This is a genomic window from Corynebacterium sp. HMSC11D10, assembly GCF_001806995.1.
Lineage (GTDB): Bacteria > Actinomycetota > Actinomycetes > Mycobacteriales > Mycobacteriaceae > Corynebacterium > Corynebacterium coyleae.
The window spans coordinates 1-57267 of record NZ_KV787028.1 but is presented as its reverse complement, the minus strand read 5'-3'; the positions used below and the strand labels follow the sequence as shown (position 1 = coordinate 57267).

The following is a 57267-nucleotide window of genomic DNA, read 5'->3' as shown; positions in this document are numbered from 1 at the left end:
ATGTTTGCTCATTGGTTACTTGGGTGGCCAGTTGCTGGTTCGCAGGACGTCGATACCTCAATCCATTAAGGGCAAGATCCACGCGCGGCCAATTCTCTACTCCCTGACCGTTGTCCGCGGCGTGACCCTGGTTGCTGCGCTCAGTGTGGTTGCAACCCTGGTCGGGTTTTCAGCGGAACTTGAGGCGCGTCATCGCTTGCAAGGAGAGTGGGATGCGCACCGTGGGCAGCAGGAGTTGGCGTTGAACGTTAACACTGCCTTCGAAGATTGGTCAGATAGAGAGGCCGCAGCGCCATTTCGGGCTGCCGACGAGGCGGGAGACATTTACCTCGTCGACCCGTATTGGATTACATGGCCCGTGGAATTGGAGGCACCTGTTTTATTGGTGAACCAAGAGTTTGCGCGACAGGCAGGAGTGTCGATGATGAATGGCGCTGTTGTGACGGTTTGCTCACCGGGGGAGTTGTCTCTTCAGTCGGTCATCGCGATCGAGGATACGCTCAAGTTCGAGGCTAGCTATACCAATGAGCCAGTTCCCGGCATAGAGTGGCGCGACGGCTGCAGCTTGGGTTCGGTATTCACTTACGATGTTAATTACCGTCCGCAAGTTGATAACCCGATTCTCGTCATCCTCCCGCGTGGCCTTGCTCCGTTGGGGGACCACAACTTGATGTCGAAGGTATCCCAGCAAGTCCTTCTCACTGTCTCCCCGGATGTGCCGTCGCAAATATTGAAAGGTGCTACTGGGAATACGCTTGCTTTCTTCAGGCCGCGCGAGGACTCATGGCAGGCAAGCATTCGTGCCGCCGAGCAGAATGTGGCTCTGTGGGGGCTGAATGGCTTTGCGACAGTCCTACTTGTGACGGTCTTGGTCGGAGCCACAGTCCTTACTTTTCGCGTCACCTATCGGCGCAAAATCCACGTTGCCTATGTTTGCGGGCGAAGCCCCTGGTGGGTTGCAAAGGAAGTGGTAGCGATTGAGGTTGCATTTTTCTTAGCGACGATTGGCTGGTTGCTCTATAAGGTTCACGATCATCGGGTTCAAGCAGAGAGTCGCGTACCGTCAACCTGGAGTATCGGGTTTGAAAATCAATGGTCACCATTCACCATTGTCGCAGTCGTAGGTTTCGGCGCAGTATGGTTCGTAGTTTCCGTGGCGTTGATGCTCAAGGCTGCTTCGCAGTGGGATGCAAGGGGAGGGTTGGAACCGCAATGACAATTCAGGTAAGCGAAGTAGCCTGCGCATTTGGAGAGAGGATGGTTTTGCAAACTTTCACAGCCACGTTTCGGGCAGGTCGTATCACGGCACTCACGGGGCCCTCCGGCAGTGGAAAAACAACCTTGCTCAATATGATGGGTGGGCTGACTACACCGGATTCGGGGACTATCGAATTTAAGGGACTCGACATCGCATCCATGAATTCGGGTGCACGTCGCAAATTTCGGCGAGCAAACGTCGGGTACCTGTTTCAGGACTACGGATTGGTACCCGATCTCTCTGTACTGGAGAACATTAAGATTGCTGTTCCCCGTATCTCCCGCGAAAGGGTGGCAGCGGCGCTGGCTGCAGTCGGGCTTGGAGGTACCGAAACGCGAACAGTGAGCGAACTTTCTGGTGGTGAACAACAGCGAATTGCTTTGGCAAGGCTCATTCTCGCGCAGCCAAAGATTGTGTTGGCTGATGAGCCAACCGGGGCTCTCGATGAAGCAAATGCGCAACTTGTGCTTAAGCATCTGCGTCAATTCGCGCAGGATGGTGCAGTTGTCGTCGTAGCCACCCATTCTTCGTATATTGCGGATAACTCAGATGGGGTGGTTGAGCTCTGAAGGCCTGACGCGACGAACAGCAAAAGCCCCGGCCACTGTGTGGAAACAGTGACCGGGGCCGATCAAACCGAGCGCTTACTTCTCCAGTGCGTCGATGATCTTGTTGAAGGTTGCGGACGGACGCATGACCGCGGAGGTCTTGGCGTCGTCCGGCCAGTAGTAGCCGCCGAGGTCGGCAGCGTTGCCCTGGGCGTTCAGCAGCTCAGAGTCAATCGTCTCGGCGTTGTCGCGCAGGTCCTTCGCAATCGGGCCGAAGACCTCAGCCAGTTCGGCGTCGTCGGTCTGGGCTGCCAGTGCCTCTGCCCAGTACAGGGAGAGCCAGAAGTGGGAGCCGCGGTCGTCGATTTCGTTGACCTTGCGGGACGGGGACTTGCCTTCATCCAGCAGCTTCTCGGTTGCCTTGTCCAGAGCGGCGGCGAGGACGCCAGCCTTCTCGTTGCCGTTGGTGTTCTTCTCGTGGCGGAAGGACTCGGCCAGTGCGAGGTACTCACCGAGGGAGTCCCAACGCAGGTGGTTTTCTTCCTCAACCTGCTGGACGTGCTTCGGGGCGGAGCCGCCGGCACCGGTCTCGAACAGGCCGCCGCCGGCCATCAGCGGGACGACGGAGAGCATCTTCGCGGAGGTGCCCAGCTCGAGGATCGGGAACAGGTCCGTGTTGTAGTCACGCAGCACGTTGCCGGTCACGGAGATGGTGTCCTCGCCGCGGCGGATGCGCTCGACGGAGGTCTTGGTTGCTTCGACCGGGGACTGAATGGAGATGTCCAGGCCCTCGGTGTCGTGATCCTTCAGGTACTTCTTCACCAGTTCGATGAGGTTGCGGTCGTGTGCGCGCTCCTCGTCCAGCCAGAAGATGGTCTTCATGCCGGACAGGCGTGCGCGGTTGACGGCCAGCTTGACCCAGTCTTGGATCGGGGCGTCCTTGGTCTGGCATGCGCGCCAGATGTCGCCAGCTTCGACGTCGTGCTCGATCAGCACGTCGCCAGCAGCGTTGACTACCTGGACCTTGCCGTCGGCCGGGATCTTGAAGGTCTTGTCGTGGGAGCCGTACTCCTCAGCCTTCTTTGCCATGAGGCCGACGTTCGGGACGGTGCCCATGGTGGTCGGGTCGTATGCGCCGTTTTCGCGGCAGTCGTCGATAACCGTCTGGTACACGCCGGCGTAGGAGGAATCCGGGATGACGGCCAGGGTGTCTTGCTCCTGGTCGTCGGCGTTCCACATGTGGCCGGAGGTGCGGATCATGGCCGGCATGGAGGCGTCGATGATCACGTCGGACGGCACGTGCAGGTTGGTGATGCCCTTTGCGGAGTTCACCTGTGCCAGTGCCGGGCCGTCCTGCAGGGCCTGGTCGAAGGCTGCGCGGATCTCTTCGCCGTTCGGCAGATCAGCAAGGCCCTCGTAGATTGCGCCGAGGCCGTTTTCGCCGTTGAGGCCGGCGTCGAGAAGCTCGGCGCCGTACTTGTCGTAGACATCCTTGAAGAATGCGCGCACGACGTGGCCGAAGATGATCGGGTCGGAGACCTTCATCATGGTGGCCTTGAGGTGCGCGGAGAAGAGCACACCCTCTTCCTTGGCCTTCTTCACGGACTCGAGCAGGAACTCATCCAGAGCCTTCGCGGACATGAAGGTGCCGTCGATGACCTCGCCCTGTTCAACCTTCAGGCCGTCCTTGAGCACCTGCTCGCCGTCTGCGGTGACGAGCTTGATGGTCAGGGTGTCCTCGGCCGGCATGATGACGGACTTCTCGTTGTGGCGGAAGTCGCCAGCGCCCATGGTGGCAACGTTGGTCTTGGAGTCCTTCGACCACGTACCCATGGAGTGCGGGTGCTTCTTGGTGTAGTTCTTCACGGCCTCCGGGGCGCGGCGGTCGGAGTTGCCCTCACGCAGGACCGGGTTCACGGCGGAGCCCTTGACTGCGTCGTACTTGTCCTGTGCATCCTCGTAGTCCGGGATGTCGAAGCCTGCGGCCTGCAGTTCGGCGATGGCCTTCTTCAGCTGGACGAGGGAAGCGGAAATGTTCGGAAGCTTGATGATGTTGGCTTCCGGGGTCTTTGCCAGCTCACCGAGCTGTGCGAGTGCGTCGTCGACCTTCTTGTCGCCGAGGCGATCTGGGAACTGTGCGAGGATGCGGCCTGCCAGCGAGATGTCTGCGGTGTCGACCTCGATGCCTGCGCGGGAAGCGAATGCCTCCACGATCGGCTTGAGGGAGTACGTCGCAAGCAGCGGTGCTTCGTCGGTACGAGTCCAAATGATCTTCGCCATAATGCTCCTTTGTTGTAAGGTTCCTGACTTCAACCCACCAGAGTACCGTCCCGCCACGGCCCTGTCTGGCGATAGGGCCGGGAGAGGTACGGGATAGGTAAGGTCTTGGCCCATGAGCCTTACCATTGCATCCGTCAACGTCAACGGCATCCGTGCCGCCACGAAGGTCCGCAACGAGAACAATCCGGGCATGTTGGCCTGGTTGGACGAGAATCCGGCCGATGTGGTGCTGATGCAGGAGGTGCGCGCCACTGCTGATCAGGCGCGTGCTGCGCTTGCCCCGGCGCTGGAAAACGGGTGGCACTTGGAGGTCGCGCCGGCTGAAACGCCTGGTGCGAAGGGTCGCGCGGGTGTGGGCATCCTGTCGCGCACGCCGCTGCGCGATGTGGAGATCGGGATTCCTGAGTTCGAGGATGCGGGTCGCTTTATTGCAGCATCGCTTGACGACGACACCCGTGTCGCCTCCCTCTACCTCCCCTCAGGGGCAGCCGAGACGGCGAAGCAGGACGAGAAGTATCGCTTTCTGGATCAGTTCGAGCCGCTGCTGGAACAGTGGGCGGGCGAATACCCGGACATGGTCATCGGCGGGGATTGGAACATCTGCCACCGTCGCGAGGACCTGAAGAATTGGAAGACGAACCGGAAGAAGTCCGGTTTCTTGCCGCACGAGCGCGCGTTCATGGACGCGGTGTTCGGTAGCTTCCCGGACGAGGAGGCTCAGGATATAGAGGACAAGGCCGCGGTCGAGTGGGCTGGGGCGGTGGAGTACCGGTCGGGGGGTCGTCGTCAAGCAAATGATGCTCCGAAGTGGTTCGACGTCGCGCGCAGGCTGCACCCGGAGGACGCGCCGTACACCTGGTGGACGTACCGCGGCCAGGCGTTTAACAACGACGCGGGCTGGCGCATCGACGTCCAGGCTGCCACCGCGAACATGTTGGAACGCGCGCAGCGCACGTGGGTGGTAAAGGCGCCGACGGTGGAAGAGCGCTGGTCGGACCACTCGCCGCTTGTGGTTGAGTATCGCTAACCCGGGTCTTCCTGAACGCCGTTCAATTGGGCGCTAAACTGTTGCGCAACCATCACGTGAACGACGCGAACGGAGCCCCCACATGACCGATATTCTTGACATCGCCCGCGAAAAAACCCTGGAAAACGGCGAAGGTCTGAATAAGGAGGAACTCGTCCAGATCCTCAACATTGAGGACGAGCGCCTGCCTGAACTGCTCGACCTCGCCCACCAGGTGCGCATCAAGCACTGCGGTGTGGATGTCTCGCTGGAAGGCATCATCTCCCTGAAGACCGGCGGCTGCCCTGAGGACTGCCACTTCTGCTCCCAGTCCGGCCTGTTCGAATCGCCCGTGCGTGCCGTGACCCTGGACATCGCTGAACTTGTCGAGGCCGCCAAGCAGTCCGAGAAGATGGGCGCCTCCGAGTTCTGCATCGTCGCCGCCGTGAAGGGCCCGACCCAGCAGTTGCTTGACCAGGTCGCCGAAGCAGTCACTGCGATCCAAGAAGAGGTGGACATCTCCATCTCCGCATCGCTGGGCATCCTCACCCGCGACCAGGCCCGCCAACTGGCCAAGATGGGCGTGTCGCGCTACAACCACAACTTTGAAACCGCCGAGTCGTTCTTCCCCAACGTGGTCACCACCCACACCTGGCAGGAGCGCAAGGACACCCTTGAGAATGTGCTGGCAGAGGGCATGGAAACCTGCTGCGGCGGCATCATCGGGCTTGGCGAGACCATCGAGCAGCGCGCCGAATTCGCCACCCAGTTGGCCGAAATCCAGCCGCATGAAGTGCCGATGAACTTCCTCGACCCGCGCCCAGGCACCCCGTTCGCCGACCGCCCGCTGGTGCCCCAGGGCGAGGCACTGCGTGCCGTCGCCGCATTCCGCCTGGCCATGCCGTCCACCCAGCTCCGTTTTGCCGGTGGTACGGAGCTCGCGCTTGGCGACGACGGCACCGAAGCCGGCCTCATGGGCGGCGCGAATGCAATTATCGGCGGTAATTACCTGACCACGTTTGGCCGTCCGATGGAGAAGGACCGCGACGCCGTTGATCGTGTGTTGGACGGCGGGGCGAAGCCAGGCTTGAGCCTGAACATCACCCCGGTGGGGGAGAAGCAGAACTCCGGCCACGGAGTCCTGTACGACACCATTAAGTCGCTGTAGTTAGTCGGGCTCTGATGAAAATCCCGGATTCAACGGAACTCGCCGACGCAGTGCTGTCCGGCGAGATCGCCTGGCCGCTCGACCCGGCAAGGCCCTACGACGCGCCGCGAATCTGTCCGCTATGCCAGCGGCGCATGGTGGTGAAAATCAGCCCGATGGCGTGGGAAGCGGCATGCTCCCGCCATGGGCTGCTGCGCTCCGAGTGGTTGGAGCGCTAGCGCACGAAACGGCGGGTTCTAGCGAACACAATTGCGCTGGCTGCTAAAACTACTGGCCCCGCCGCCGCCACGAAGATGGCGTAGAGGTAGGGGTCGGAAGGGTTCACATCCGCCTTGTAGGTACCCACTAGGAGCCCGGTGAAACCACCCACGAACATGCTGCCGAGCATGAACCACTGCATGGCGGTGCCCCGCGCAAGACCGATTGCTACACCGGTCAGCGCCATCGTGAGGAAGATGACGAAGTGGAGTAGCACAGTTGACACGATGGATGTCAGGTCCTGCGCAGCACCTTCAACCAAATACGGTTCGCCGCTGAAATCGATCCAGGGCATCGGTTCTCCGTTGGTGACAATGAACGGGTCGTACCGCTTGTAGTACGGGCTATGTGCTTGGTGGTACACCGCCGACGCGGCGGTAAGTGGCGTGAGTATGACCGCTGCCACGAAAGCCGTTAGTGATGCCGAATTCATCCATCGGTTGAAGCTCGCGCCCAGCTGATTCATTGCTGGCCAGTTTGATCCTCCGATCGCGAAGAGAATCCACAGTGTGGCAGCGCCCGCCATGGTCCACAGGCCGCCGTCGCCAAACTCCAATCGTCCAAAGGGAACGGCAATGCAGAGAACAAGAAAGAAGCCCAAATACATTGCTGGTTTGAAAGGGCTGAGGAAGAGCTTCATCGTTCGGGCCTTTCTGTCGCGAGGAGATCAATGAGTTCGGCATCGCCCGGGTATTCGATGGGCAGGTGGACATCGGCCTCGCCGATAGGTTCGGCGAACGTCGCGCGTGTCGTGGGCCCGAGGCTCGCTGTCTCGGCGACGGGGAAGCGGGCGATTAGTTCGTTAATCTCGGCGGTGGGGCCGGTGACCGTTGGAAAGCACAGGCGGGCGTCGTCGAGTGGGACTGGGCGCGAAACCGCCCGATCAAACACTTGGATGACATGGGTGGCGAGACCCACGAAGTCCTCCGGGCGATGCGATGCCATCACTACGCTGCGCTGCGGGTTCTCCGCGATGTAGTCGATCAGTCTCTGGCGGACCTGTTTGCGGGTGGTGGTGTCGATGCCATCAAACGGCTCGTCGAGAAGCAGCAGATCCTTGCCGATGGCTAGGGCCACCTCAATGGTGAGTAGGCGGCGCTGCCCAACGGAGAGATCCCTGATGCGGGCGTTGGGAAAGTCTAGGTCTACGTGCGGGTAGATCGCTGCGACTGCGCGCAGGTGATCGTCCACGGTCGTGCCTGCAAACTTGGCATCCGCACCAGCCGGAACGAACGCGGCCTGCGGGCTCATGAGCGTGTGGAGGTAGTGAGTTTTACCGGCGGCGTTCGGGCCGACCAGCGCGTAGAAGCCGGGATTCATTGGGCGCGCTCCTTTTCGATCATTGCCGTCAGCTCCTCGGTGGTGATGCCGAGTTGGTTGGCCTCATGGACAAACGGTTGGACAAAATCGCGGGCGAATGCTTCGCGACGAGTACGTAACACCTGCTCACGCGCACTCTCCAGGACGAACATGCCGAGCCCGCGGCGTTTCTCCAGCAGACCCTCGTTGAACAGTTCGGTGAGCGCTTTGGCGGAGGTGGTGGGGTTGACAGAGTGGTAGGTGGAGAGCTCGTTGGTAGACGGCACACGGTCGCCGGGGGCGAGGGTGCCTGCCCCGATGAGGTCACGTAACTCATCTGCTATCTGTAGGTATATGGGTTTACCACTCATGTGGGTAACCATAGGACTGGAAAGCCCGGCGCGTCAACCCTCAATTTTTCAACGCGCCGGGTGAGATCCGGTTGGATCGCGAAACCGCAGGCCAGCGGCTACTCGGCGTCGGTGATGTCGAGGAGTGCCGCGCCCTTATCTACATGGCTGCCGGCCTCCACGGCGAGGTTTTCCACAACACCGCTCTTGTGGGCCTTGACCGGGTTTTCCATCTTCATGGCCTCGAGAATGACCACGATGTCACCAGCTTCGACTCGAGCACCTTCGGTAACTTCGGACTTGACCACGGTGCCCTGCATCGGCGCAGTCAGGGTGTCTGCGCTGGCAGCGCCCTTGCCGGAACCCTTGCCGCCGGATCCGCCGCTACGGGAGCGGCGCTTGCGGTCGCGGCGGGTCAGGGCAGAGGCGCCGAGAAGCAACGGCTCCGGCAGCGTGATCTCGATCGATCGGCCGTTGACCCCGACGGAGACGGTGCGGCGGCGCGCTTCGTCCTGCTCACCGTCTTCGCCAGCGCCGTCGGACTCGTAGGGCGCGACGTCCGGGTCCCATTCCTCTTCGATCCAGCGGGTGTAAACGGAGAATTGGGTGGCGTCGCCGGTGAAGGCGTCGTCGTCAAGCATGCGCTGGTGGAAGGGGATGATGGTCGGCATGCCTTCGACCCGGAACTCGGCGAGGGCGCGCTTGGCGCGGGCGATCGCCTGATCGCGTGTTTCGCCGCGAACGATGAGTTTGGCCAGCATCGAGTCGAACTGGCCACCGATGGTGGAGCCTGCGCGGATGCCGGAGTCGACGCGCACGCCGGGGCCTGCGGGTTCGATGTAGGTGGTGGCGGTGCCGGGCATGGGCATGAAGTTGGTGCCGGCGTCTTCGGCGGTGATGCGGAACTCGATGGCGTGGCCGGTGGGTTCCAGGTCGGCGTCGAAACGCAGTGGCTCGCCGGCGGCGATGCGGAACTGCTCGATGACGAGGTCCACACCGGTGGTTTCTTCGGTGACGGGGTGCTCGACCTGGAGGCGGGTGTTGACCTCAAGGAAGGAGATCAGCCCGTCAGCACCGACGAGATATTCCACGGTGCCAACGCCCACGTAACCTGCTCGCTTCGCAATCGCTTTTGCAGAGGAGTGGATGCGTTCGCGCTGCTCATCGGTGAGATACGGGGCGGGGGCTTCCTCGATGAGCTTTTGGAACCTGCGCTGCACGGAGCAGTCGCGGGTGCCAGCGACGATGACGTTGCCGTGCGTATCCGCCAACACCTGTGCTTCAATGTGGCGGGCGCGGTCGAGGTAGCGCTCCACGAAGCACTCGCCACGGCCGAACGCTGTTTTAGCTTCGCGGGTGGCGGACTCGAACAGTTCGCGGATCTCGCCGCGCGTGTGGGCGACCTTCATGCCGCGGCCGCCACCGCCGTACGCCGCCTTGATAGCCACCGGTAGGCCGTGGTTGTCGGCGAATGCGACCACATCGTCGGCGCTGTCTACCGGGTCCTTTGTGCCCGGCGCCAGTGGGGCGTCGACCTCTTCAGCGATGCGTCGGGCAGTGACCTTGTCGCCAAGTGCGTCGATGGCCCGCGGCGGCGGTCCGATCCAGGTCAGCCCCTCGTCGATGACGCGCCGGGCGAACTCGGCGTTTTCCGCCAAGAAGCCGTAGCCGGGGTGGACGGCGTCCGCACCGCTGTCGCGGCAGGCCTTGAGCACTTTGTCGATATCCAGATAGCTTTGCGACGACGTCTCGCCACCGATCCCAATCGCCTCATTCGCCATTTCGGTGTAGGGCGCGTCCTGGTCGGGGTCGGCGTAGATCGCCACGGAGGCAAGGCCTGCGTCGCGGGCTGCGCGGATGATACGGACCGCGATCTCGCCGCGGTTGGCGACGAGGACCTTGCGGAACGGAAAGTCATGCATATGTGCGGTCCTTTCTAGAAGTAGGTGACGTTGCCGATGGTTGGCTGGCCGCCAAACGGCTGGCCGAACGCATCGCCGAACATGTTGTCTTCGTAGCCAGCGCCGGTGCCGGCAGCCGCAGCATCAGTGGCATTGACGGCCTGCCAAGTTTGGGCCTCGGCGAGGACGGTGGTCAGTGCTGCCAGTTCGTCGTGGGACAGCGACGTGTCGTCGGTACGAAACAGTGGTGTCATGGTGTCTCTCCTTAAACGGTCGGGGTCGCGGTCGGGTACGTGCCGTCGGCGTTGAGACGGGCATCAGGGTTGAGCAGGAGTGCGATCTCGTCGGCGTGGTCGTCGATACCGGCGAAGCGGCGGTTCTCCACCTGGGTGAAGAGGTCGGCGCGGCCGATCATTCCGGCTTCGAGTCGGCTTGCGCCCTGGGCGAGGCGTTCGGTTGCGCGCTCACGCCAGGCGACGGCGTCGCGGCCGTCGCGTGTCAGTGCGGCTTCGAACACACCCGGGTGGCCCAGCACGACGAGCGCGCCGACGTGGCCGAAACCGAGCGAGGTCAGCGCCGCGGCCTTCACGTTGCCGGCACCGAGGGCGAGCGGGGAGCGCAGCCACACCAGGTTGGTTGCCTTCGGCTCGATGAGCGGGTCGACGCAGTCCAGCGAGGCATTCGGCGGGAGGTCGCCGGTTGCCAGGACATCGAGAAGTCCGCCGGTCTGCAGCAGTGCCGCACCTGCCTTGGAGTGGCCGGTGAGGGTCTTTTGCGAGATGACGTACATCGGCGCGTCCGGGTCGCGGCCAACGGCCGGCCACAGCACCGAGTGCAGTTCGGACTCGTTCGGGTCGTTGGCGTTGGTGGAGGTGTCGTGCTTGGACAGGACGGTGACGTCGTCAGGTGTGAGCCCCAGCGAGGACAAGGAGCGAGCCAGGCGCGAGTCGGTTCCGCCGCAGGCTGCAGCGAGCACGCCGAGGCCTGGTGCCGGGATGGAGGTGTGTGCGCCGTCGCCGAAGCTGGAGGCGTACGCGACCACTGCCAGCACCGGCAGGCCGAGTTCGGCAGCGAGGGTGCCGCGGGCGAGCAGGACCGTGCCGCCGCCTTCGGCTTCGAGGAAGCCACCGCGTCGGCGGTCGTTGGCGCGCGAGATAAAGCGGCCGTCGATCCCTTGTGCCGTCATCTTGGCGGTTTCGGCGGTGGCGTTCATGTCGCCGAAGCCCTGGAGGGATTCGACTTGGACGTCGTCGATACCGCCGGCGACTACGAAGTCGGCCTTGCCCAGCGTGATCTTGTCCACGGCTTCTTCGATGCTGACAGCGGCGGTGGCGCAGGCACCGACCGGGTGGATCATGGAGCCGTAGCCGCCGACCAGTGCTTGCATGGTGTGGGCAGCCACCACGTTAGGCAGTGCTTCCTGCAGGATGTCGGTCTGGCGTTCCTCGCCGATGAAGCGGGAGACGAACACCTTGTGCAGCGATTCCATGCCGCCGATACCGGTGCCTTGGGTGGTGGCGATGAAGGACGGGTGGACCTTCTGCATGAGCTCCGCCGGGGTGAAGCCGGCGTTGATAAACGCGTCGACGGCGGTGACCAGGTTCCAGGCGGCCATGCGGTCCATGCCGTCGGCCATCTGGGCGGGGATGCCCCACTTGGTCGGGTCGAAGCCGTCCGGCATCTGGCCAGCGACGGTGCGCGTCAGGGTGGCCTTCTTCGGCACGTGTGCCAGGGCACCGGCGTGGCGGGTCACGCTCCATTCGCCGTCGATCTGGCGGATGGTGGTCTTCTCACCGTCGGCCTCCACGTATGCGAGGGCTTCCTCTTCCGTGGCCACGGTGAACGTGATGTCGCGGTCGAGGTAGACCTGCTCGAGGTCGATAGAGCCTTGGTCGGTGAGGAAGTACTTGTCCGTCAGGGTGCGGATACCGCTGCGTGCGATGACGTCGTCGCGGAAGCGCTCGTAGATGTCCTCCTCGGCGACCTCTGCGCCGTCTTCGTCGTACCAGGCCGGGTTCGGGTCCTCGGACCAGGTGATCAGGCCCATCATCCACGCCAGCTCGAGCACACCGGCTGCGGTGAGGTCGACCTCGCCGGTGCGGGTGATGCCGTATTCGGCCTCGCAGCGGGTGCGGCCGGAGCCCCAGCTGGATACTTCGCCGATGCCGACGACAACCACCATGTCATCAAGCGCGCAGGTCACATCGCCCACAGCCGCAGGTGCGGGTTGGCGCGGGGTGGTGACATTCGGCAGTGCGCGCACTGTGGCGCCATTGCTTGTCGACGACTCCGTGCCCGCCACATCAACACGTGCATTACGCGCCAGATCGGCGATGGACACGCCTGCGTCCTCGAGCCCGCCAGTCAGGTCGAGATCCAGCGGGGACTGTTTCGCCTGCTCGCGGGATTCCTCGGTGACCAGGCCAAGCAGCTGCGTGGAGATCTCCTCGGGGCTCCACACGTGGATACCTGCGTCCTGTGCTGCCGGGACGAGGCCGTCGTTTCCGCCCATCAGGTGCGTGCCGGCAACCCAACCGATGCGGGCCTGCGCCAGGGTCACACCTTCTGGCCAGCCGGTTTCCGCGGACCACTTGTTTACGATCGCGTCGAAGGCGGCCTTGACTTCGCCGTAGGCGCCGTCGCCACCGAACGTGCCGCGGTTCGGCGAACCCGGAAGAACGATGTGAGCGCGCTCGGCGGGGAAGTTATCGCCGCGCTGCGCCAGGTCGGACAGACCAGCGATGGTGCGCTCCACAGACCACAGCAGCAGACGGGCCTGCGTTTCGGCGTTGCCGCCGACCTCTGCAAGCGAGCCGGACACAGGCGGTGCGGCGAACGGGAAGGCAAGCGTCGGAGTGAGCGCCGGTTTGATGATCTTGACGTCCTTGCCAACGGTTTCCTTCTGCTCGGATCCGATCCAGTCGATGAGCGCATCGATGTCGCGGTAGGACGACAGGTTCGTCGGCACCAGCCACAGGCGCGCGCCCACAGAAGCGTGCTCAGCGAAAAGCGTGCGGGCGAATTCCTTACGCGCCTGGCTGACGTTGGATGCTGTCATGATCACCGTCGCACCACCTGCGAGCAGGCGTTCCACCACAGCGGTGGCGATGGACCCCGGCGCGGCACCGGTGACCAAGGCGACGTCGTTTGCGTACGGCTCGTTCGCGTCGGCGGTGGCGGCTGCTGCGATCTCGCCGAGTACGTTGCGACGATCACCTTCCACGCGCTTGGCGTACCACTCGGCCTGCTTGGCCACGGTAGCACCGGTGCCAGCGAAGCGCTGTGGTGCGAGGCCGATCTCGCCGAGGGCGACGCGTGCGAGGTCTTCGCGGGCTTGGGCCCAGCGGTCGTCGAAAAGCACGGCCTTGCGCTCGTCGAAGACCGGGGTGACCTGCTTGACCCAGCCGGAGCCGAGTTCTGCCTCGATCGTTTCCACGATCGTGGTGTCCGGCACAGGAATTTCGGCGACCTCGTCTTCGATGCCGAGCTTGTTCAGCAACGTGCGGGCGGTGGCCACCAGGGTGTCGGTGACTTCGTCCTTATAGGCGTCGAGCGCGGCCGAATCCACCACGCCGCCGCCAGAGGCACCGCCGCTGGTGGCCTGGGAGACCGCAACACCGTAGCGTGCGGCGACGTTTTGTACCGCCTGGTCGATCAGCGCGGTGATCTCCGCTTTGGTCGTGGCCGACGGCAGGCTGTTCAGCGAACCGCCGCGGACCGATTCCTCGGTGCGGCTGCCCAGCAGGATCTCGGCTTCGACGTGCGCGGTCCAGGTTGCGGGCAGGCCCCACGCGGCCGCGAGGTGCTCGCCGACAAACGCAGGCTTCAGGCCTGCGCCGCCGAAGAGTTGGCGCAGACGGGTGCCCACGGCCTCGCTCAAGACAGCGCCGAACGGGGTGTAGCCCGGTGCAGCGGTGTTCACGCGCGTGTTCAGCGTGGCCACGTCGGCTTCAGCAGCGCCGTCGATGGCGGGCACGCCGAGCTCGGCGGACATGTCCATGAGCAGCTGGTTGCGTCGCGACGACACCCCGCCGGTGAGCTCCTCAATCGTGTCCGAATCGTTGATCTGCTCGGGACGGATCTTGTTCTGCAGCGCGAACAGGACGGTGATTGCATCAGCTGCGGTGAAGGGAAGGTCGGACACGGGCGCGCCGGATGCCGGTGCAGCCGGCGCAGCCGGTGCTGGCTCTGCCGGTGCTGACTCTGCTGGTGCGGCGGGTGCTGCCTCGGCTGCCGGTTGTGGGGCGGATTCGGTCGCTGGGGTCGAGTCGGCTTCTGTGTCGGCCGGGGCGTCGTCGACAAGCACGGGCTCCGGCGCAGCAACCACGTCGTTGAGCATGACGATGTCCTGGCTTGCCTCAACGTTGAAGACCGGCACGTGGATGCCAATGACATCCATCTCGCGCTTAGCCAGGTTGGTCAGCGTCGGCGAGGACGCAAGGCCGACCTCGATGACCTGGTCGACGCGACCAAGCAGGTAGTCCTGCGTTTCAATCCAGCGCACAGGCGAGGCGAACTGCCACGCCAGCAACTCGATAAGCAACGTGCGTGCGAGCGTGTTGCGTTCGGTATTCTCCGGCGTCATGCCCTTGAGGCGCTCGGAGGGGACCTCGTCGGTGACGGCGTCGATGAACTGCTGCGTCAGCGCGAACGGCTTAGCCACCAGGTTCGGGATGTAGCGATCCACCAGCATGTCCACGTCGATGATCGCCGGCATGTGCTCGTCGAGCTTCTCGGCGAAGTCCGCCACACCCTCGCGCAGCACGCGCGAGTGGAACGGAACGTCCACGCCCGGAACCGTGACGTAGGCGCGCGGCGTGACCGAGTTGGCCTTGCGCTCCAGAGCAGCAAGGCCGCGCTTCGTGCCCGCTACGGAGTACTGCTGGCCCTTGATGTTGTAGTTGACAATCTCCAAGAATTCGCCGGAATCCTGCGCAACACCAGCGACGTAGGCCTCGACCTCTTCTGGGCCGACACCGATCATGTTCGGGCGCAGCGCACCCATGCCGTAGTCGGAGTTACCCTCCGCATCGCGCGGCACTAGGGAGCCCATGGCGGAGCCGCGCGAGTACACGATGTCGATGACCGCTTCCAGATCAAAGATGTTGCCCAGCGCGGCAAGCGCGGTGTATTCACCAAGCGAGTGGCCCGCAAAGTACGCGCCGGAGGCCAACGTGTTGGCCTCGTTCAGGCGCTGGGTCTGGGCGTAGGCGACAACCGCCATGGCCACCTGGGTGAACTGGGTCAGGTGTAGCACGCCGTCCGGGTGCTTGAACTCCACACCGCGGATCACCAACCGCGACGGGTTGTCTTCCACAATGCGCTGGATGGAAAACCCGTGGGTCTCGCGCGTGTGGCGGTCTGCGCGGCGCCACACTTCGCGCGCGGCAGCGGAAGCTGCTCGGTCGCCGTTGCCCATGCCCTGGGTCTGGATGCCTTGGCCGGGGTAGACGTAGGCGGTGCGTGGCTGGGCCAGAAGCGCCTGACCACGGGAGACAACGTCACCCGCGATGCGGCAGGTCACCTCAAGGGCCTGCTGGATGCCGACGCGGCCGACGCGCTCGACGGTGATCTCTACCTCGTCATCAAGCTGCACCATGCCGTACATGGAGTAGGTCCAGCCGATGACCTGGCTGTGGCCGGCAGCGAGGTGCTGCGCGGTGGCGGACAGCCACATGCCGTGCACCAGCGGTGCATCCAGGTTGACCAGGGCGGCAGCGTTGGCGGAGGTGTGAATCGGGTTGTAGTCACCGGAGACCAGCGCAAACGGGGTCATGTCCGACGGTGCGCGAACCACGGTGCGGTCCACGAACGAACGTGGGGTCGGCTCCACCTGATCGCTTGCCGCGCCGCCGCCGTACGCCGGCGCCGGGACTGGCGTCGCGGTGCCGGTGGCGCGACCACGGATGGCAAAGCGCTGCATCTGGGTTGCCACAACCTCGTCGCCAGAGCGCAGCTCCAACTCGACGGTGACAATGCGGCCAGAGGTGGACTCGGCAATAGAAGTGCACTTGGAGGTCACGTCGATGCGCCTGCCATCCGCAAGCTCGGACAGCGGGACACGCAGGTCAATGACGTGATCCAGGTGGACCGCGTTGAGCAGACCCTCGATGACCGGCGTGCCATCAGCCAGCCTGCCGGAGCCCAGCGCGGCGTAGATCGCCGGCCAGCAGGGGCCAACCAACACGTCCGGCGTACCAACGACAGCGTTGTCGGCCACAGCGCCGCCGGTAACTGCGGAGTGCGACGCCAGCAGGGAAGCAGGCAGCGTAAACGACGAGCGCGCCACACCAAACGGTGCGTCCTCGGTCGGTTCCTCGATCTGCGGAATCTCCGTGATCGTGTCGCCGGCCTCGCTGACCGAACCGACACCCGCCAGGCCAGACAGCAGCTCGAAGACGCTGTCGGAAAGACGATCGCCGTCCACAACCGGGGAGGCACCCGTGCCTGCGCCGGCAGGGATTTCGACCGGGATGTTCACCTCACGCACGTAGAACGGGCGCTTATCTTCCGGCAGGTGATCCCATGCGGAATCAGCGTGGATCCGGATCGTCCACTCACACTCACCGGCCGCGTTGGTGGTTGCCTCCACGTCGAAGGCGTCCTCGTCCAGCGCGTATGCCGGGTTGGCCATCAGGTGGCCGTGCCACACCAAGGTTGGGCAGGAGCGCAGGTACGCGGCCTCGTCGGCGGCGTCGCTGCGTCGAGCGAAGCGGGATTCGGCGGTAACGCCGTCGTCGAGAAGCATCTGCGTCGCAGCATCCTCAAAACGTGCCAGCAACTGCGCAACCGGCTCGTTCTTGCGCGTAATGCCAGCAACCGCAACCGGGCCCGGGATGATGCGCACCTGGTCAGCGGTGTAGCGCTCATCCTGTGCCTGCCACAAGGTGTCCTTGCCAAACCAGGACTTCAGATCCGCATCAAGTGCCGGCACCCACGGCATCGGCTTCGGGTAGGCGTAGTGCAGGCCGATCCACCACGCCGCATCGCGCGGGGAAACCACAACCTCGCGTGCCTGCGGGTAGTGCTGCAGCAAGGTCTGAAGACCATCGCGCGGGGAGATCTCGACATCGTCGGGGAAGAGGGTCGGGATCTCACCGTGGTCGGCTTCGTTCAGGCGTGCCTCGATGCGCTGGAGCAATGCAACGAAGCGCGCGTTCCAGGTCTGGTCGATGAACGGATCAGCGAGCTCGACGAAGCGCTCGACCCACTCGGCGTACGTCATCGTCTCCACGTCGCCGAAGTAAGGCTTCGCCGTCTTCGACAGCGCCTCGATGATCTCTTCGCGGTGCGCTGGGTACTCCTCAATATCCAACGACGCGATGAATCGCGCCGCCTTGGCAAAGGAGTTGTCCAGGTCGTGCAGGTCTGCCAGCAGGTGCGATTGCGACGACGCCACACCGGCCACGCCACGACCGCGGCCGACCCAACCACCGTTGTTCTCCGGGGGCAGGCCCGGCGTATCCACGAGCAGCTGCTTGACCGAATCCGTGGCCTTCGCCTCCTTCGTGGCCATAGCCACGGTGCCGACGAACACACCATCCACCGGCATCGCAGGCAGCCCGAACTTCTCGGACCAACGGCCCGTGATCAGTTCCGCGGCACGCTCCGGCGAGTACACGCCACCGCCGACGGTGAGCACCGCGTTGTCGTGCGCACGGATCTCCGGGTAGGTCTCCAGCAGCATGTCCTCCAGGTCAACCCAGGAGTGGTGGCCGCCAGCGTGGCCGTCTTCCACCATCAAGATGACCTGGTCGTCCGGGTTCGCCGCCGCGATGGCAAGCGCGTTGCGGATCTGCTGCGTCGTACCAGGCTTGAGCGCAATGTAGGGGAAGCCATCCTGGTGCAGCTGCGCGAACAGTTCCGTAGCTTCTTCAACTTCCGGGATGCCTGCGGAGATGCACACGCCGTTAAACGGGGCACCGGCCGCGCGGGCCTTTGGCACCATCCGCGTTTGGCCGAACTGCAGGTTCCACAGGAAGCGGTCGAAGAACATGGTGTTGAACTGTGCGGTGCGACCAGGCTGCAAAAACGCCTTGAGGTTGGCGGTGTGCTTGCCAAACTCCTCCTCGGAGTACATGCCGCCACCGGCAAGTTCTGCCCAGTAGCCAGCGTTGGCAGCAGCGGCGACGATCTCGCCGTCCGCAGACGTCGGCGTCATGCCACCCAGGATGATCGGGGACAGGCCAGTCAGCGACGAGAACTTCGTCTGCGTGTACGCCTTGCCGTCCGGCAGCTTAATCACTCGCGGCGTATAGTCCGAGTAGTCCACGCCCTGCGGCAGCTCAGCGCCTGGGCGTGCGAGGTCGTCGCGTTTCGCGGCGGTGGACGCATCCAGCACTGCGACGCCGGAACCGTTGGCCAAGTTGGTCACAATGGTTGCCGTCGCCGAATCAAACGTGAAAATGTGGCTCGCTCCCTGAGCAATCAGGTCGCGCACGACTTCGGTGAAGTCGAATCGGTCCACCAAAATCGACTGCGCCAGTTCACGCGGGGTGGTGGTTTCAAACGTGATCCCGCACGCGTCCGCCCACTGCTGCGCCAGATCCACACCAGGGGCGTTGGTCTCCACGTGGAAGGGGTACGCAACATCAAGCGAGTCGAACACCGGCGTGATCTCGGAGCCGCCGTACTCCACTTCCAACTTGGCGTTGTAGCTGCTCGCAGCCGCTTCGATGTCCTTGCGTGCCTGCGCGAGCGCCTCCGGGCTGCCGGACAGCACCACGTGGCGGTGCCCATTGATCACGCTGATCGGAGCAGCTTGCGTATCGACGACAAACTCACCGACCTGCTCAGGCGTCAGACCTCGAACCGAAAGCATCCGGCTGCGCGAGTCGGCGGCACCGTACACGTTGGTCGCGGCGGCACCCATGATGAACGCGAACGCAAGCGCCTTCTCCGCAGCCTGCGGGCCGTTAGCGCGATCCAGTGCGGCAGCGCCCAGGATGCCTTGGGAGTGACCAGCGAACAGGGCGTCAGTGGTGTCCAGGCCGAGCTGCTCGAGGTCTTCAGCGGCAACAATCTGTGCGAGCAGAATCGCCGGCGCGCTGACTGCGGGCAGGGCGTCGATGGCCTCGTGCGCAGCATCTGCATCCATCGCGTCGCGGATACGCTGCACAACGCCCGGCACCACAGAGGCCAACGGGCGGGCGACGGCGGCGGTGAGGGACTGGGCGTCGTGAAGAAGCTGCTCCATGCGGCTGCGCGCCACAGGAGTCGCGGCAGCATCAGCGAGTGCCTGCTGCCAGGAAGAACCCTGCCCCGGGAACAGGATTGCGGGACGCTTCAGGGAAGAAAAAGAGGTGGAATTCATAACAGTGTCCTTATGGTCCTTAGTGGTCCTTGAATCGGAGCGGGATTAGAGCGGGATATTGCCGTGCTTGCGCATCGGACGCGCCACGGTCTTGTCACGGAAGAAACGCAGTTGCGCTGCGAGAACCGCAGGGGTTTCGCTTGGGAGGATGACCGAATCGATCAGACCGCGCTCAGCGGCCTTGTACGGGTTGAGCATCTCGTCTTCGTAGTCGCGCTCGTACTTCGCAATCAGTTCGCGGAGTTCCTCGTCGCTCACACCGGAGTCGCGGGCGTTAGCAATGTCTTTGCGGTTGATAAAGCCGACCGCACCAGACGCACCCATCACCGCGATCTGCGCGGTCGGCCACGCCAAGTTCACATCGGCGCCGAGGCCCTTCGAGCCCATCACGCAGTACGCGCCGCCGTACGCCTTTCGCATGGTCACGGTCACCTTCGGCACGGTTGCCTCGCCGTAGGCGTACAGCAGCTTCGCGCCGCGGCGCAGAATGCCGCTGTGCTCCTGGTTCGCGCCGGGCAAGAAGCCGGGAACGTCCACCAGCATGACAATCGGGATGTTGAAGCTGTCGCACGTGCGGATGAAGCGCGCGGCCTTTTCCGCCGAGTCAATGTCCAAGCAACCTGCGAGCACCATGGGCTGATTAGCGACGAAGCCCACCGGCTGGTCCTCAATCCGACCAAACGCAGTGACGACGTTTTCAGCGCGCTGCTCCATGACCTCCAGGAACTCGCCGTCGTCCGCGATATGCGCAATCACGTCGCGGACCTCATAAGGGGTGTTCGGCGAGTCTGGGATCAGTGAATCCAGCGCGGCAACATCGGTGGCGTCTGCCTCTGCATCGGTTGGGGTTGCCGGGCGCGGCGCCGACTTCTGGCGGTTGTTCGACGGCAAGTACTCGAGCAAGTCAGCCACCCAGTCGAGCGCATCCTCGTCGGATTCCGCAACGTAGTGGCAGTTGCCGCCCTGCTGCATGTGGATCCAGGCGCCGCCGAGCTCCTCCTGCGAGATCTCCTCACCCGTGACCGTCTTGATCACGTCCGGGCCGGTGACGAACATCTTCGAGGTTTCATCCACCATGACCACAAAGTCGGTCAGTGCGGGGGAGTAGGCGTTACCGCCGGCGCAAGCGCCCATGATCACGGAGATCTGCGGGACCACGCCGGAGGCTTCGATGTTGTGCAGGAAGGTCCGCGCGATCCAGTCCAGCGATACCGCGCCGTCCTGGATGCGGGCGCCTGCACCTTCGTAGAGGCCGATCAGTGGACGACCGGTGGTGACGGCAAGGCGCTGAATCTTGGTCATCTTCTCGCCGTAGACCTCACCCAACGCGCCGCCGAAGACGGTGCCGTCCTGGGAAAAGATGCAGACCTCGCGTCCGTCGATCGTGCCGAATCCGGTGACAATGCCATCCGTTGCCGGCCGCTTCGCCTGCATCCCGAAGTCATGGGTGCGGTGGCGGGCGTGCTGGTCGAACTCCACAAACGAGCCCTCGTCCAGGAGGTAGTCCAAGCGCTCACGTGCGGTCAGTCTGCCTGCTGCGCGGACCTTCTCCAGTGGTTTTGATCCCATCGGCTCGGCCGCTTCGGTGCGTCGTTGCACGAGGTCATCGTGTTTTTGGGCTGTGGTCGCCGGTGCCGGGGTTGTCGCCGGAACCGCTGCCTTTTCAGTCTGATGTACACCTGTAAACGTATTTGGCATGCTGGCATTCTAAACCTACGAATCAGTAAGTTACTAGTCGGTAGGTAAATTCCCAGCCACACAGCAGGTTCTGTTACGAACGCAAACCCCCGATGGACATTCAAGAAATTAGGCTTTGACCATGCATATCGGCATCGACCTCGTGGACGTTTCCTCGTTCGCCCAACAAATGGAATTCCCAGGTTCTACCTTCGGTTCTGTGTTCACCGACCGCGAGATACGCACGTGCAACACGAAACCGAATCGTGCTGCATCGCTCGCCGGACGCTGGGCGGTAAAGGAGGCTTACATCAAAGCCTGGTCCCAAACGATCATCGGCCAGCCCCCGCTTATCACCCCGGACGAGCTCAACTTCGCCGAGATAGAAGTAGTCAACGACGCATTCGGGCGACCTGTGGTCCAGTTGCACGGTGAGGTCGCACGGTTAGGCCCCCACGTCCAAAGCGTCTCACTGAGCCACGACGGCGACTATGCGATTGCCACTGTGATCGTGGACTAGGGGTGCTTGGCCGGAAGGCTTACCGCCACGCCTGGGCGGCACGGACGAAGCCGGCTGCAAGGGTGCGGCCGGTGTGGGCGAGGTGGTCGTCGTGAAGCGAAAGCTCCTGGGTGACGGCGGCAGCGTCATAACCGCTGCGCGCGGCCCACTGACCTGCAACATCGGGGGAGCATTCGGGGTGGAACTGCACCGAGACGATGGAACCGAGACGCATCGCCTGGATGGGGCAGCGGGCACTCGAGGCGAGCAGTTGCGCGCCGGGCGGAAGCGACACCACTGCATCGTGGTGGGATTCGACCACAACCAATTCGGGATCGAGGGCGCCGAAAAGAGGATCGGCAAGACCAGCTTCGGTCAGCGACACCCGTGCGGCGCCCTCTTCGTCCTGACTGGCTAAGCCGACGGAAACTTCGCCCCCGAAGCAGTCGGCGATGATCTGGTGGCCAAGGCAGATACCCAGAACCGGCATGCCTGACGAATGAGCTGCGCAAAGGAGATCGTGGACGGTGGGCAGCCAAGGTGCAGCCTCGGTGTCCAGAGCGTTGGTGCGACCGCCGAGGAGGATGAGGGCGGAGGTGGTGTCGTCGATACGCGGTGGCGTTTGGTTGAGATCGACGACATTGAGTTCAGCACCGGCGCGTTCGAGCCATGGACCGAGGCGCTGGAGCGGGCTGATCGGGTCGGGCTGGAGAACAGTGATGTGCATGGTCAGAGGTCAAAAGAAGCGACGCGACGCATTTCATCAGTGACACGGATCTTGCCTTTGCCCTCGCGCTCTCTCTTGAGGATCAGCTTTGCGAAAGCAATCTGGCCACGGGGTGGACGTTCTCCCTTAACATCCTGAACTGTCTCAGGGCGGTTACTCACAGTCATCGCTGCTCCTTTCGTGGGCTTCATCGTAGCGAGTAAAGCCAGACATGAGAACAGCGTCTATAAGAATGTTCTGATCGGGAGTGAGGAACGGAAGGTCATCAATGGCGTCGAGAACATTGGCCCCAGTGACCACGGCAACCTCATTGTCTGACGTGCTTAGTTCAACTGCCCACCGTAAGTCGTTATGCCATTCTTTGCTGCGATCCTGGTGTTGCACATTTGCAATGGTTAGAGAGACTCCTGTCCATGCGATGAGTGACGCGCCGAGAGGCGCGAAGAGCTTGGCCGTGAAATCTAGCATCACCGCGAAGTTAGGCGGCGATTGCAATGCCAGATAGATACTTAAGGCGAGAGTCGCTGCAAATAACACTGCAGCAAGTGTCCATGGGACAAAATGTAGTGAGCGTTTTTGTTTGGTGTTCATGTCTATTAGACGCCCACGGGCTGCCCCCGGTTCCCTCGAATGCGCATCGGGTTAATATGTGGTGCATGCAACGCGTGCTTTCCGGAATCCAGCCCACCGCCGACTCCTACCACCTGGGAAACTACTTAGGTGCCCTGAAACAGTGGATTGACCTGCAGGACGGCTACGAAGCGTTCTACTTTATCCCCGATCTGCACGCGATCACGGTGGACCAGGACCCGGAAGAGCTGCGCCACCGCACGCTTGCTGGCTGTGCGCAGTTGATTGCGCTGGGTATTGACCCGGAGCGTTCCACCCTGTTTGTGCAGTCCCACGTGCCGGAGCACGCCGAGCTGACTTGGGTACTGCAGTGCCTGACTGGTTTTGGTGAGGCCAGCCGCATGACGCAGTTTAAGGACAAGTCCGCCAAGCAGGGCCAGGACCGCACGTCGGTTGGTCTGTTTACCTACCCGGTGCTGATGGCTGCGGATATTTTGCTGTACTCGCCGCAGTTGGTGCCGGTGGGTGAGGACCAGCGTCAGCACTTGGAGCTCACGCGTACGCTCGCGGAGCGGTTCAACTCCCGCTACGGCAAGACCTTCACGGTGCCGGAGGGCATGATCGTCGAGGGTGCGGCGAAGATCTACGACCTGCAGGATCCGACGTCGAAGATGTCCAAGTCGGGTGCGAATCCGAAGGGCATTGTGAATCTTCTGGACGAGCCGAAGACTTCCGCCAAGCGCATCCGCTCCGCCGTGACCGACAACGATGGCGTGATTGCCTACGACAAGGAGAACAAGCCGGGTGTGTCCAACCTGCTGGTGATTCAGTCGGCGTTGACGGGCAAGCCTATCGACGACATCGTCGCCGGCTACGAAGGCCAGGGCTACGGCGCGTTGAAGGTGGATACGGCGGATGCGCTCGAGGCGTTCACCACTCCGCTGCGCGCGCGTTACGACGAACTCATGTCGGATCGTGCCGAACTCGAAGCCATCCTCGCCCGCGGCGCCGAGCGCGCCCGCGAGGTGGCATCGCCGCTGCTGAAGGACGTGTACGAGAAGGTTGGGTTCTTAGCGCCGAAGCGCTAAGGGCTAGCGGCGGAGCCAGGTCCGTTTCCGGCGTAGCCTCAGCGCTTCGCTCGTGCGGCCCGCAGGCCGTTCAAGATCACGATGACTTCGGCGACCTCGTGAACCAACACCACGGCGGCTAGGCCCAGCACGCCGGTGATCGCCAGCGGCATCAACACGATGATGATGGCCAGAGACAGCACGATGTTTTGGTTGATGATCCTGCTGCCTCGGCGGGCGTGCTGCAGAGCCTGCGGGATCAGCCGGAGGTCGTGGCCGGTGAAGGCGACGTCAGCGGACTCGATCGCGGCGTCAGAGCCGGTCGCTCCCATCGCAATGCCCACCGTCGCGCCTGCCAGTGCCGGCGCGTCGTTGATGCCGTCGCCGATCATCGCCGTCGGCGTCTTGGAGGAGAGTTCGGCGACGATGTTTGCCTTGTCCTCCGGTCGCAGCTCGGCGCGCACGTCGTCGATTCCGGCGATTTCAGCCAGCGCCCGGGCGGTGCGAGTGTTGTCGCCGGTGAGCATGCTCACTTCCACGTCGTTGGCGCGCAGGGTCTGCACGGCTTCGGGAACCTCGGGACGCAGCTCGTCGCGGACCCCAATCGCTCCGGCGAGGGTGTCATCGACGGTAACCAGGACGCAGGTCTGGCCCTCGGACTCCATGCGCTCAACGTCTGCCTTCAATGGCCCGGCGTCGATCCACCGGGGGCTGCCCACCAGCACCCGTCGACCTTCGACGGTGCCGCCGATGCCATGCCCGGCTTCCTCGCTGATGTCCGAAGCGGCGGGCGCTTCGGGCACCGCTGCCGTGATCGCCGCGGCGAGGGGGTGCGTCGATTGCTGCTCAACTGCCGCCGCGAAAGCAAGCACCTGGGCCCGATTGAATCCGTCCGCCGGGACCACCCCGGTAACCTCGGGCTGGTTGCGGGTAAGGGTTCCGGTCTTGTCCACCGCCAGGTGACGGATGCCGCCGAGTCGCTCGAACGCCGCGCCGGACTTGATGACTACGCCGAACTGGCTGGCCGCGCCGATCGCGGCCACGACCGTCAGTGGCACGGAGATTGCCAACGCGCACGGCGACGCTGCGACCAGAACTACCAGCGCACGGGTGATCCACGTCTCGGGGTCGCCCAGCAGCGAGCCGATCACGCCGACCAGCACCGCCAGGATCATCACCCCGGGCACTAGGGGTTGGGCGATCCGGTCGGCGATCCGGGCGCGGTCGCCCTTTTCCGCCTGTGCCTGCTCGACGAGGTCGACGAGTGTGGTCAGCGAGTTGTCCGTTCCAGCTGCGGTCGTCTCGATCTCCAGCACACCGGCGGAGTTGATCGCTCCCGCGGGTACCTCGTCGCCGGGTGCGACCTCCTCCGGAATGGATTCTCCGGTGATCGCTGAGGTGTCAAGGCTGGATCGTCCGGAACGAATGATGCCGTCCGTGGCGATTCGTTCCCCGGGGCGCACGAGCATTAGCTCGCCAACCTCAAGGTCCTTCGCTGCGACCTCGACCGCCGTGCCGTCGCGCAGCACCGTCGCGGTCTGCGGCACCAACTTCAACAGTGCCCGCAGTCCGCTCTGGGCCCGGTCCATCGCCTTGTCTTCCAGTGCCTCGGCGATCGAGTACAGGAACGCTAGCGCCGCGGCCTCTCCGACGTAACCGAGGATTACCGCGCCGACCGCGCTGATGGTCATCAGCAAGCCAATGCCGAGCTTGCGCTTCGTGACAAGGTTCCGGATCGCTCCAGGTGCGAACGTGTAAGCGCCCAACAGCAGGCCGACCCAGAACAGTACTGTCGCGGGAGTCTCCAAGTCGGACCAGTCCAGTGCCAGGCCTATGAAGAGGGCTATGCCGGAGAAGATCGGCAGTAGCAACTCGGGGTCCTTCCACCATGGCCGATCGAGCTCTTCGATCTCCGCGGCGGGTTTGTGTTCGCATCCACACGCTGAACTCATGCGTCCGCTCCCTTCTCGCCGCAGCCGGGCACCGAGCACTCAGGGTCGATGCACGGGGCATTCTCATCGACAGCCAGCGTCGCGTTCACCAGCGCGTTGAGCGCTGCCGCGAGATGCGGATCGGCGATTTCGTAGCGGGTCTTGCGGCCCTCCGGCTCGGCGACGACGATGCCGCAGTCACGCAAGCAGGTCAGATGATTCGAGACGTTTGAGCGGGTCAGGTCTAAGTCGCGCGAAAGCACGGCTGGGTAGCTCGGGCCGTCGAGTAGTGTCATCAGGATTCTGGAGCGCGTCGGATCCGCCATGGCCCGGCCGAGCCGGTTCATGACGTCGAGGCGTGAAGCAATGGTCAGCATGCGCTGAACTGTACAGTGGCTACTGAACTGGCGCAAGGCGTGAGGAGTCTGCTACTGCCTCCGCCCCCGCTACGCCGTTTCGCAGGCTCCTCTACGATGTGTTCGGTAAAGCACATCCGTTTAGAAGGGACGTCCGTCGATGGCAACCTCGACATCGCCGCGTAAGGCGTACACCGACGAACAAGGAATCGAGCGCGCCTCGAAGCAACAGCAAGAAGGCCTAGAGGCGAAAGTAGAGGAGAAGGCGCCCGCTGCGGCTCACGTGCTGCGGATGAACGAGCGCTTCGGTTCAGAAGGCGGTAACCAGCTTGCCGGTGGCATTACGTACTTCTCGGTGCTGTCGCTGTTTCCGCTGCTCATGCTGATCTTCGCCGGCCTCGGTTTCTTCCTGAGCGCTCGGCCGGATTTGATCCAGGAGATCGAAAACCAAATCACCTCCTCGGTCGACGGCGATCTGGGCGACATGCTCAATGAACTGGTCAATGCTGCTATTGATCAGCGCGGTGCCGTCGCTGGTATTGGTTTGCTGACCACCCTGTGGTCTGGCCTGGGCTGGATGAACAACCTGCGCGTGGGCGTGTCCGCGATGTGGAAGGTGGATGCGAACGAGGGTGGCAACTTTGTGACGAAGAAGTTGGCGGACCTGCTGGGCCTGATCGTGCTCATTGTCCTGTTCGTGGTGGCTGCAGGCGTGACCGCGGTTGGCGTGTCCGGCTGGACCAGCACCGCAATGGAGCGCCTCGGCATCGGTGATTTCCCGGGCGCGCGCCTCGTGGTGTGGGTCGTTGGATTCCTGGTCAGTGTGCTGGCCAGCTTCTTGGTCATGCTGTGGGTGAACATGTACATGCCGCGCACGAAGGTGCCGGTGAAATCAGGTCTAAAGGGTGCGCTGCTCGGCGCGGTCATCTTCGCCATCTTGCAGCAGTTCGCAGGCCTGGTGATCTCTTCCGCCACCGGTAACCCGGCGGGTGCGATCTTCGGCCCGATCATCACCCTCATGGTCGTGCTGTACCTGATCTGGCGCGTGGTGCTCTACGTTGCAGCATGGACTGCGACGACGCAGGAGTCCCTGGACGCAGCCCCGGCGGAGGTTCCGGAGCCGGCCGTGATCAACATCCGTGCAGGTGCGGTGCGTAACACCGATAAGTCGGCGTCTACCGGCAAGGCGCTTGGCGTCGGCGCCGCGCTTGGCGCTATCGGCGTTGGCCTCGCTTCCGTGCTGACGCGAGACTAACCACAGCGGCAAGCAACGCAAGGGCCACAACGCCCGCGACGACAAGGTAGGACCACCAACGGTTCCAGGCCGTCTCCTCTTCCACACCGGAGTTCTTTTCGGGCGTGGGGGAGGGGGCGGCTTGTGTCGTTTCAGGGGTGTTGGTCTCTGGGGGAGCTAGCTTTGCGACGACACCCTCCACCCCATACGCCGCATGCAGCAGCATCTGCGCCTGCTCCCAGGCGCGGTGTTGGTAGGCAGTGGTGTCTAAGACGACGGCGACGAGGCGGCGGCCATCGTGGTTGACCGCACCGACGAAGGTGTGGTTGGCGTCGTCGGTGTAGCCGGTTTTTCCACCGATGCCGTCGGGGTCGTTGAGGTAGAGCTTGTTGTCATTCCACAGCTCAAAGGCTGGTGAGTCGTCGAATCCGGGGAACTTGTAGGACTCGGTGGCGACGATGTCCGCGAACGTGGGGTTCGCAAACGCCGCTTTGTACGCCAGGCCCATATCCCACGCGGAGGTGGACATGCCGGCGCTGTCCAGGCCGGAATACGAGGTGGCACGGGTATCGGTCATGCCGAGGGTTTTGGCCATTTCGTTGATCTTCAAAAGCGTCATCTCGTTGCCGCCGAGCGCCTGGGCGAGCGCGTGGGCGCAATCGTTGCCAGAGGCCAACAGCAGACCGTGGAGCAGGTCGTTGACGGTGTAGTCGCCGCCCTCGCCGATGCCTGCGGCGGAGCCTTCCTGGCCCGCGGACTCGGCGGATACCGGCACTTTCTGGTCTAGCGGCAGTTCGTCGATCGCCGCCAATGCCAACAGCACTTTGATGATCGATGCCGGACGGTATCGTCCGTGCGGATCCTTCATCGCCACCACGTCGCCGGAATCCAGGTCAGCCACCAGCCACGCGGATGCGAGCACGTCCTGCGGAACCTCGTAACCGTCGGCGACGCTGACCCCACACGGCCCGTCGTAGGTCACCGGCAACGCGTCCGGCGTGCTTGTGGCCCGTTCTGAGGTGGAGACAGGCTCCGGCGGCCAGGTTGCCTGCGGGCAGTTATCGGTATCGGGTGCTTTGTCGCGCTTGGGTGGGACCCAGTTGCCGGTGTCGTCGTAGTAGCCGGTGGTGGGGGCGGCCGGCTCGATGGCATCGGTTGGGGCGGGGGTTTCGGCGTCTTGCGCGTTCGCTGTCAAGCACAGCCCCATGCTCAAACACACCACCGGAACTGCTGCCAACGTGCGCTTGATCATTTAGGACCCCTTCTGTTTGTAGCGGGTGACGAGGCGGTCGATGAGCTCGTCGGTAAGTTTCTCATCGGAAAGAATGATATCGAGCATGTCAGCATGCATCGCCTCAGTTTCCTCCGGATCTGGTTCTACCTGGTCATCGTAGGAATCGCCGGAGAGATCCATGCCGATGCCGTCGAGGAGCCCCTCGTCTTCAACAGGGGTGTCAATTCCCGTGGCTTCTGCGAGCATCTCCGCATCAATAGCGGGGAACTGGGTGGTGAACTCGGTGAGGAAATCATCCGCATCGCTCATCGCCTGCGCCGGGCGCTTGCCCTTGCGGATCTCCGCATCGATGCGGCGCTGCAACGCCTTCTCCATCTGGCGGTGGCGCCAGGAGCGCACACGGGTTGGCTCCAACTCGCGGGCCACCGCGCGTGATTTGTTCTCAGCCTTGCGCGCAAGCGTGGCTACCTGCGTCGCCGTCGCGTTCACAGTGGTATTTACCGGAGCGAACTCCGAGTCGGTGGAAATGCGCCAGTTGCCGTAGTAGCCGAACAGGAACAGGGCGAAACTGGCAACAGGTCCGAGAATCATGCCCCAGGCGAGGTAGCCAGTGGCGTTGCCGATCAGCGTGATCACTGCACACGCCACTGCCGGCAGCACGGTGGGTTGGTTACCGCCAAACACTGACGGTTCTTGGCCGGTGACCACGTCGCGGATCATGCCGCCGCCGGTCGCGGTGAAGACACCCATCATGATGGTGGGCACAACCGGAAGCCCGTACTGGATTGCTTTCGACGCACCCGTGGACGCCCACAATGCGGAGACCAACGCGTCGCCATGCGATTGCAAAAATTCCCATGCGCGGCCCTTGAAGTAGGTGAACCTGGCGATCAACGCGCCGGTAAACGCAAGGATCAGGTACTCAGGCTGGCTCATTGCTGCGACGGTGCCCTCGTTGATCAGCACGTCGCGCAACATGCCTCCGCCGAGTGCGGAAAGCATCGCGATGAAGAAAAACCCCACGATGTCGTAGCCGAGTTGGCGTGCCAGGGTGCCGCCAATGACACCCATGAGGAGCACGCCGGAGATGTCCATCCAGTGATAGATGGCGTTGATGAGGGGGTCGACCTGGTCCACTGCCATAGCCGACCATTCTAAACCTCAGGTCTTAGAACTTGGAGAAGCGCTTGATCAGCTGGTTTTCCATCTCGGTCCACGCTTCTGCCTTATCGGTGAACGGTGCGGACGGAACGTAACCGGCGGCGCGGGTGGAGCCAAGCATGTACGCCAGGTAATCCTGCATGCGCGGGTTGGCCAGCAGCAGGGAGTTCAGCGAATCGTCCTTCGCCCAGTCGGCGGCGTCCGCGAGCAGTTCGTAGGCCTTGGCCATCTGCTTGGTGTCTACCGCGTCGGTGCCCTTGGCAATGTCGGCGGCGATGCCGTTAAACGAGTAGGAGTTGTCCGGGTGAACCTCCACCTTGAGATCACCAGCGTTTGCCGCGTTGAGGATGTCCTGCCAAGTGGACACGCCTGCGAGGTCGTGGTCGTCGTTTTCCAAAATCCAGCGGCCGAGGTGCTTCGTGGACGGGAAGGTGATGATCTCGCCGTACTTACCCAAGAACACCGGCGCGCCGTTCAGGTACGTGCGCAGCGTGTACACGCTCTGGCCCTGGATGGAAACCTTCACCGGGTCGATGCCAGCAAGGCCCCAGACGGAGGAATCGTACGGGTCCTGCGCGGCGGCCTGTGCCTGCTCGTCGGCGCGGCGCTGCTCCTCAGCCGCTGCGCGTGCTTCCTGTGCTTCAGCAATAGCGGTGGTTGCTGCGGCAACCTCGTTCGCATCGAGATCTTGCGTATCGACGACACGCACCACCTCATCCAGCGACTCCACAACCTGCTTCCAATTGGTCAGCACAACGCGGCCCACACCCGACCATTCAGACATGCCGTTCTCGCCCGCGTAGTGGTCCGCGCCACGGTTGACGTTGCCCAAAATGGAGTGGGAGGCGAAGAAGATCTGCGCATGCTCAGCGCTGGCCACCTCGGCCAGCGAACGCGACACCTGGAAGACGCGTGCCAGCGACGAGACGTTCTCGTGGCTCGGACGACCCGCTAGGAAGTTCGGGGCGCCAATGATGTCGTAGTACTGCTTGTCACCCGGCACGACGCGGTCGTCGCCCTGAGTGTTAAACGCCTCCCACTTCGGGTGATCACTCAGGTCATGCGACGGGTTGGTGTTGAGGTAGGCCAGAAGCTCCTCGGGGGAGTTGAAGGCGAGGACCGATTGGTCGTCGCCAAGAAAGGCCTGCCACTGCGTGCCCTTCTCTTTCCAGGTTGGGGCCCACAGGGTGTAAAAATCGCCCTCGGTCAGGGACAGTTTCACGGGAAGGATCGCGCGGGTACTCATGGGGTGAGAGTCTACTCAACTCACAGCCAGCAGATTAACCGGTTGGCCGCCAGAACCCGTAGAACGGCATTCCGATGTTCTCGGTGCGCACTGGGTTCATCTGTACCGGGTCGCCGGCCTCAATCATCATGCCGTCGCCTGCGTACATTGCGGCGTGGCCCGACCAGAGCACAAGGTCGCCCGGCTGCAGTTCCTCGTAGGACACCTGCCTGCCAACCGCCTGGTCGGCCGCAACGCGAGGAATCTCCATCCCTGCCTGGCTGTAGGCCCAAGATGTCAGCCCTGAGCAGTCGAAGCCACCAGGGCTCGACCCTCCCCAGACATATGGCGTGCCCAGTTGGCTTTTCGCTGCGGCCACTGCGGCTGCGCCGACAGGGGAGCCACCCTGTGCTGGCGCTGGCGTGGGCTCCGGTGGAGGAGCAGACATTGGCGTGACCTCAGGCGGAGCAGGCGCGGGGACCGTGGCTGCGGGTTTCGGTGCAGTCGGCAGCGCCGCGGCCACAAGCTGGCGCGGGGATGATGGCACCGAGGCCGATAGGCGCTGTAACTCTGCGTTCGCTGCCTCACCGAGCGCGCCCGGACCCGGCATGACACGGGCGGCCGCCGCAGCGGTCGACGCACCCAGTTTCGTCGCAAGGGTGCCCAGGTCCTTCTCCAAGCTCTGCAAAGCCGCCATCGCAGCATCGAGCGCCTGACAGACTTGAGCCGCTACAAACGCCGCTGCACCAATTGGGCCGATTGGTGTCGCCGCAAGTGCGGGAGCTGCCGCGGCGTTGCGCATGAGACCGATTGCAATAGAGACAAGCTCGGCGACGGCGGCCGAAGCGCGGACTGACCCGCGCAGGACTGCGTCACTGATATCTGCACGGTAGGCCGCCAGGTCAGATGCAGCCTGCAGCCTGGTTTCCCCGCTCGCGTTAGCAACCTGTGCGAGCGGACCGAAGTCCTTGAAGTCCGGCATGCGATAGCCCGGAAGGGTCGGAAAATCGATGATGTCTGCCATGGACAAAATCTGTGCCGCAGCAGTACCGATATCTAACGAGAAGTTCAGGTGGCGGTTGTTTGTCACTGATGGCGGCCCGCCGAGCGAGGAAAGCGCGTCGAGCATGGTGCTAAGGGTGGGGTTCATAGTGTCGCTCCAAACTTGTGGCAGGTGGCGGTATCGACGGCGCACGCAGCATCAACGGTGAGGTCCATGGTTGCGGCGATGCGCCGGGCTTCGTCGCGAAGCAAAGTGGCGTCGCTGTTCGCTTGCTCGATAGCGGTGGACACTGCGTTGTGGAATTCGCTCATTGGCCACACATCGGGCACTGGCACATGGTTGAGGGCGCGCAGCGAGGCTGCGTCGTTGCGTAGAGAATCGGTCATGGAAAACACGGATGCGGAATCAAATTGAAAGACAGTCATGCACATTGGACGGTGAAAACCCCACGCCGGTTCCCTCGTAGGAGAAAAAACTCTGGTGAATTAGCATGGGCAGCATGGACATCACGGTTATTAACCACCCGCTGGCTGCTTCGCGGCTGACCATTATGCGCGACAAGCGCAGCGACAACGCAGCTTTTCGTGCGGCGTTGGCCGACCTCGGCGCAATGCTGATCTACGAGGCGGCGCGTGATTTGAAAGTCGAGCAGTTCGACACCGAAACCCCAGTTGCGGTCGCTCAAGGCACGCGGCTGGCCACCCCGCCGATCATCGTCCCGATCATCCGAGCCGGTCTGGGCATGATCGACCCAGCACTGTCGATGATCCCGGACGCCCAGGTGGGCTTTATCGGCTTGGCTCGCGACGAGAAGACCCACGAACCGGTGCCGTACCTCGAGGCACTGCCCGACGATCTGTCTGGACAGCCTGTGTTCCTGGTGGACCCGATGCTGGCAACCGGCGGCTCGCTCATCCACGCCATCGATCTGCTTGTTGGCCGCGGTGCGGACGACATCACCTGCATCTGCATGGTCAGTGCACAGCCGGGCGTGGATGCGCTCAAGGCTCACGGCGGGCCTGTCCGCCTGGTCACCGCAACGATCGATCCGTCGCTGAACGAGGACGCCTACATCGTGCCTGGCTTGGGCGATGCCGGTGATCGTCTCTACGGTCCGCGCAACATCGACCTCTAACGCGCATAACGCGCGCACAGTACAAGCGCAGCGCAAGGTCTACGCGCCACGGAACCGAAAATAACCGTGGCGTGCACACTTGCGCTGCGCTACATTGTGAGCACAACGGCACAACAGCACAACGACACAGCCAGGGGGAGAGCTGTCATGGGGGAATTGCTACCGGACTCGCACTGGGCCAGCTACGCGCTGGGCTTGGGAGAACGTATTCGCGCGCTGCGCATCATGCGGGGGTTGAGCCAAACGCGCCTTGCGGAACTCGCTGGAGTGTCGCGCTCGCTTGTGTCCAACATTGAGCGCAACGACTACAACGAGCGGGCTGCCGACCCAACCTTAAGCACTCTCTACCGCATCGCTCGTGCGCTGCACGTGCCACCTGCGATGCTGTTGCCGGGCAGTCTTGATGATGTCGACGATGCCTACGTGCTCCAAGGCCCTGACGCCAAAGTGGAGGCGATCATGTTCCAGTGGCCCCGCAGTCCGTACGACACTGCCCGGTTTTCCACCGCCTATCTTCAACCCGGCGCACCGAGGGGAACACCAGTGTTTAGCGTTGCTGAACAGATTCAGCACTGCACTGAAAACGCAGTACCGAAAAAGCAGTGCGCTTCTAGCGTGGCGACGACCCCGGCGTAGACTCTGTGCAACATATGCACTTGCTTGTACCCGCTGTACAGGACGACCTTAAGGGAGGACGCGTGAGTAACGCCGGAATCGCTACAGCCGTGGCGGCTTGGTTTGATCAAAACCAGGACAAGGTCGTGGGGTGGCGTCGGCACATTCACTCACACCCAGAGCTATCCAACGAGGAAGTGGAAACTACCAAGTTTTTGGTCAACGTACTGGAGGAACATGGTCTGAAGCCGGTGTGCTTCCCGGGCACCGGGTTGTATGTGGACCTTGGTCCTACCGAAGGCAAGCGCTTGGCGTTTCGCGCAGACATCGATGCGCTGCGTGTGCCGGAGCAAACCGGTTTGCCGTTCGCGTCGGTGAACCCGGGCGTGTCGCACTCGTGTGGCCATGATGTGCATACGACGGTTGCTCTGGGCCTTGCGTGTGCGTTGTCCACGATCGAGCTTGAGCAGGGTGTTCGCGTGATCTTCCAGCCTGCGGAAGAAGTTATGGGCGGCGGCGCGCTGGACGTGGTCAAGTGGGGCGGGTTGGAAAATGCTTCCGCGATTTATGCGGTGCATGCCGAGCCGCATATCCGTGTTGGGGAGATCGGCGTGCGCACCGGTGCGATCACCTCGGCGTCTGACGTGATTCGTATCGAGGTCCAGGGCCCCGGCGGACATACGTCGCGCCCGCAGTTGACCGCCGATGTGGTGTACGCAATCGGTGCGCTGATTACTCAGTTGCCGGCGTTATTGTCGCGCCGGGTGGATCCGCGCACAGGCACTGTGTTGGTGTTTGGCCACGTCAATGCGGGTGATGCGGCGAATGCGATTCCGAAAGTGGGTGTTTTGGAAGGCACGTTGCGCACGGCGGATATTACGACGTGGCGTGAGATCGAGGACTTGATTACGGACCTGATCGACCTTGTCGTTGCGCCGACCGGTTGCACGTACCACCTGGATTACATCCGCGGTGTGCCGCCCGTGCTTAACGACGACGCCGCCACCGCCCTGGCCGTCCAAGCCGCCCGGTCCGTGGACCCGCACAGTGTTGTCTCCGCCCCGCAATCCAGCGGTGGGGAGGACTTTTCGTGGTACCTCGAGCACGTACCCGGCGCGATGATGCGCTTGGGTGCGTGGAACGGTGAGGGTGAGCCACAGGATCTGCACCAGGGGAACCTGAATGTTGATGAGCGGGCGATTGGGGTTGGGGTTCGTTTGTTCGGTGCGATTGTGGAGCAGTACTTCCGGGTGGGTGAGGTTTCTCCGGCTCCGGGTAGACTGTGACGTTGTTTAACCTGTCACGTCAAGTCTGAAACTTTGAGGAGAGCCGTTTTGTCCAAGAAGATTGTCATCATGGGTGGAGGCCCCGGCGGATACGAGGCCGCGCTGCTCGCGTCGAAACGCGGCGCAGACATCACGTTGGTGGAAGATTCTGGGGCTGGCGGCTCGGCGATCCGTAAGGACGTTGTGCCGTCGAAAAGCTTCATTGCGGGCGCGAACATTAAGACGGACTTGCGCCGCGCGGACGATATGGGGCTCAACCACACGTTGGGTGACGCGAAGCTGTCGCTGCTGGCGCTGAATGAGCGTGTGAAGCAGTTGGCGGCGGAGCAGTCCAGTGACATCCGCGAGCAGCTTGAGCGCAAGGGTGTGCGCCTGGTCAAGGGTCGTGCGCGCTTCTCTGATAAGCAGGTCGGTCACACTACGCATGACATTGAGATTGTCACCGAGTCTGGTGAGACTGAGCACGTCAGCTGCGACATGGTGCTTGTGTGCACGGGTGCGAGCCCGCGTGTGCTCAAGGGGGCGGAGCCGGACGGCGAGCGCATCCTGAACTGGCGTCAGATGTATGACCTGCAGGAGCTGCCGACCCACCTCATTGTGGTTGGTTCTGGCGTGACTGGTGCGGAGTTTGTCTCTGCGTTTGCGGAGCTGGGCGTGAAGGTGACCATGGTTGCTTCCCGCGATCGCATTTTGCCTCACGACGACGCCGACGCTGCCGATGTCTTGGAGAAGGTCCTGGCGGATCGCGGCGTGCAGTTGGAGAAGGACGCGCGTGTGGAGCGTGTGGAAAACACGGGTGACGCTGTGGTCGTGCACACCACTGATGGCCGCGCCATTGAGGGTTCGCACGTGATGATGTCCATCGGTTCTGTTCCGAATACGGCAGATTTGAACCTTGAGGCCGCAAAGGTGGAGACCACCCCGTCCGGCCACATTCATGTGGACCGCGTCTCGCGCACTAACGTCGCCGGCATTTACGCTGCGGGCGACTGCACGGACCTCATGCCGCTGGCGTCGGTTGCGGCGCAGCAGGGCCGCACTGCCGTTGACCACGCGATGGGCGACGGTGTCAGCCCGATCCGCCTGAAGACGGTTGGCAACGCCGTGTTCACCCGTCCGGAGATCGCTGCCGTGGGTGTCACCGAGCAGGAGATCCGCGACGGCAAGGTTGAGGCAGACATCTACAAGCTGCCCTTGTCGACGAACCCGCGCGCCAAGATGCGTTCCCTGCAGTACGGGTTTGTGAAGATTTTCGCCCGCAAGGGCTCCGGCCAGGTCATCGGCGGTGTGATCGTCGCGCCGACCGCATCCGAGCTGATCTTGTCGCTGACCATCGCGGTAACCAACAGCCTCACCGTCACCCAGCTGGCTAACTCGATGGCGGTGTACCCGTCGCTGTCAGGTTCGATTACCGAGGCGGCTCGCCGCCTGATTACAAAGTCGGATCTGGACTAGCCGGAAACGCACGTTGGGGGCAGCGGGTGCGCGGACACGTCGCGCACCCCGGACCAATCGGAGTAGCTGATGCCGGGGCCAGATCAAGGCCGTCGGCGTACACCAGTTGGGGTGCGTATGCGGCGTCGCAGCCAAGCGCTACGGCGTGCTCGCGCCGGGGCTGACCAAAGCCCACGGCGGGACCCTGCACCATGCGCGCAACCCACATCTGTGTGCGCCCGTCCGGGGTGGTGGAGACCTGCCTGGTCACACGGTTTGGGGTTTCAAACGCACGGTGCACCACCCATAGCGGGCAGGTATCGCCGGAGACGGCGAAGCGGAACGACGTGGTGGCCTGGCGCTTGGACACATTTCCTGCGCGGTCGGTGCGCATAAATACAAACGGCACAGCCTGCGCGCCGGGGCGCTGCAGTGTGCCGAGGCGTTGGCAGGTGGATTCGAATCCGGTGCCGAAGCGGGCCGAGATGACATCGATGTCGTAGCGCGTCTCGTGGGCAGCCTGCAGGATCTCGGAGTAGGGCATGGTCACGGCGGCCGCGAAGTACTGGGCTAAGCCGTGGGTGGTGACGTTGCGGGCCGGGGTGTCGTCGATACGCGCAATGAGCTCTGACATCACGTCGCCGTGGGCGAGATTGCTGTAGCGGTAGGACAGCTCGAAGCACTGTTGCGCTTCGCTCAAGCCGGAGCGCAGGCGGATCTCGCGGGTGGTGGTGTCGATGTCGGAGCGACCCGACTCCACAGGCTGGTTGAAGCGCACGGTGTAGCCGAAGTCGCGGTCGAGGACCGACGCAAGACGGGTCAGGCGCAACTGGCGGCCACCAAGATGCTCCGCAAGCGTTTCGGCCGCTGAATCCAGGGAGTGGAAGTAGTTGCTGTGTTCCTGGAAAAAGCTGCGTGCGTACTCGTAGGGGTTGGGGGCTTGCTCGTTGAGGCGCTCGGGGATGGTTCGGACACGCTCCGCAAGGGTAGGGAAGTGGCGGGCGAATTCCTCCAGCTCGTGCTGCGCGATGCCGGGGAGCAGTTCCGAAAGGGCGGCTGCGGTTTCGCGTTCGGCGTCGCCGGAGAAGAAGGAAGCATCCACCCCGAAGGCGGACGTTAACTGCAACAACACCGTCGCCGTGAGAGGGCGCTGATCGTTTTCCAACTGGTTGAGATAGCTCGGCGAGATACCGACGAGGACCGCCGCATCGGCTTGAGTGAGGTTGCGAGCGGTGCGCAGTGTGCGGATCTGACCCCCCGCGTACAGCTTTGCCATCGTTGATTTTGCTCCTTCTCAGCCGCTTGGCCTGGTGATTTGCAACACTTTGCAAGTCTGTCAGTTTCAGGACGCAAGAATACGCAACTTCCACTATGATGCGCAACACACTTTCGCTCCTAATATGAGGTGCATCATCATCTCGATTGCCAGAAGGAGCCGAAGAATGATCCAACACGAGGTACGTACCCATAAGTCCGCAGAAGACTTCCCGATTGAAGAGCATCTGGCCTACAAGATTGCCAAGGTCGCGGCCGACCCGGTTGAGGTACCGGAAGACACCCGCGAAATGATCATCAACCGCATCATCGACAACGCTTCTGTCGCTGTTGCCTCCTACAACCGCCGCCCGGTCGCCGTCGCCCGCGAAATGGCCAAGGCACACCCGGCAGACAACAAGGGCGCACTCGTTTTCGGCGAAGACGGCACCTACTCCGCAGAATGGGTCGCTTTCGCAAACGGCACCGCCGTGCGCGAGCTCGACTTCCACGACACCTTCCTGGCAGCCGAATACTCCCACCCGGGCGACAACATCCCGCCGATCCTTGCTGTTGCACAGCACAAGGGCCTCGACGGTAAGGCGCTGATCCGCGGCATCGCCACCGGCTACGAAATCCAGGTCAACCTAGTCAAGGGCATCTGCCTGCACGAGTGGAAGATCGACCACGTTGCACACCTTGGCCCCTCGGCCGCAGCTGGCATCGGCACCATGCTCAACCTGGACGTGGACACCATCTACCAGGCAATCGGCCAGGCGCTGCACACCACCACCGCAACCCGCCAGTCCCGCAAGGGCCTGATCTCCTCCTGGAAGGCATCCGCCCCGGCGTTCGCCGGCAAGATGGCCATCGAAGCGGTGGACCGCGCCATGCGCGGCGAGGGCGCACCGGCCCCGATCTGGGAAGGCGAAGACGGCTTCATCGCATGGATGCTGCACTCCCCGGAGCGCACCTACACCGTCCCGCTGCCGGCAGACGGCGAGCCGAAGCGCGCGATCCTGGACACCTACACCAAGGAACACTCCGCCGAGTACCAGGCACAGGCTCCGATCGACCTGGCTCGTCGCATGAAGCAGACCATCGCAGACGCAGGCAGGACCACCGCCGAGATCGAGTCCATCGTGCTGCACACCTCGCACCACACCCACTACGTCATCGGCACCGGCGCGAACGACCCGCAGAAGATGGATCCGAAGGCATCCCGCGAGACCCTGGACCACTCGATCATGTACATGTTCGCTGTCGCCCTTGAGGACGGCGGCTGGCACCACGTCGACTCCTACACCCCGGAGCGCGCAAACCGTCCGGAGACCGTCGAGCTGTGGCACAAGGTGTCCACGGTGGAGGACCCGGAGTGGACCCGTCGCTACCACTCGCAGGATCCGGACGAGAAGGCATTCGGCGCCAAGGCTGTCATCACCTTCAACGACGGCACTGTCATCGAGGATGAGATGGCTGTCGCCGACGCCCACCCGTACGGTGCTCGTCCGTTCGAGCGTGAGAACTACATCCAGAAGTTCCGCACCCTGGCTGAGGGCATCGTCGATAAGGACGAGCAGGATCGCTTCCTCGCCGCCGTGCAGGATCTGGAAAACCTCACTGACCTGACCGAACTCAACATCCGCGTCAACGACGCAACCCGCGCCGCTGCGGAGGAGATCCCGGGAGGCATCTTCTAATGTTCAAGCCTGACACAACCCCGAACGAGCGTCGCAAAGCACTGCGAGCATCGCTTGTCGACGAAAAAATCACCACACTGCCCGGCGCCTTCAACCCGCTGACCGCGCGCCTGATCGAGGACATCGGATCCTTCTCCGGCGTATACGTCTCCGGCGCCGTGGTAGCGAACGACCTGGGTCTGCCAGACATCGGTCTGACCACGCTTTCCGAGGTTGCAAACCGCGGCGGCCAGATCGCCCGCGCCACCAACCTGCCGGTGCTCATCGACGCCGACACCGGCTTCGGCGAACCAATGTCCGCAGCCCGCACCGTCGCTGAGTTCGAGGCAGCAGGCCTGGCTGGTCTCCACCTGGAGGACCAGGTCAACCCGAAGCGTTGCGGCCACCTCGACGGCAAAGAAGTTGTGTCACGCGACCTGATGGTCCGCCGCATTACCGCCGCGGTCCGTGAGCGACAGGACGACGACTTTGTCATCTGCGCCCGCACCGACGCCGCCGGCATCGAAGGCATCGACGAGGCCATCGAGCGTGCGAAGGCATACGCCGACGCAGGCGCAGACCTCATCTTCACCGAAGCGCTGTACTCGGAAGAGGACTTTGCCAAGTTCCGCGCCGCCGTGGACACGCCGCTTCTGGCCAACATGACCGAGTTTGGCAAGACCGACCTGCTCAGCGCCCAGCAGCTGGAAAACCTCGGCTACAACGCCGTGATCTGGCCGGTGACCACCTTCCGCATCGCCATGGGCCAGACCGAAGCAATGCTGCGCGACATCGCAGAAACCGGCACCCAGGTGCCGTGGCTGGACAAGATGCAGCACCGCGCGCGCCTCTACGAACTGGTGCGTTACGACGAATACAACCAGTTCGACCAATCCGTCTTCACCTACTCGAAAGACACCTACAGCTCCACCTTTGAGCAGTAGACCGCCACCACCAACACCACCACCAAGAAGGAGTGAATCATCATGACTGAGCAGGAAATTCGTAAGGGCCTCAACGGCGTTGTCGCTGACTACACCGCAGTGTCCAAGGTCAACCCGGAGACCAACTCGCTGCTGTACCGCGGCTACCCGGTCCAGGAACTGGCAGAGCATTGCACCTTCGAGGAAGTGGCATACCTGCTGTGGAACGGTGAACTGCCGACCGAGGAGCAGTTTGCAGAGTTTCGCGGTGGCTGCATGGAAAACCGCGACATCGATGAAGAACTGATCCAGATCATCAACTTCATGCCGAAGGACTGCCACCCGATGGACGTGCTGCGTACCGCAGTGTCATACCTGGGTGCAGAGGATCCGGAGAAGTTCACCCCGGATTCCGATCACCTGCGTGGCATCGGCCGCAAGCTGCTGGCCAAGCTGCCGACGATTGTCGCAACCGACATCCGTCGCCGCCAGGGCAAGGAGTACATCGCCCCGAGCAAGGAGAAGGGCTTCTCCGAAAACTTCCTCTGGATGGTTTTCGGTGACGATGAGAAGTCCCCGGCCAACATCCCGTCCGACATCGAGGCGTTTGAGAAGACGATGATCCTCTACGCCGAGCACTCCTTCAACGCTTCCACCTTCACGGCCCGCACGATTGCCTCGACGATGTCCGACGGCTGGTCCGCAATCACCGGCGCAATCGGTGCCCTGAAGGGCCCGCTGCACGGTGGCGCCAACGAGTTCGTCATGCACCACATGACCGAAATCGGCGACCCGGCCAAGGCAGAGCAGTGGTGCCTGGACAAGCTCAAGAACAAGGAGCTCGTCATGGGCTTTGGCCACCGCGTGTACAAGAAGGGCGACTCGCGCGTGCCGACGATGGAAGCCGCCTTTAAGAAGCTCGCTGCGGAGCACCCGGAGAAGGACGCTCAGAAGTGGGTCGAGATGTACGACATCATGGCCAAGACCATGCACGACAACACCTCGATCAAGATCCGTCCGAACCTGGACTTCCCGTCCGGCCCGGCCTACTACATCCTGGGCTTCGACATCGAGTTCTTCACCCCGCTGTTCGTGATGTCCCGCATTACCGGCTGGACCGCTCACATCATCGAGCAGTTTGAGAACAACTCCCTGATCCGTCCACTCTCGGCCTACAACGGCCCGGAGGAGCGCCACGTCAAGGCGTAAGCGGATCACCCCCGAAACGCGGGTCGTCGCAACGCGGCGCCCGCGTTTTTGCACCCCCGCGTTAGGGTGCAAACGTGTCACATTCGTTGGCGAAAACGACCCAAGAAAAGTGTGACCTGTACTAAACTACCCGTTGCAGTATGACTTCGATCTTTCCTTGAGGAAAGGAACCAAATGAACCCGGATAACCTCCCGCTTAATGATCTGCCAGCATTCAAGAAAATCCTGGTAGCTAACCGCGGTGAGATCGCCGTTCGTGCCTTCCGTGCAGCCTTTGAAACTGGCGCGAAGACCGTCGCGGTCTACCCCCGCGAGGACCGTAACTCGTTCCACCGTCCGTTCGCGGACGAGGCAGTCCAGATCGGCGAGGCCGGCCAGCCGGTCAAGGCGTACCTGAACATCGACGAAATCATCCGTGCCGCGAAGCAAACTGGCGCAGATGCCGTCTACCCGGGCTACGGCTTCCTCTCCGAGCGTGCTGACCTGGCTCGTGCCTGCCGCGACAACGGCATTAAGTTCATCGGCCCGACCCCGGAGACGCTGGACCTGACGGGCGACAAGTCCGCCGCTGTCCAGGCCGCTGAGCGTGCCGGCCTGCCGGTGCTGAAGGACTCTGAGCCGTCGTCCGACCTGAAGCAGCTGGCAGAGTTTGCCAAGGACTTCGAGTTCCCGGTGTTTGTGAAGGCTGTCGCCGGTGGCGGCGGACGCGGCATGCGTTTCATTGAGAAGATCGAGGACGTTGAGCGTCTCGCAGCCGAGGCATCCCGCGAGGCTGAGGCAGCCTTCGGTGACCCGAACGTCTACATCGAGCGCGCCGTGATCCGCCCGCAGCACATTGAGGTGCAGATCATGGCTGACTCTTACGGCAACGTGGTGCACCTGTTTGAGCGTGACTGCTCCGTGCAGCGCCGCCACCAGAAGGTTGTTGAGATCGCTCCGGCGCAGCACATCACGGAAGAGCAGCGCCAGAAGATCTGTGCCGACGCTGTGGCGTTCTGTAAGGAAATCAACTACGAGGGCGCAGGTACGGTCGAGTTCCTTGTCGACGAGTCCGGCAACCACGTCTTCATCGAGATGAACCCGCGCGTGCAGGTCGAGCACACGGTGACCGAGGAAGTCACCGGCATCGACATCGTAAAGAACCAGATGTACATCGCCGCCGGCGCGAAGCTGGAGGACATCCACCTCACCCAGGACCTCATCGAGGTCAACGGCGCAGCCCTGCAGTGCCGCATCACCACCGAGGACCCGGCCAACGGCTTCCGCCCGGACTCCGGCGTAGTCACCGGCTACCGCTCCCCGGGTGGTGCAGGTGTGCGTCTCGACGGCTCCGTGGCCGTCGGTACCACCATCACCCCGAACTTCGACTCCCTGCTGGTCAAGATGACCTGCCGTGGCCGCAACTTCCAGGTCGCCGTCGACCGTGCCCTGCGCGCCCTGAACGAGTTCTCCATTACGGGCCTGTCCACGAACATCGGCTTCCTGCGCGCCCTGCTCAGTGAGGACGAGTTCCGCAACGATCGCATCAACACCGGCTTCATCGCGGACCACCCGCACCTGCTCGAGGCTCCGGCGGCAGCTGACGATGCCGGCAAGATCCTCGACTACGTCGCATCCGTGACGGTGAACCAGCCGAACGGTGCCCGTCCGACGAACATTCAGCCGTCGAAGAAGCTTCCGGAGCTCAAGTACGGCGAAATGCCACGCGGCTCCCGCAACGACCTGCTCGAGCTCGGCCCGACAAAGTGGGCTGAAAAGATCCGCAATCAGACCGCTCTGGGTGTCACCGAGACCACGTTCCGTGACGCTCACCAGTCACTTTTGGCAACCCGTATTCGCACCAACACCCTTGTGGCTGCCGCGAAGCATGTGGGTCACCTGACCCCGGAGTTGACCTCCGTTGAGGCATGGGGCGGCGCTACCTTCGATGTGGGCATGCGCTTCCTCCACGAGTCGCCGTGGATGCGTCTCGACGAGCTGCGCGAGGCGATGCCGAACGTCAACATTCAGATGCTGCTGCGTGGCCGCAACACTGTTGGCTACACCCCGTACCCGGACAACGTGACCAAGGCGTTCGTCCAGGAAGCAGCCTCGTCCGGTATTGACATCTTCCGAATCTTCGACGCGCTGAATGACGTCTCCCAGATGCGCCCGGCGATCGACGCAGTGCTGGAAACCAACACCACCGTCGCCGAGGTTGCGATGGCGTACTCCGGCAACCTGGTGGACCCGAACGAGGACCTGTACACGCTGGACTACTACCTCAACCTCGCCGAGGAAATCGTCGAGGCAGGCGCCCACGTCCTGGCGATCAAGGACATGGCTGGCCTGATGCGTCCGGCAGCAGCAGCCAAGCTGGTCACCGCGCTGCGTGAGCGCTTCGACCTGCCGGTCCACGTCCACACCCACGACACTGCAGGTGGCCAGCTGGCGACCTACCTCGCCGCAGCGAATGCGGGTGCCGACATCGTCGACGTCGCATCCGCCCCGCTGGCAGGCACCACCTCCCAGCCGTCGATGTCCGCCCTCGTCGCGGCGTTTGAGAACACCGAGCGCGATACCGGCATCGACCTGCAGGCCGTCTTCGACATGGAGCCGTACTGGGAGGCCGTGCGCCAGGTGTACGCACCGTTCGAGTCCGGCATTCCGGGCCCGACCGGCCGCGTGTACAAGCACGAAATCCCGGGCGGTCAGCTCTCCAACCTGCGCACCCAGGCGAAGGCCCTTGGTCTGGAAGACCGCTTCGAGCTCATTGAGGACTACTACGCAGGCGTGAACGAGATCCTCGGTCGCCCGACGAAGGTCACCCCGTCCTCCAAGGTGGTTGGCGACCTGGCCCTGCAGCTCGTCGGCCAGGGTGTCAGCCCGCAGGAGTTCGCAGAGAACCCGCGCAAGTACGACATTCCGGAATCTGTCATCGGCTTCCTGCAGGGCGAGCTGGGTACCCCTCCGGGTGGCTGGCCGCTGCTGCGCGACAAGGCACTGGAGAACCGCTCCGAGGTCGACCACACCGTCCAGGTGCCGGCGGAGCTCGAGCCGGATCTGCAGTCCGACGACCACAGTGTGCGTCGTGCGGCGCTGGATCAGCTGCTGTTCCCGAAGCAGTACGCCGAGTACCAGGAGCACCTGCGCACCTACGGCATCACCGACCAGTTGGGTGACAAGACCTTCTTCTACGGCCTTGAAGAGGGCGTGGAGACCATGATCTACTACGGCGAGATCGACGAAAACCGTCCGCCGCTGGTGGTCAGCCTCGACGCTGTCGGCGAGCCGGATGAGAAGGGCATGCGCCAGGTCATCCTGACCGTCAATGGCCAGGTCCGCCCGGTTGCCGTCCGCGACGAGAACGTCGAGTCCACCGTTGCCGAGGTGGAGAAGGCCGACGCGTCCAACCCGGGCCACGTTGCCGCACCGTTCGCTGGTGCCGTCACCGTCACGGTGAAGGAAGGCGACGAGGTCAAGGAAGGCGACCCGGTCGCAACCATCGAGGCCATGAAGATGGAGGCCGCCATCTCCGCACCGAAGTCGGGTGTGGTTGAGCGCATCGCGCTGACCAAGCCGACCAAGGTGGAAGGCGGCGACCTCGTAGTGGTTATCGCTTAAGAGCTTTTCGCCTGACGACGTCCAAAGCGCCGACCTCCACCCGGAGTGCCGGCGCTTTCGGCGTTTTGGCGGCTGGGCGTCTCGACACAATGATGTAGGTAAGCCTAAACTACCTTTCATGGTTTTCGGTTCTTGCAACTTTTCGGACATTCAGCTCACGGACTGGCCCCAGCGCGAGAAAAGCGATGCACTCACAGTCACCGTCGCCAATGTTGAACGGGTTGCACCCGACCTCCTTGAGATCTCCGTGGTTGCGCCTGAATTGCGCGACCACCAATTGGTAGGCCCAGACGAGTTCTTCGGCCTCCTCATGCCGGGTCCTGGCAAGGACTATGTCCCGTTAACGACAACTCGGGTAAGCAATCTACGAGCCCAACTTGCCGCGCTTCCGGATGCCGTGCGACCCGACCTTCGGTGGTACACAGTTCGAAGTCTCGACCGAGCTGCTGGCACCCTGAGCTTCCTATTGGTCACACACGGTGTTTCGGATGCCTCGGACACCGACATCGGGCCCGCGTTGCGTTGGGCGCTGCGCGTCGCGCCTGGGGACACCTGCGGAATCTACCCCGCGAACGGGCTGTGGTTCCGGCGCGAGCCAAAGCCAGGCACATCGCAGCTGCTGGTCGCCGACCCCACTGCAGCGCCTTCAGTCGCAGCAATTCTTGAATTCCTCGAGCAATTCCACCCTGCTGAGCTGGCTGCGGCAGATGTCGTGTTCGCCGCCGTCACGAGCGACGAATTCGAGCCTGGGCTGGTTGAGCGCTGGCAATCCCGCGTGAGGTCACTGGCCCTGGTCACCGCCCAGCAGGACAGGTTGCTGGAGGCAGTTGTCTCCGAGCTTCGCTCTCACGAGCGCCCGGAGAGTGTCTGGTGTTGCGGCGAACGAGACCTCGCAGCGGGGGTGCGCCGATTCGCCGTGCAAGAGTGGGGGATTGATCCCAAAAATGTCACATTCAGCGCGTTTTGGATTCGGGGACAGGCGCGGGGGTAACTTTCGTGCGAGATTGTAAGGATTGCTTTACCTAACTCTGACCATATGTTAGGTTTGCCTTTGCTCACTGGCCTGGCGTTCTGCTCAGGCAACATGTCGAATGAAAGGCATCCCACATGCGCGCGAAACTCGGTGCAGTGCTCACCCTTGCTGTTGGCCTCGCTCTCACAGGCTGCAGCTCCTCTCCTTCCAACTCCGCCTCAACTTCCACTGCAACCGCCACCGCCACTTCCGCCGTGTCTGCCTCGGACGCTGCGACATCCTCCTCCGCGTCCGCTTCGAGCAATGTCCAGGCATCCGATGCGCTGGTGTTCAATCACCCGAGCATTGACGGCCTGAAAATCGAGTTCGCCGAGCAGCCCAAGAACATCGTCATGGACTGCTACGCCTACTCCACCCTCGATGAGTACGGCATCAAGCCGAACGCCATCTTCGGTTACCAGTGCGACGACCCGACCGTGATGGGTGGGGTGGACACCACCGGGATTGAGCAGATCGGCACCGACGGCGAGATTGACTTGGAGAAACTCGCACAGCTCAAACCGGACGCGATCATTGGCCTCGGCACAGCAGACGGTTGGCAATGGTTCAAAGAGGATGTGAACTCCCAACTCACTCGCGTCGCCCAGTTCGTGCCGCTGCCCGGCGGTGACACCGTGGACGAGGGCATCGCCAACGTCCGCGAGCTCGCCGAGTTCCTCGGCGCCGATGTCACCGCCTCGCACATCACTAAGGCCGACCAAGACTACGCGGCTGCGAAGCAGAACTTCTCCGATGCCATTGCTGGCGAAGACTTGAGCTTCATGCTGTCGAGCCCCACCAAGGAGATGCTCTACACCCGCGCAGACGGTCCCCAGGCGGATCTGCTGAAGTCGCTCGGCGCGACCCTCGCTGGCCCAACCGAGGGCCACGAGGGTAGCCCGTGGGCGTGGATCGCCTGGGAGGAAGCCTCGAAATACCCCACCGATGTCATGCTCGTCGAGAACTACGACGAAGCTGACCCCTTCACCGCCGAAATGTGGGACTCGCTGCCGTCGGTCCAGGCTGGTCAGCTCTACGCCTGGAACTCAAAGGGTGCGCTGACCTCGCGCCACTACGCCGACTGGTTGGACGGACTCGCCACAAAGGTCCAGGGCTTCAACAAGGTCTCCTAAGCCCTCGACCCGCCCACCGCGAACCATGACGATCACCACAGCGCCTGCGCCCACCGAAACGGAAGCCCAGCTAGCACCGCCACAGCCCCACCCGCTCGCGTACCGAGTTGTCGGCGCATGGGTGCTCATCGCGTTGCTCGCGGTCTCGCTTGTGCTCAGCCTTACCGTCGGTGCGCGCGAGATTACGCTCGGCGAGCTGTGGCATTTCCTCCGTTCGCCCGATCCGGCCGACCCGGTGTCGCAGGTGGTGTGGCAGTCGCGGGTGCCGCGCACCGTGCTGATTTTGGTGGCAGGGGCCGCGTTCGGTGTCGCGGGCGGCTTGATGCAGGCAGTGACCAGAAACCCCCTGACAGACCCCGGAATCCTCGGCGTCAATGTCGGCGCTTCTCTGGCGGTGGTGGTAGGCATCGCCTACTTCGGTCTCACCGACATCAACCAATACATGTGGTTGGCATTCACAGGTGCGACCGTTACATCGTTCGCTGTATTCCTCATCGGAAATGCTGGGCCGATGCGAGGCAACCCGATCCGGATGACACTGTCCGGCGTCGCACTCGGTGCCGTCCTCGGCGGGTTCACTTCAGCGGTTCTGCTCACCAACTCCGACGTTCTGAAGAAGATGCGCGGCTGGTCCGCTGGCACCACGGCCAACCAGGCTCTGGACAATACGCTCGCGATCGTGCCCTTCATTCTGGTCGGGCTCGTGCTCGCGCTCGCACTATCTAAGTCGCTTGATGTGCTCGCGCTGGGCGAGGCCGCTGCCGTGGCGATGGGAGCGAACCCGAACCGCGTTCGTCTCGTCGCACTGATCGCTATTGCGCTCCTCGCTGGCGGCGGCACTGCGGTGGCAGGACCAATTTCTTTCCTCGGGTTGTTGGCCCCGCACCTAAGCCGGATGATCGTGGGCCCGCACCAGGGATGGATCATGGCGTACTCGATCATTTTGGCACCCGCCATCATGGGTTTCGCTGACGTGATCGGCCGCGTGATTGTGCAGGGCGAGATGCCTGTAGGGGTGGTCACGCCCTTCATCGGCGCGCCCCTCCTTATCTACATGGTGCGCCAGTTCCGGGTGGCAGAACTGTGACGACGCAACGCCTGGATTTCGGCCGACCGATGGTAAGGATCGGCCCGCGCGAGCGCCCGATCTTCGTCACCGATGTGCGTGCAGTGGTAGTCACCGCCGTCCTCGTCGCGCTGGCGGCTGCTTGCGGCGTCTTCGCGTTTTTCACCGGTTCTGCATCGATCACCGCGGGCCAAGTATTCGATGCTGTGCTGGGCCGCGGGGACGACTTCACCCACATGGTCGTGGTGGAGTGGCGTGCTCCGCGCGTGCTGATGGCGCTGGTGCTCGGTGCTGCGCTCGCTCTGTCGGGGGCGTTGTTTCAAAACCTCACCAATAATCCGCTCGGTTCGCCGGATGTGATCGGTTTTCAGACCGGCTCCTATACCGGGGCTCTCATCGCTATGCTGGTGCTCCGCGGCGGTTCCACGGCCACCCTGCTCGGTGCGCTCGCGGGCGGCTTGCTCACGGCTGTAACGGTGTTTTTCCTAGCGTCGAAAGACGGCCATGCCCGGGGAGTAAGGCTCATCATCGTCGGGATCGGTGTCAGTGCGATGCTGGCCGCGGTGAACACGTGGCTGCTGCTCACGGCGACGGTCGAGGACGCGATCATGGCGAGCTTGTGGGGTGCGGGCAACCTTGCTGGCACCAGCTGGAACACCCTCGGGTTCGCAGCATCGGGCACGGTGGTGTTCATTGCGGTGACGGCGTTGTTGGCTCGCCCGATGCGCCTTACACAGATCGGCATCCCGTTCGCCACCGCTCTTGGGCAGAACGTGCGTGCAGTGCAAGTCGCCGCGATTATCATCGGGATCGGCTTGACCGCACTAGCCACCGCCACCGTTGGACCGATCTCATTCATCGCGCTCGCCGCCCCGCAGATCGCGCGCCGACTTGTGCGCGCCGACGGGCTGGCGCTGATGCCTACTGCCGCGACCGGCGCGTTGCTGCTCGTGCTCGCAGACACTGTCGCACAGCGCATTCACCCCACTTCGCCACTGCCAGTAGGCATTGTCACCGTCTCCATCGGCGGTATCTATTTCCTCTGGCTGCTGATTCAGGAAGGACGGAAGTAAATGGCACGTCTGCACACCGAACACGCGAAGTTGGCGTACTCCGACGAAGCGATCATCTGCGACGATGTCACAGTCGAGATTCCGGATCGCATGTTCACAGTCATTGTGGGGCCGAACGGGTGCGGCAAATCGACGCTGCTGAAGTCCCTTACTCGGCTCATCACGCCAGTTTCAGGGGCGACGCTTCTCGACGGCAAGTCTCTGCACGAACAGTCCACCAAACACGTCGCTAAGCAAGTCGGCCTGCTTCCCCAGGGGCCGGTCGCACCGGAGGGCATCCGCGTCATCGATCTCGTCTCACGCGGACGCTATCCCCACCAGGGTCTTTTCAAACCTTGGTCACCAGAAGACGAGCGTGCCGTGGGAGCGGCGATGGACGCGACAAACGTGCGCGAGCTCAGCAGTCGCTTCGTCGACGAGCTTTCCGGCGGGCAGCGCCAACGTGTTTGGATGGCTGTCGCTCTCGCGCAGGAGACTCCGATCCTGCTCCTCGACGAGCCGACCACGTTTCTGGATGTGCGATACCAGATCGAACTTCTTGAACTGTGCCGCGAGCTGAACAAGCGCGACCACCTCACCCTGGTGACGGTGCTGCACGATCTCAACCAAGCGGCGCGCTACGCGGATAACATCATCGCGATGAAAGACGGGGAAGTCGTGGCCACCGGCGCGCCCGCCGACGTGATCACCGAGGAGTTGGTTCGTGACGTTTTCGGCGTCGAGGCCAGTATCATCCAAGATCCGGAATCCGGCAGCCCCCTCATGATCCCGCGGTGGGAAGGGCGCGTCGCAGAGAGGGCAGATTAGAGCTGGTAGACCATCACACCCCCGGGTACCGCGACATCGCTGAAGCCGAACGCTTCATAGCGGTGGCGGGCGCGGGGGTTGTCTTCTGCGACAAAGAGCGCCACTTGTGTAGCACCCTGCTCCCGGGCGAGGTCTACGACCTCACGGAGCAAGGCTTCGCCCAAGCGGTGGCCCGCTTATTTGTTCTCAACGGCGATGGCGATTTCTGGAGTGCCGGGCGAGAGGTTCGCATGGCCCTGGTCAGGCGACGTCCAATACCGCAACCACACTCCGCCTGCGGGCATGTGGAATTGGTCGAAGGCGATGACCCCGCCGTCGCGTTGCGGGTTCCACTCGTCGACGTAGCGTTCCACGTCCGGTAACTGCTCCGGCGCACCTCCTTGGATTCGTCACCGTAGACGTCCGCGAGAAAGTTCAGACGGCGCAAGTAGGTGCGGTCCGATTCGGTGGCGCGGTGGAAGGTGAACGTGGGTGTGGACTCCATGGGTGCCACCGTACTCATGCACTTAAGTCACGCACGGTAACCTTTCCCGCATGCGAACTGCTCACAGCGCAAGAGCCGCAAGAGCCGCCACAGCCGCCGCTGGTGCCGTCTGTCTGGCCGCCGCGCCGCCCTGGACCAGCTGCTGTTCCCGAAGCAGTACGCCGAGTACCAGGAGCACCTGCGCACTTACGGCATCACCGACCAGCTGGGCGACAAGACCTTCTTCTACGGCCTGGAAGAGGGCGTTGAGACCATGCTCTACTACGGCGAGATCGGGGAGAACCGTCCGCCGCTGGTGGTCAGCCTTGACGCTGTTGGCGAGCCAGACGAGAAGGGTATGCGCCAGGTCATCCTGACCGTCAACGGCCAGGTCCGCCCGGTTGCAGTCCGCGACGAAAACGTCGAGTCCACTGTCGCCGAGGTGGAGAAGGCGGACTCCTCCAACCCGGGCCACGTTGCAGCACCGTTCGCAGGTGCCGTCACCGTCACCGTAAAGGAAGGCGACGAGGTCAAGGAAGGCGACCCGGTCGCAACCATCGAGGCCATGAAGATGGAGGCCGCCATCTCCGCACCGAAGTCGGGTGTGGTTGAGCGCATCGCGCTGACCAAGCCGACCAAGGTGGAAGGCGGCGACCTCGTGGTAGTTATCGCCTAATGCTTAGGCGGTGAAGTCCTTCACGTCGACGGCCATGACATTGTCGTGGCCGTCGACGTTTTTAAATCCGAAAGTTTCGTAGCGGTGGCGGGCACGCTCGTTGTTCGGGTCCACCCACAGCGCCACCTTCGGCGCACCCTGCTTCGCGGCCAACTCCACCGCGGCAGCCAGCAGCCGGACGGCGAGTTTGTGCCCTGCGTAGCGGCGTTCCACCGCAATCGCGATTTCCGGAATATCGCTGCCCAGGTTCGCCCAGCCCTGCTCGGGCGTCGACCAGTAGCGCAGCCACACACCGCCCGCCGGCACGCGGAACTGATCGAACGCGAGAACGCCGCCCTCGGCTTCCGGATCCCAGTTTCCGACGTAGTCGTCAGACCCTTCAGCTTCCTCTTGGCCGATCTCGCCGTGCTCGTCACCGAACACGTCGGTAAGAAAGTTCAGCCGGCGCAGGTACGTCCGGTCAGATTCGGTCGCTTCACGTAGTTCGAACTGAGGTGTGTAATCCATGCGCACCACGTTAATCTTTTCCCATGCTTCGACGCATATTCCTATCGACGACCACCGCAACCACCCTTGCCCTCACCCCCATCGCCAACGCCGAGGTTCCGGTGGTGGAGCAGGGCGCCCGCGTGGTAGTCGTCGATAAGGGCATTTGCTCCATCGGATTCAACGACCCCAACCAACGGATTAGCTACACCGCCGGACACTGTGGCGAACACGGCAGCCGCGCCGCCGTGGGCCAGGCGAACGGAACGTTCTATCCCTCCACGGAGTTTGGTAGGTCTGCGACCGGCAACGACTGGGGCATCATCCGCTGGGACGACGGTGTCCAACTGGGCGCGAACACCATCACCACCGACGCCGTGGTGGACCTCGAGGATCTTCACCCCAACGACGAGATCTGCCTGCTCAGCCGGGGACAGCAGCAGTGTGGTGCGTACACCGGCCGTGTGGGCAACAACGTCTACTGGGACGGCGGCGCTGGCGTGAAGGGCGACTCCGGCGCACCCGTCTGGGCGCCCGGTAGGGGACTGGTGGCGGTCTACTCAGGCGTGAGCACAGTCTCGAACCGGAAAGGCGAGTCGGCCTCTTTGAACCGTGCCTCGAAGCCGCTCAACGGGCCAGGCGTGACGGAGGCGCAGGAGATCGAGCTGATCAGCGCCACGAAACCGATTGGTACGCCCGTTACCCACGACGCCGAGACCCCCGAGTCGCCCGCGACCGATGTGGCTCACTCTGGCTCGAGCGCTTCTCCGGAGGCCATCGCCACGATTGTTGTGGCGGTCGCCGTTGTGTTGGGCTTCCTCGTGCCGTTTATCGGACCTGTGCTGGAGCAGTTCGCCGTTTCCGTAGGTCTGCGCTGACGGATTGTGGCGGAATGTGTCAGGCGGCCTTTGAAGGTGCATAAAACGCCTGGTCGCAGCGTCGCAAAGAAAAGCCCTGACAGATTCTGCAAAATCTGTCAGGGCAATGGGTGGGACAAGCGCCACCGAAGCAACCAGCTACTTCAGCTCCATAAGCACGGCGCCCTTGGTCACCTGGCCACCAGCCTCGGCGGCGAGGCCCGTGACGGTGCCGGCCTTGTGTGCCTTGACCGGGTTCTCCATCTTCATGGCCTCGAGGACCAGCAGGACATCGCCTTCAGCAACCTCGTCGCCTTCGGAGACGTTGACCTTGATCACGGAACCCTGCATGGGGGAGGCGACGGCGTCACCGGAGACAGCAGCCTTGCCTGCGCGGCGCTTCTTCGGCTTGCGCTTGGCGGGGCCTGCGGCGACGAGTTCCTCGGGTAGGGCGACTTCGATGCGGCGGCCGTCGATTTCAACGGCAAAGGTGCGACGGGTCGGCAGGTCGGTGTCGGCGTCGTCACCAGATGCATCGGCGCTGGACGCGGGCAGTTCGCCGTCCCACTCTTCCTCGATCCAGCGGGTGTACACGTCGAAGCCGTCTTCGGTGCCGACGAATGCCGGGTTGTCCAGGATGGCCTGGTGGAAGGGGATGACGGTGGGGAAGCCGGTGACCACGTATTCGCCGAGTGCGCGGCGGGCACGCTGGATGGCCTCTTGGCGGGTGGCGCCGTAGACGATCAGTTTCGCCAGCATGGAGTCGAACTGGCCGCCGATGACGGAGCCTGCGCGCACGCCGGAATCGACACGCACTCCGGGGCCGGTGGGCTCAGCGTATGCAACGACGGTGCCCGGTGCCGGCATGAAGTTTGCGGCGGCGTCTTCGCCGTTGATGCGGAACTCAATAGCGTGGCCACGCGGAGCCGGGTCTTCGGTCAGCTGCAGTTCCTCGCCGCGGGCGATACGGAACTGCTCGCGCACGAGGTCGATGCCGGCGGTGACCTCGGTGACGGGGTGTTCGACCTGCAGGCGGGTGTTGACCTCCAAAAACGAGATCAGCCCGTCAGAGCCCACGAGGTACTCCACGGTGCCGGCGCCGTAGTAACCTGCTTCGCGGCAGATGGCCTTGGCAGAGGAATGGATGCGCTCGCGCTGCTCGTCGGTGAGGAAGGGCGCTGGGGCTTCTTCGACAAGTTTTTGGAAGCGACGCTGCAGCGAGCAATCACGCGTACCGACGACCACAACGTTGCCGTGCTGATCAGCCAGCACCTGCGCCTCAACGTGGCGGGCCTTGTCCAGGTAGTGCTCCACGAAGCATTCGCCACGGCCGAAGGCTGCGGTGGCTTCGCGGGTGGCGGACTCAAACAGTTCCGGAATCTCTTCGCGGGTGTAGGCGACCTTCATGCCGCGACCGCCACCGCCGAAAGCTGCCTTGATGGCAACGGGCAGGCCGTGCTCGTCGGCAAACGCAACGACCTCGTCAGCGTTGGCCACGGGGTCCTTAGTGCCGGGCGCCATGGGGGCGTCGGCGGCTTCAGCGATGTGGCGGGCGGTGACCTTGTCACCGAGTGCCGCGATGGCCTCCGGCGACGGGCCGATCCAGGTCAGGCCAGCGTCGATGACCTTCTGCGCGAACTCGGCGTTCTCCGAGAGGAAGCCGTAGCCCGGGTGGATAGCGTCGGCGCCGGACTTCTGCGCGGCGTCGATGACCTTGTCCATGTCCAGGTAAGACTCGGCGGCGGTGGTGCCGCCGAGGGCGAAGGCTTCGTCGGCAAGAGCGACGAACGGCGCATCGACATCAGGGTCTGCATACACCGCGACCGACGCAACACCTTCGTCCTGGCACGCGCGGATGACGCGCACGGCAATCTCGCCGCGATTAGCGACGAGCACCTTGCTCAGGCTGCGGGGCAGATCAGTATTCGGTGCGGTGGTGGACACGAAGCAATCCCGTCCTTCAATCGGAAATACGAACCGTCAGAAAATCGGACAAATGTCGTTCTATGTTACAGCCCCACCACGGGAATCCCCTTTAGCCACGGGGACGCGGACCATGTTGCCCCACTCGGCCCAGGAACCGTCGTACAGCGCAACGTCCTCGAAACCGAGAATATTGTTCAGGACGTACCAGGTGTGCGACGCGCTTTCGCCCAACTGGCAGTACACCACTGTGCGCTTCTTCGGATCGAAATCCTTGTAGATCTCGCGGATGTCCTCCAACGGGCGGAAGCGCGCGTTCGGGTGCACGGAACGGCCCCACGGGACGCTAAACGCGCCCGGAATGTGGCCCTGGCGCAGCGTCGGTACTTGGGGTTGCACAGGGGCGGTGCCGTCGCCGCGGTAAGCGGGGGCTGGGCGGGCGTCGATAAGCTGCTCCGGCGGATTATCCAGCAGCTCGGAGGCGAAGGTGCGAACTGCGGTGTCCTTGCGCTCCACCACGGGGTAGTCAGACTCGGGGTAGGAGGGAACGACGAAGGACGTGTCGCGCTCCTCACCCATCCACGCGTCGCGTCCGCCATCGAGCAAGCGCACGTCGGGGTGGCCGAACAGCTCGAACACCCAGGCGGTGTAGGCAGCCCACCAGTTGGCGTGGTCGCCGTAGACCACCACCGTGTCGTCGCGGCTGATGCCGCGGGACCGCATGAGTTTGGCAAAGGCTTCGCCGTCGATGAAGTCGCGGTTGAGCTCGTCGTTAAGATCGCTCTTCCAGTCAATGCGCACCGCGCCCGGAATGTGGCCGATGTCGTAGAGGAACGCATCCTCATCACTTTCGACAACCTTCAGACCATCCACGCCGAGCCGCGCCGAAAGCCACGCGGCGGTGACAAACTTCTCAGGATGTGCGTAGTCCTTGAACTGGGGATTGTCGTCGAGTTCGATACCCACGTCAGCTGCCTTTCGTCTCTGCGGCCCCCGCCGGAATAGGCGAGTGAACAATCACCGACAAGGATACAGGTAGTACCAGCAAATCCCGGCCGGAATCGGCGAGAAACCTCGCCTCGCCACAACAGGTGTGAACTTGCACACTATCAATTCTGCCGCCCTGTGTGGGTCGCTTTAAGCCGATAGAGTCAGAGACGGAACACGACGGCTACGGCTGAGATGTTTCGCGAGTTTTTACCTACCCCGCCGATGCATGCGCTGACCGCATTCACACGCTGCGGGACAACATCATGAAAGGGATCACCGTGCACAAGGCGATTGTTGTCTTCGAGGTTGAGGGCGGCTCCGACAAGTACATTGACGGCCACCGCAAGGACACCATGCCCATTGTCAACGCCATCAAGGAAAAGGGCTGGCACGCAGAGGTTGTCTACTTCCGTCCGGAGTGGGCCGACGACCTGTTCACGTACGTCTCCGAGAACTTCGACGGCTACATCTCGCGTGTGAACCCGGGCAACATCCCGGGCGGCGAAAAGGGCTACTTTGACCTGCTTACCCGCCTGTCCGAGGCCGGCCTGGTCGGCATGTCCACCCCGCAGGAGATGATCTCCTACGGTGCGAAGGATGCCCTGGTGAAGCTGAACAAGACCGACCTTGTGCCGGAAGATACCGCCGCGTACTACGAGGTTGAGGACTTCCACAACACCTTCCCGACCTCCCTGTCCTACGGCGAGCGCGTGCTCAAGCAGAACCGCGGCTCCACCGGCTCCGGCATCTGGCGCGTGCGCCTTGCCGACGAAGCCCTGGCCGACTCCGTCGAACCGGGCACCGCCCTGCCGCTGGACACCAAGCTCAAGTGCACCGAGGCCGTGGACAACCACACTGAGGAGCGCGAGCTCGGCGAGTTCATGGACTTCTGTGACCAGTACATCGAAGGCGACAACGGCATGCTCGTGGACATGCGCTTCATGCCGCGCATCGTCGAGGGTGAGATCCGCATTCTGCTGGTCGGCCCGCACCCGGTGTTCGTTGTGCACAAGAAGCCGGCTGAGGGCGGCGACGCGTTCTCCGCAACCTTGTTCTCCGGCGCGAAGTACACCTACCAGAAGCCGGAGGAGTGGCAGGAGCTCGTCGACATGTTCGCCGAGGCCCGCCCGGTCATCGCCGAGAACCTCGGTGGCGACAACATTCCGCTGATCTGGACCGCGGACTTCATGCTTGCCGATGACGACGAGACCGGGGAGGACACCTACGTCCTCGGCGAGATCAACTGCTCCTGCGTCGGCTTCACCTCGGAGCTCGACATGGGCATCCAGGAGATGGTGGCCGAGGAGGCCATCAAGCGCGTGGAGGCGAAGCACGCGTAAGCGCTGGCTTTTCGACGACACCAACGCCCCGGCCCGAAAATCCCGTGCCGGGGCTTCTTGTCTGTCGTGACCCGGTTTTCGCCGACCGGGAATGCGAATCGTCTAGTTGCATTTCGGAGCTGCTAGACGATCCGCATTTTATTGATATCTGTTTTCAATATCACCTGGGGAAATGCATCCGGGGACTCGTTGATCGTCTAGTGCGTTATGTCCATAGAGGTTTTTGGACAAGGAGTCC

General features: G+C 63.0%; 47 protein-coding genes and 1 pseudogene (1 of these 48 only partly in view). 24 read left to right on the top strand and 24 right to left on the bottom strand.

Annotated features, from left to right (window positions below):
* Positions 1-1216: the 3' portion of a hypothetical protein gene (locus tag HMPREF3120_RS02170; protein WP_070450459.1), read on the top strand. It extends 773 nt beyond the left edge of the window; 1216 of the gene's 1989 nt are visible here — the last part of the coding sequence; the start codon falls outside the window, past its left edge; the stop codon is at positions 1214-1216.
* Positions 1213-1827, top strand: a complete 615-nt coding sequence (gene ccmA, locus HMPREF3120_RS02165; RefSeq protein ID WP_070450456.1) for a heme ABC exporter ATP-binding protein CcmA — start codon at positions 1213-1215, stop codon at positions 1825-1827. The genes HMPREF3120_RS02170 and ccmA overlap by 4 nt, the downstream gene beginning before the upstream one ends.
* A gap of 75 nt (positions 1828-1902) precedes the next feature.
* Here the strand turns inward: ccmA and HMPREF3120_RS02160 are convergent, their stop codons facing one another.
* Positions 1903-4086, bottom strand: a complete 2184-nt coding sequence (locus HMPREF3120_RS02160) for an NADP-dependent isocitrate dehydrogenase (RefSeq protein ID WP_070450453.1) — start codon at positions 4084-4086, stop codon at positions 1903-1905.
* A gap of 112 nt (positions 4087-4198) precedes the next feature.
* Between HMPREF3120_RS02160 and HMPREF3120_RS02155 the strand changes: the two genes are divergently transcribed.
* From HMPREF3120_RS02155 to HMPREF3120_RS02145, 3 genes are all read left to right on the top strand, one after another.
* Positions 4199-5113 (top strand): exodeoxyribonuclease III, encoded by a 915-nt coding sequence (locus HMPREF3120_RS02155; protein WP_070450451.1) that lies wholly within the window; start codon positions 4199-4201, stop codon positions 5111-5113.
* An 82-nt stretch (positions 5114-5195) separates the two neighbouring features.
* Positions 5196-6260, top strand: coding sequence for a biotin synthase BioB (gene bioB / locus HMPREF3120_RS02150; RefSeq protein ID WP_070450448.1), 1065 nt, complete (start codon positions 5196-5198; stop codon positions 6258-6260).
* A gap of 14 nt (positions 6261-6274) precedes the next feature.
* Positions 6275-6478, top strand: a complete 204-nt coding sequence (locus HMPREF3120_RS02145) for a biotin synthase auxiliary protein BsaP (protein WP_070422813.1) — start codon at positions 6275-6277, stop codon at positions 6476-6478.
* Here HMPREF3120_RS02145 and HMPREF3120_RS02140 read toward each other — a convergent pair.
* The 7 genes from HMPREF3120_RS02140 to HMPREF3120_RS02110 all read right to left on the bottom strand — a co-directional run bounded on the left by HMPREF3120_RS02140 (position 6475) and on the right by HMPREF3120_RS02110 (position 21079).
* The gene (locus HMPREF3120_RS02140) at positions 6475-7158 is read right to left on the bottom strand and encodes a hypothetical protein (protein WP_070450445.1); all 684 of its coding nucleotides are present in this window, start codon (positions 7156-7158) and stop codon (positions 6475-6477) included. The genes HMPREF3120_RS02145 and HMPREF3120_RS02140 overlap by 4 nt on opposite strands.
* Positions 7155-7838, bottom strand: coding sequence for an ATP-binding cassette domain-containing protein (locus tag HMPREF3120_RS02135; protein WP_070450443.1), 684 nt, complete (start codon positions 7836-7838; stop codon positions 7155-7157). The genes HMPREF3120_RS02140 and HMPREF3120_RS02135 overlap by 4 nt, the downstream gene beginning before the upstream one ends.
* On the bottom strand, positions 7835-8188 hold the full coding sequence (locus tag HMPREF3120_RS02130; protein WP_070450439.1) for a GntR family transcriptional regulator: 354 nt from the start codon (positions 8186-8188) through the stop codon (positions 7835-7837). The genes HMPREF3120_RS02135 and HMPREF3120_RS02130 overlap by 4 nt, the downstream gene beginning before the upstream one ends.
* Positions 8189-8286: 98 nt before the next feature.
* Positions 8287-10089: an acetyl/propionyl/methylcrotonyl-CoA carboxylase subunit alpha gene (locus HMPREF3120_RS02125; protein WP_070450435.1), complete on the bottom strand. Its 1803-nt coding sequence runs from the start codon at positions 10087-10089 to the stop codon at positions 8287-8289.
* Positions 10090-10103: 14 nt separating this feature from the next.
* Entirely contained in the window at positions 10104-10322 is a 219-nt protein-coding gene (locus tag HMPREF3120_RS02120; RefSeq protein ID WP_070450432.1) for a hypothetical protein, read from the bottom strand.
* Between the two features lie 11 nt (positions 10323-10333).
* Complete coding sequence (locus tag HMPREF3120_RS02115) at positions 10334-19381, bottom strand: type I polyketide synthase (protein WP_070450429.1); 9048 nt, start codon at positions 19379-19381, stop codon at positions 10334-10336.
* A gap of 45 nt (positions 19382-19426) precedes the next feature.
* Positions 19427-21079, bottom strand: a complete 1653-nt coding sequence (locus tag HMPREF3120_RS02110) for an acyl-CoA carboxylase subunit beta (RefSeq protein WP_070450426.1) — start codon at positions 21077-21079, stop codon at positions 19427-19429.
* A gap of 121 nt (positions 21080-21200) precedes the next feature.
* Between HMPREF3120_RS02110 and HMPREF3120_RS02105 the strand changes: the two genes are divergently transcribed.
* Positions 21201-21578, top strand: a complete 378-nt coding sequence (locus tag HMPREF3120_RS02105; RefSeq protein WP_070422877.1) for a holo-ACP synthase AcpS — start codon at positions 21201-21203, stop codon at positions 21576-21578.
* Positions 21579-21597: 19 nt separating this feature from the next.
* On the opposite strand, the gene HMPREF3120_RS02100 is transcribed toward HMPREF3120_RS02105, so the two are convergent.
* Genes HMPREF3120_RS02100 through HMPREF3120_RS02095 form a run of 3 tightly spaced genes read right to left on the bottom strand, consistent with a single transcriptional unit; the run spans position 21598 to position 22875 of the window.
* Positions 21598-22284, bottom strand: a complete 687-nt coding sequence (locus HMPREF3120_RS02100) for a type 1 glutamine amidotransferase (protein ID WP_070450423.1) — start codon at positions 22282-22284, stop codon at positions 21598-21600.
* Between the two features lie 2 nt (positions 22285-22286).
* On the bottom strand, positions 22287-22451 hold the full coding sequence (locus tag HMPREF3120_RS11900) for an RNA helicase (RefSeq protein WP_099046257.1): 165 nt from the start codon (positions 22449-22451) through the stop codon (positions 22287-22289).
* Positions 22438-22875: a hypothetical protein gene (locus HMPREF3120_RS02095; protein WP_141739342.1), complete on the bottom strand. Its 438-nt coding sequence runs from the start codon at positions 22873-22875 to the stop codon at positions 22438-22440. The genes HMPREF3120_RS11900 and HMPREF3120_RS02095 overlap by 14 nt, the downstream gene beginning before the upstream one ends.
* Before the next feature lie 56 nt (positions 22876-22931).
* Between HMPREF3120_RS02095 and trpS the strand changes: the two genes are divergently transcribed.
* Positions 22932-23942: a tryptophan--tRNA ligase gene (gene trpS / locus HMPREF3120_RS02090; protein ID WP_070422821.1), complete on the top strand. Its 1011-nt coding sequence runs from the start codon at positions 22932-22934 to the stop codon at positions 23940-23942.
* A gap of 38 nt (positions 23943-23980) precedes the next feature.
* Here trpS and HMPREF3120_RS02085 read toward each other — a convergent pair whose 3' ends face one another.
* Positions 23981-25873: a heavy metal translocating P-type ATPase gene (locus tag HMPREF3120_RS02085; protein WP_070450417.1), complete on the bottom strand. Its 1893-nt coding sequence runs from the start codon at positions 25871-25873 to the stop codon at positions 23981-23983.
* Entirely contained in the window at positions 25870-26229 is a 360-nt protein-coding gene (locus HMPREF3120_RS02080) for a Cd(II)/Pb(II)-sensing metalloregulatory transcriptional regulator CmtR (RefSeq protein ID WP_034662574.1), read from the bottom strand. The genes HMPREF3120_RS02085 and HMPREF3120_RS02080 overlap by 4 nt, the downstream gene beginning before the upstream one ends.
* A 139-nt stretch (positions 26230-26368) precedes the next feature.
* Here HMPREF3120_RS02080 and HMPREF3120_RS02075 point away from each other — a divergent pair, with 139 nt between their 5' ends.
* Positions 26369-27463, top strand: a complete 1095-nt coding sequence (locus HMPREF3120_RS02075; protein ID WP_070450414.1) for a YhjD/YihY/BrkB family envelope integrity protein — start codon at positions 26369-26371, stop codon at positions 27461-27463.
* On the opposite strand, the gene HMPREF3120_RS02070 is transcribed toward HMPREF3120_RS02075, so the two are convergent.
* The 5 genes from HMPREF3120_RS02070 to HMPREF3120_RS02050 are packed head-to-tail and all read right to left on the bottom strand — an operon-like array spanning position 27423 to position 32490.
* Positions 27423-28694 (bottom strand): D-alanyl-D-alanine carboxypeptidase family protein, encoded by a 1272-nt coding sequence (locus tag HMPREF3120_RS02070; protein ID WP_246815398.1) that lies wholly within the window; start codon positions 28692-28694, stop codon positions 27423-27425. The genes HMPREF3120_RS02075 and HMPREF3120_RS02070 overlap by 41 nt on opposite strands.
* A complete protein-coding gene (locus HMPREF3120_RS02065) occupies positions 28695-29819 on the bottom strand; it encodes a trimeric intracellular cation channel family protein (RefSeq protein WP_083279474.1) in 1125 nt (374 codons plus the stop codon). It lies immediately after the preceding gene.
* 25 nt (positions 29820-29844) lie between these two features.
* Positions 29845-31083, bottom strand: a complete 1239-nt coding sequence (locus tag HMPREF3120_RS02060) for a hypothetical protein (RefSeq protein ID WP_070422825.1) — start codon at positions 31081-31083, stop codon at positions 29845-29847.
* 34 nt (positions 31084-31117) lie between these two features.
* The gene (locus tag HMPREF3120_RS11660; RefSeq protein ID WP_246815397.1) at positions 31118-32212 is read right to left on the bottom strand and encodes a C40 family peptidase; all 1095 of its coding nucleotides are present in this window, start codon (positions 32210-32212) and stop codon (positions 31118-31120) included.
* Positions 32209-32490 carry a hypothetical protein gene (locus tag HMPREF3120_RS02050; RefSeq protein WP_070450412.1) on the bottom strand — a complete coding sequence of 94 codons (282 nt, stop codon included), beginning with the start codon at positions 32488-32490 and terminating at the stop codon, positions 32209-32211. The genes HMPREF3120_RS11660 and HMPREF3120_RS02050 overlap by 4 nt, the downstream gene beginning before the upstream one ends.
* A 74-nt stretch (positions 32491-32564) precedes the next feature.
* Between HMPREF3120_RS02050 and upp the strand changes: the two genes are divergently transcribed.
* From upp to HMPREF3120_RS02030, 4 genes are all read left to right on the top strand, one after another.
* On the top strand, positions 32565-33200 hold the full coding sequence (gene upp / locus HMPREF3120_RS02045; protein WP_070422880.1) for a uracil phosphoribosyltransferase: 636 nt from the start codon (positions 32565-32567) through the stop codon (positions 33198-33200).
* A 147-nt stretch (positions 33201-33347) separates the two neighbouring features.
* On the top strand, positions 33348-33836 hold the full coding sequence (locus HMPREF3120_RS02040) for a helix-turn-helix domain-containing protein (protein WP_070482389.1): 489 nt from the start codon (positions 33348-33350) through the stop codon (positions 33834-33836).
* Between the two features lie 62 nt (positions 33837-33898).
* A complete protein-coding gene (locus HMPREF3120_RS02035) occupies positions 33899-35101 on the top strand; it encodes an amidohydrolase (protein WP_246815396.1) in 1203 nt (400 codons plus the stop codon).
* A 48-nt stretch (positions 35102-35149) separates the two neighbouring features.
* Positions 35150-36556 carry an NAD(P)H-quinone dehydrogenase gene (locus HMPREF3120_RS02030; RefSeq protein ID WP_070450406.1) on the top strand — a complete coding sequence of 469 codons (1407 nt, stop codon included), beginning with the start codon at positions 35150-35152 and terminating at the stop codon, positions 36554-36556.
* Here the strand turns inward: HMPREF3120_RS02030 and HMPREF3120_RS02025 are convergent.
* Entirely contained in the window at positions 36534-37811 is a 1278-nt protein-coding gene (locus tag HMPREF3120_RS02025; protein WP_070450403.1) for a helix-turn-helix domain-containing protein, read from the bottom strand. The two genes, HMPREF3120_RS02030 and HMPREF3120_RS02025, sit on opposite strands and share 23 nt — an antisense overlap.
* Before the next feature lie 166 nt (positions 37812-37977).
* Between HMPREF3120_RS02025 and prpD the strand changes: the two genes are divergently transcribed.
* The 9 genes from prpD (at position 37978) to HMPREF3120_RS01980 (ending at position 50294) form a co-directional block, all read left to right on the top strand.
* Positions 37978-39489: a 2-methylcitrate dehydratase PrpD gene (prpD, locus tag HMPREF3120_RS02020; RefSeq protein ID WP_070450400.1), complete on the top strand. Its 1512-nt coding sequence runs from the start codon at positions 37978-37980 to the stop codon at positions 39487-39489.
* Positions 39489-40412, top strand: a complete 924-nt coding sequence (prpB, locus tag HMPREF3120_RS02015; protein ID WP_070450397.1) for a methylisocitrate lyase — start codon at positions 39489-39491, stop codon at positions 40410-40412. Before prpD ends, prpB begins: the two co-directional genes overlap by 1 nt.
* Before the next feature lie 42 nt (positions 40413-40454).
* Complete coding sequence (locus HMPREF3120_RS02010; protein WP_070422833.1) at positions 40455-41600, top strand: bifunctional 2-methylcitrate synthase/citrate synthase; 1146 nt, start codon at positions 40455-40457, stop codon at positions 41598-41600.
* Positions 41601-41774: 174 nt separating this feature from the next.
* On the top strand, positions 41775-45203 hold the full coding sequence (locus tag HMPREF3120_RS02005; RefSeq protein ID WP_070450394.1) for a pyruvate carboxylase: 3429 nt from the start codon (positions 41775-41777) through the stop codon (positions 45201-45203).
* A 118-nt stretch (positions 45204-45321) separates the two neighbouring features.
* A complete protein-coding gene (locus tag HMPREF3120_RS02000) occupies positions 45322-46194 on the top strand; it encodes a siderophore-interacting protein (RefSeq protein ID WP_083284739.1) in 873 nt (290 codons plus the stop codon).
* Between the two features lie 116 nt (positions 46195-46310).
* The gene (locus tag HMPREF3120_RS01995) at positions 46311-47348 is read left to right on the top strand and encodes an ABC transporter substrate-binding protein (RefSeq protein ID WP_083284738.1); all 1038 of its coding nucleotides are present in this window, start codon (positions 46311-46313) and stop codon (positions 47346-47348) included.
* A gap of 25 nt (positions 47349-47373) precedes the next feature.
* The gene (locus HMPREF3120_RS01990; protein ID WP_141739341.1) at positions 47374-48435 is read left to right on the top strand and encodes a FecCD family ABC transporter permease; all 1062 of its coding nucleotides are present in this window, start codon (positions 47374-47376) and stop codon (positions 48433-48435) included.
* Positions 48432-49487: a FecCD family ABC transporter permease gene (locus tag HMPREF3120_RS01985; RefSeq protein WP_239219677.1), complete on the top strand. Its 1056-nt coding sequence runs from the start codon at positions 48432-48434 to the stop codon at positions 49485-49487. Before HMPREF3120_RS01990 ends, HMPREF3120_RS01985 begins: the two co-directional genes overlap by 4 nt.
* Positions 49488-50294: an ABC transporter ATP-binding protein gene (locus tag HMPREF3120_RS01980; RefSeq protein WP_070450390.1), complete on the top strand. Its 807-nt coding sequence runs from the start codon at positions 49488-49490 to the stop codon at positions 50292-50294. It begins immediately after the preceding gene.
* Here the strand turns inward: HMPREF3120_RS01980 and HMPREF3120_RS12500 are convergent.
* Positions 50291-50458, bottom strand: coding sequence for a GNAT family N-acetyltransferase (locus HMPREF3120_RS12500; RefSeq protein WP_308313616.1), 168 nt, complete (start codon positions 50456-50458; stop codon positions 50291-50293). The genes HMPREF3120_RS01980 and HMPREF3120_RS12500 overlap by 4 nt on opposite strands.
* Before the next feature lie 12 nt (positions 50459-50470).
* Positions 50471-50647 (bottom strand): hypothetical protein, encoded by a 177-nt coding sequence (locus HMPREF3120_RS12495; protein ID WP_308313617.1) that lies wholly within the window; start codon positions 50645-50647, stop codon positions 50471-50473.
* A gap of 249 nt (positions 50648-50896) precedes the next feature.
* On the opposite strand from HMPREF3120_RS12495, the pseudogene HMPREF3120_RS12475 reads away from it, so the two are divergent.
* Positions 50897-51433, top strand: a pseudogene (locus HMPREF3120_RS12475) (biotin/lipoyl-containing protein); the annotation flags it as partial.
* A 3-nt stretch (positions 51434-51436) separates the two neighbouring features.
* Here HMPREF3120_RS12475 and HMPREF3120_RS01965 read toward each other — a convergent pair.
* Positions 51437-51940: a GNAT family N-acetyltransferase gene (locus HMPREF3120_RS01965; RefSeq protein ID WP_070422881.1), complete on the bottom strand. Its 504-nt coding sequence runs from the start codon at positions 51938-51940 to the stop codon at positions 51437-51439.
* Positions 51941-51963: 23 nt separating this feature from the next.
* Between HMPREF3120_RS01965 and HMPREF3120_RS01960 the strand changes: the two genes are divergently transcribed.
* Positions 51964-52797, top strand: a complete 834-nt coding sequence (locus HMPREF3120_RS01960) for a chymotrypsin family serine protease (protein ID WP_070450384.1) — start codon at positions 51964-51966, stop codon at positions 52795-52797.
* A gap of 138 nt (positions 52798-52935) precedes the next feature.
* Here HMPREF3120_RS01960 and HMPREF3120_RS01955 read toward each other — a convergent pair whose 3' ends face one another.
* Together HMPREF3120_RS01955 and HMPREF3120_RS01950 are read right to left on the bottom strand one after the other, a co-directional pair.
* Positions 52936-54720, bottom strand: a complete 1785-nt coding sequence (locus HMPREF3120_RS01955; RefSeq protein WP_246815395.1) for an acetyl-CoA carboxylase biotin carboxylase subunit — start codon at positions 54718-54720, stop codon at positions 52936-52938.
* Between the two features lie 60 nt (positions 54721-54780).
* Positions 54781-55665 (bottom strand): sulfurtransferase, encoded by an 885-nt coding sequence (locus HMPREF3120_RS01950; protein ID WP_070422836.1) that lies wholly within the window; start codon positions 55663-55665, stop codon positions 54781-54783.
* 302 nt (positions 55666-55967) lie between these two features.
* On the opposite strand from HMPREF3120_RS01950, the gene HMPREF3120_RS01945 reads away from it, so the two are divergent.
* Positions 55968-57029: a Cj0069 family protein gene (locus HMPREF3120_RS01945; protein WP_070422883.1), complete on the top strand. Its 1062-nt coding sequence runs from the start codon at positions 55968-55970 to the stop codon at positions 57027-57029.
* The last annotated feature ends 238 nt before the right edge of the window (positions 57030-57267 follow it).

What these genes read in the sequence shown, in the direction of transcription:
- ccmA (WP_070450456.1), top strand. Translation starts at nt 1,213, where the DNA reads ATGACAATTCAGGTAAGCGAAGTAGCCTGCGCATTTGGAGAGAGGATG.
- HMPREF3120_RS02160 (WP_070450453.1), bottom strand. Translation starts at nt 4,086, where the DNA reads ATGGCGAAGATCATTTGGACTCGTACCGACGAAGCACCGCTGCTTGCG.
- HMPREF3120_RS02155 (WP_070450451.1), top strand. Translation starts at nt 4,199, where the DNA reads ATGAGCCTTACCATTGCATCCGTCAACGTCAACGGCATCCGTGCCGCC.
- bioB (WP_070450448.1), top strand. Translation starts at nt 5,196, where the DNA reads ATGACCGATATTCTTGACATCGCCCGCGAAAAAACCCTGGAAAACGGC.
- HMPREF3120_RS02145 (WP_070422813.1), top strand. Translation starts at nt 6,275, where the DNA reads ATGAAAATCCCGGATTCAACGGAACTCGCCGACGCAGTGCTGTCCGGC.
- HMPREF3120_RS02140 (WP_070450445.1), bottom strand. Translation starts at nt 7,158, where the DNA reads ATGAAGCTCTTCCTCAGCCCTTTCAAACCAGCAATGTATTTGGGCTTC.
- HMPREF3120_RS02135 (WP_070450443.1), bottom strand. Translation starts at nt 7,838, where the DNA reads ATGAATCCCGGCTTCTACGCGCTGGTCGGCCCGAACGCCGCCGGTAAA.
- HMPREF3120_RS02130 (WP_070450439.1), bottom strand. Translation starts at nt 8,188, where the DNA reads ATGAGTGGTAAACCCATATACCTACAGATAGCAGATGAGTTACGTGAC.
- HMPREF3120_RS02125 (WP_070450435.1), bottom strand. Translation starts at nt 10,089, where the DNA reads ATGCATGACTTTCCGTTCCGCAAGGTCCTCGTCGCCAACCGCGGCGAG.
- HMPREF3120_RS02120 (WP_070450432.1), bottom strand. Translation starts at nt 10,322, where the DNA reads ATGACACCACTGTTTCGTACCGACGACACGTCGCTGTCCCACGACGAA.
- HMPREF3120_RS02115 (WP_070450429.1), bottom strand. Translation starts at nt 19,381, where the DNA reads ATGAATTCCACCTCTTTTTCTTCCCTGAAGCGTCCCGCAATCCTGTTC.
- HMPREF3120_RS02110 (WP_070450426.1), bottom strand. Translation starts at nt 21,079, where the DNA reads ATGCCAAATACGTTTACAGGTGTACATCAGACTGAAAAGGCAGCGGTT.
- HMPREF3120_RS02105 (WP_070422877.1), top strand. Translation starts at nt 21,201, where the DNA reads ATGCATATCGGCATCGACCTCGTGGACGTTTCCTCGTTCGCCCAACAA.
- HMPREF3120_RS02100 (WP_070450423.1), bottom strand. Translation starts at nt 22,284, where the DNA reads ATGCACATCACTGTTCTCCAGCCCGACCCGATCAGCCCGCTCCAGCGC.
- HMPREF3120_RS11900 (WP_099046257.1), bottom strand. Translation starts at nt 22,451, where the DNA reads ATGACTGTGAGTAACCGCCCTGAGACAGTTCAGGATGTTAAGGGAGAA.
- HMPREF3120_RS02095 (WP_141739342.1), bottom strand. Translation starts at nt 22,875, where the DNA reads ATGAACACCAAACAAAAACGCTCACTACATTTTGTCCCATGGACACTT.
- trpS (WP_070422821.1), top strand. Translation starts at nt 22,932, where the DNA reads ATGTGGTGCATGCAACGCGTGCTTTCCGGAATCCAGCCCACCGCCGAC.
- HMPREF3120_RS02085 (WP_070450417.1), bottom strand. Translation starts at nt 25,873, where the DNA reads ATGAGTTCAGCGTGTGGATGCGAACACAAACCCGCCGCGGAGATCGAA.
- HMPREF3120_RS02080 (WP_034662574.1), bottom strand. Translation starts at nt 26,229, where the DNA reads ATGCTGACCATTGCTTCACGCCTCGACGTCATGAACCGGCTCGGCCGG.
- HMPREF3120_RS02075 (WP_070450414.1), top strand. Translation starts at nt 26,369, where the DNA reads ATGGCAACCTCGACATCGCCGCGTAAGGCGTACACCGACGAACAAGGA.
- HMPREF3120_RS02070 (WP_246815398.1), bottom strand. Translation starts at nt 28,694, where the DNA reads ATGATCAAGCGCACGTTGGCAGCAGTTCCGGTGGTGTGTTTGAGCATG.
- HMPREF3120_RS02065 (WP_083279474.1), bottom strand. Translation starts at nt 29,819, where the DNA reads ATGGCAGTGGACCAGGTCGACCCCCTCATCAACGCCATCTATCACTGG.
- HMPREF3120_RS02060 (WP_070422825.1), bottom strand. Translation starts at nt 31,083, where the DNA reads ATGAGTACCCGCGCGATCCTTCCCGTGAAACTGTCCCTGACCGAGGGC.
- HMPREF3120_RS11660 (WP_246815397.1), bottom strand. Translation starts at nt 32,212, where the DNA reads ATGAACCCCACCCTTAGCACCATGCTCGACGCGCTTTCCTCGCTCGGC.
- HMPREF3120_RS02050 (WP_070450412.1), bottom strand. Translation starts at nt 32,490, where the DNA reads ATGACTGTCTTTCAATTTGATTCCGCATCCGTGTTTTCCATGACCGAT.
- upp (WP_070422880.1), top strand. Translation starts at nt 32,565, where the DNA reads ATGGACATCACGGTTATTAACCACCCGCTGGCTGCTTCGCGGCTGACC.
- HMPREF3120_RS02040 (WP_070482389.1), top strand. Translation starts at nt 33,348, where the DNA reads ATGGGGGAATTGCTACCGGACTCGCACTGGGCCAGCTACGCGCTGGGC.
- HMPREF3120_RS02025 (WP_070450403.1), bottom strand. Translation starts at nt 37,811, where the DNA reads ATGGCAAAGCTGTACGCGGGGGGTCAGATCCGCACACTGCGCACCGCT.
- prpD (WP_070450400.1), top strand. Translation starts at nt 37,978, where the DNA reads ATGATCCAACACGAGGTACGTACCCATAAGTCCGCAGAAGACTTCCCG.
- prpB (WP_070450397.1), top strand. Translation starts at nt 39,489, where the DNA reads ATGTTCAAGCCTGACACAACCCCGAACGAGCGTCGCAAAGCACTGCGA.
- HMPREF3120_RS02010 (WP_070422833.1), top strand. Translation starts at nt 40,455, where the DNA reads ATGACTGAGCAGGAAATTCGTAAGGGCCTCAACGGCGTTGTCGCTGAC.
- HMPREF3120_RS02005 (WP_070450394.1), top strand. Translation starts at nt 41,775, where the DNA reads ATGAACCCGGATAACCTCCCGCTTAATGATCTGCCAGCATTCAAGAAA.
- HMPREF3120_RS02000 (WP_083284739.1), top strand. Translation starts at nt 45,322, where the DNA reads ATGGTTTTCGGTTCTTGCAACTTTTCGGACATTCAGCTCACGGACTGG.
- HMPREF3120_RS01995 (WP_083284738.1), top strand. Translation starts at nt 46,311, where the DNA reads ATGCGCGCGAAACTCGGTGCAGTGCTCACCCTTGCTGTTGGCCTCGCT.
- HMPREF3120_RS01990 (WP_141739341.1), top strand. Translation starts at nt 47,374, where the DNA reads ATGACGATCACCACAGCGCCTGCGCCCACCGAAACGGAAGCCCAGCTA.
- HMPREF3120_RS01980 (WP_070450390.1), top strand. Translation starts at nt 49,488, where the DNA reads ATGGCACGTCTGCACACCGAACACGCGAAGTTGGCGTACTCCGACGAA.
- HMPREF3120_RS01965 (WP_070422881.1), bottom strand. Translation starts at nt 51,940, where the DNA reads ATGGATTACACACCTCAGTTCGAACTACGTGAAGCGACCGAATCTGAC.
- HMPREF3120_RS01960 (WP_070450384.1), top strand. Translation starts at nt 51,964, where the DNA reads ATGCTTCGACGCATATTCCTATCGACGACCACCGCAACCACCCTTGCC.